Below are 57,671 nucleotides of genomic sequence, written 5' to 3' on the forward strand. Positions count from 1 at the left end.
GATCCTGGTCCTCGAGAGTCAGCAGAGCCCCGACAACCCGTGCTTTTGCGACGTTTTCCTCGGCGCTGCCCCAGAAGATGGTCTTGCCGTCGGTCAGCTTCAACTGCACCGAGTCAATTGACTTGGCGGAAGCGTGAACCAGCCTCTCCCTGATATCCGCAGGCAGGGCGGCGAGCACATCGGCGATCGAAGAGAACACGGCACTGTTGACTGCATTAGCCCCGCCGTCAATAAGCGGCAGCGCAACGGATTTCCGGTCGGCCACAGTTGTGAGCTGCCGACCCTCGGCGTCAATCAGGACGAACCTCCCCTTGTTCTCCAGAATCGCCACAGGGGTGCGCTCGATCACGGTTACGCTGAGGGTCGACGGCGGAGCCGCCGCTACGGAAACATCCTCAATCGGCGCGAATCCCTCAAGCAGCGCGCGGACATCGTCGTCGCCTATCCGCGTAAGCGACGTGCCTACCAACGGTGCCAGAGCGGCGGTGACCTCGTCTTCCGCCACCAGGCTGTTACCCTGCACATCGAGCGTGCGCACCGCCAGGGCGGGCGAAAAAAGGAGGTAGGCGATCAGACCCGCGAGGAGCACCACGACGGAAATGATCCCCGTCAGCCACCACCTCCTGCGCCGCCGTCGGGGAGGCTCCGGAAACGCTATCACCGTGCCGGAGTCCTTATCTCGGTCCAGCAACGCGACCGGAGCTTCCTTCGACGCCGAGATGCGTTCCGGGCGTGCGGTGTCGGGTGCCGGCGCCGGGACAGGCTTCTCGGCGGTGATGGTCTCGCTGACGGTCGGTCCGCTGGAGGACCTTCCTACACTTCGAGGCTTGCGTGGAGGCCGGGAGGTCACCGGGAATTCCCCTGCCCAGCGAGGAGGTCGACCAACAGCGGACCGAAGCGGGTAACGTCACCCGCTCCGACTGTCAGGATGATGTCGCCGCTGCGTGCAGAATCAACAATTCCCTGCATCGCTTCCTCCGGGTTGGGGGCGTAGCCTCCGGGAACCGTAAGCCGATCGGTGATCAGCCGGCTCGTTACGCCCTCCACCGGGTCTTCCCGTGCGGCATAGATGTCGAGGACCCGCACGGAGTCGGCCAGCGACAAAGCAGCTGCGAACTCCTCCGCGAATTCCTCCGTGCGTGAGAACAAGTGAGGCTGGAACAGGACATGCACCCGATGGTCACCCGCAACAGTGCGGGCAGCGCTGAGTGCGGCCGCGACCTCTGTGGGGTGATGGGCGTAGTCGTCGAATACGCGCACACCGAGGGCCTCCCCCTTCGCCTCGAAGCGGCGGGCGGCACCGGAGAACGATGCGAGGCCGGCCGCAGCGGCAGCCGGATCAACGCCAAGCTCAAGGCCTACGGCAAACGCGGCCGCCGCGTTGAGGACATTGTGTCGGCCGGGGACCCCGAGTTGGAGCTCCTGCTGGCTCTCCAGCCCGTCAACCGAAAAGGAGAGGATGCTGTTCGAGGTGCTGCCGAGTGCACGGGTGCTGCTGATCCGGACATCTGCGCCCGGGTTGTAGCCGTAGGTCCGCACCCGGCGGGATCCGGCGGTCCGCTCCGCGAGGGAAGCAGCGCCGCCGTCGTCATGGCACGCGACCAGCACACCGTCCCCGGCGGGCAGCAGCGCGGCGAACCGGTCGAAGGATTCAAACACAGCCTCGGCGGATCCGTAGTGGTCCAGGTGGTCAGCTTCGACATTGGTGACAACGCCGATACGGGCGCGGTAGTTGAGGAAGGATCCGTCGGACTCGTCGGCTTCGGCCACGAAGACCTCGCCGTCAGCCCATTCGGCGTTGACGCCCAGCGCAGCCACATCACCACCGATCGCGAATGACGGACTGGCTCCCGAAGCCTGCAGCATGACGGTGATCATCGCCGTCGTTGTGGTCTTGCCGTGGGTGCCGGCAACAGCGACCACCTCGCGTCCGTCCATGGCGGCGGCCAACGCCTCGGACCGGTGCAGGATGCGCAGTCCGCGTGCCTTCGCTTCAACGAGTTCGGGGTTGGATTCCCGGATGGCCGTGGACACAACAACGGTGTCCGCGGCTCCCAGGTTGGCGCCGTCGTGGCCGATGTGTACCTGCGCACCGAGGGCGGCGAGAGCCTGCAGGCCGCGGGAGTCGGCGGCATCAGAACCGGAAACCGCTACTGCGCGGCCGAGAAGGACGCGCGCCACGGCGGACATTCCCGCTCCCCCAAGCCCAATGAAATGGACCTTTCCCAGACTTTCAACGACGGTACTCATCAGCGGCCTCCGGCAGCATCGATAATCAGGTTTGCCATGCGCACGTCCGCGTCCCGCACGCCGAGAGGCGCCGCAGCCATAGACATCTTGCCGAGCCGTTCGGTGTCCTGCACGAGCGGAAGGGCTTCGGTGAGCAGCCAGTCGACGGTAAACCGGTCGTTGTCAATCATGAGGGCTCCGCCGACCTCAACCAGCTCCGCGGCGTTACGCCGCTGCTCCCCGTTCCCGTGGGGCAGCGGAACAAAGACGGCCGGCAACCCAACCGCCGCAACTTCACAGACAGTCGCCGCGCCCGCCCGCGCGATCAAGAGGTCGGCCGCCGCATACACCTTCTCCATGCCGTCCACATACTCGACCTGACGGTAGCCCTCCGCGGCGAGCAGTGCGCCGTCGGGCCCCGTCACCTGCTTTCCCCGTCCGGTGATGTGAAGGACCTGCAGCCCAGGGTTGCCGCCCGCGTTGCCGTCGGCCAACTTCAGTGCTGCTGCAGCCAACGCCCGATTGATACTCGCGGCACCGGAGGATCCGCCGGTGACGATGAGAGTTGGCAGGGACGGGTCAAGCCCCAGATCCGCACGCGCTTCACGGCGGTCCGCGTCCCTGTCCAGGGTGGAGATTTCCCGGCGCATCGGCATACCCACCCACTGCTCCGCCGGCAGGCCGGTGCCGTTGAATGCCACCGCTACCGCCCGTGCGATGCGGGCTCCCAACCGGTTGGCAAGTCCCGGCCGGGCGTTTGCTTCGTGAATGACCACTGGGACGCGGCGGATCCACGCCGCAAGGTAGAGCGGTGTCGACACATAGCCGCCGACACCCACGACGACGTCGGCCTGCGCCGCGTCGACAATCTTCAGCGCCTGCCGCACGGCACGGACGAGGCGGACGGGCAGCTTGAACAGGTCGACTGACGGCCGGCGGGGCATAGGAACGCGCTCTATGGTTTCAAGCCGGAAGCCGGCCGCGGGCACCAGACGGGTCTCCATCCCCGCTGCTGTGCCGACGGCAAGCACACGGGCGTCCGGGCGTGCCTCGACGAGGGCGCGGGCAATGGCGAGGAGCGGGCTGATGTGCCCGGCCGTCCCCCCGCCGGCGAGGACAACCGACAGGGCAGCAGTTTCAGTCAATGGGTTCTCTTGATCTTTCACTTGGATTTCGAGGGAGCAGTCTCGGCGTTATCAGCGGCCACGGTGCCCGCCGCTGCGGGGGGCATGCGCCGCGCGAAGGCAAGAAGAACACCGACGGCAGCGAGCGTGAAGGTGAGAGCCGAGCCACCGTAGGAGATGAACGGCAACGGCACGCCGATCACCGGCAGCACGCCCGTAACCATGCCGATGTTCACGAAAGCCTGGCCGATCAGCCACACGAGGATAGATCCCATGAGGATGCGGACGAAGGGGTCGGTGTAGCGGCGGGCCACACGGAGCGTCGCGACGGCCAGGATGCCGAACAGCGCGATGACCACGAGGGTGCCGATCAGCCCGAACTCTTCGCCGATGATGGCGAAGATGAAGTCGTTGTGGGCTTCAGGGATCCAGTTCCACTTCTGCCGGCTCTGCCCGATCCCGACGCCCCACCAGCCGCCCGAGGCCAGAGCAAACAGGCCCTGGTTGGACTGGAAACAGGGATCCGACGCCGAGTCGCAGTTCAGGCGCAGCCAGGCTTCGATACGGGTGCTTCGGGTGCTGTTCAGCAGGATGGCACCGAATGCCAGGGCGATTCCCACAAGCCCGGCGATGCTGAACATTTTCATGGGTGCGCCCGCGAAGAAGAGCGCGGCTGCCATGATCATGCCGAGGATGATCGCCGTACCGAGGTCACCACCCAGCATCACGAGCAGGAGGATGATACCGCCGAGCGGCGCAACGGGTACGAGCGCGTGCTTCCAGTTCCTGATCAAGCCGCGTTTGCGCTCCAGCACGGTGGCGCACCACAGCGCCAGGGCGAGCTTCGCCGGTTCCGAGGGCTGCAGTGACTGGTTTCCGATCCGGATCCAGTTCTGGTTGCCGTTGATGTTCTCGCCGATCAGGAGCACCAGCACCAGCAGCACAATGGCTACGCCGAGGCCCGGCCAGGCGAGCATCTTGAAGATCCGCGGGCCGAGCCTGGACAGGATGAGCATAAGCACCACGCCCAGCACCGCATACACGCTCTGTTTGAAGAAGAAGTCGAAGACAATCGCGCCCTCGTCTGTGGGTTCAACCGTTGACGCTGCGTTGGCGATCGACTCGACCGATGACGCCGACAGCACCATCATGAGCCCGATGGCGGTCAGCGCGAGCGTCGTGCCGAGAATCATGTAGTAGCTTGAGCCGCTGGTCTGCCTGTCAGAGCCTTCGAGGAAGCGCCACATGCGAGCGAACGATCCGAGGATCCGTTGACGTTTGGACATCGCTGCTGTCCCGGCAACGGAGGATCCCGACGGAGGCCGCGGCTCGGGTGTGCTGGAGCTGGAGTGCTGCCGCACCGCCGGCTTCCGGCGCGAATGCCGGGTGGGCGTGCTGACCATTACAACTCCTTAGCGGTGAATCCCTGCCCCTCCACAATCCCGCGAACCGCCTCGATGAAAGCGGCGCCCCGGTGAGCGTAGGAAGGAAACTGGTCCATCGACGCTGCTGCCGGCGCCATGAGAACAGTGTCGCCGTCCGCGGCGATGCGCAACGCTTCTGTAACCGCCGCGCGCATGGCCTGGACGCCGTCTGAACCCACGTGCTGGGAAGGCAACACGTCCTTACCAGTGTGACCCGCTGCCAGGTCTATCACCGGAACATCCGGCGCGTGTCGGCGGAGAGCGGAAGCGAGATCGGAGCTGTCACGGCCGATGAGAACGGCTGCTTTGAAGCGGCCTGCGTTATCTCGGACCAGATCGTTGTAGTCCACACCCTTGGACAGCCCGCCGGCAATCCAGACAACGCTGTGGAAGGACGACAGGGCAGCGTGTGCAGCATGCGGGTTGGTCGCTTTGGAGTCGTTGATCCAGAGGACACCGTCCCGGGCAGCCACCAGCTCGATACGGTGTCCGGAGGGCTGATAATTGCGGATTCCCTCGCGCACGGCAGCCGCAGAAACCCCTGCTGCCCGCACCAGCGCAGCGGCGGCGAGGGCGTTCGCGACGAGATGGCGGGGAACCACTTCCCCGAGATCCGTCACGGACGCCAGCTCGGCGGCGGAATCCTTGCGCTCTTCGATGTACGCCCGGTCCACCAGCAGGCCATCCACGACTCCGAGCATGCTGATGGCAGGGGTATCGGTGGTGAAACCAATCGCCCGGCAGCCTTCCTGAACGTCTGCCTCCTCCACCATCCGCTCAGTGGCCGGGGCCTCAGCGTTGTAGACGCACGCAATACGGGTGTTCTCGTAGATCTTCGCCTTGTCCGCACGGTAGGCGTCGAACCCGCCGTGCCAGTCCACGTGATCTTCCGCGAGATTGAGGCAGACGCTCGCTAGAGGAGCGAGGCTGGAACTCCAGTGCAGCTGGAAACTGGAAAGCTCGACGGCGATAACGTCGTATCCCTGCGGATCCCGGATGGCATCAAGCAGCGGCGTTCCGACGTTCCCGGCGGCGATGGCGCGAAGGCCCGCTGCGCGGAGCATCGATTCCGCGAGTGTGACGGTTGTGGTCTTGCCGTTGGTTCCGGTGATCGTCAGCCATTCGGCGGTAGGGCGCCCCTTACGGACGCGTACACGCCAGGCCAGTTCGACATCGCCCCAGATCGGAATTCCATGAGTATCCGCGGCGGCAAGCAACGGCTGGGTTGGGCGCCAGCCCGGAGAGGTCACCACCAGTTCGGGCGCTTCACCATCAACCAGTGGGAGCGCAGCGGCCGCTTCGGGCCCGAGCAGGACATCCACCGCTCCGACGATGCGGAGGGTGTCGGCCTTCGCCCTGTTCTCTTCGGAGTCTGTAGCGTCAACCACCACAACCCGCGCGCCGAGTTCGATCAGTGTGTCAGCCGCGGAGAATCCGGACAGCCCGATCCCCGTCACCACTACACGCAGTCCTGCCCAGTCGGCGTCCCACGACGTCAGATGCTCAAGGCGGCCGGGCTGGTCTTGTGCATCGGCATTGCTCACAGAAGTACAACCCATTCAGCGTAGAAGATGCCGAGCGCGACGGCTACGAACAGACCGGCAAGGACCCAGAAGCGGACAACCACCGTGACCTCCTGCCAACCCTTCAGCTCGAAGTGATGCTGCAGGGGTGCCATCTTGAAGACCCGCTTGCCTCCGGACAACTTGAAGAAACCCACCTGAATGATCACGGACAGCGTGATCATCACGAACAGTCCCGCCATGATGACGAGGAGGAGCTGCGTGCGGGAGAGGATCGCAAAGCCGGCGATTGCTCCACCGATCGCCAGTGATCCGGTGTCGCCCATGAAGATCTTGGCCGGCGAGGTGTTCCACCAGAGGAAACCAACCAGGGCACCGCACATCGCACCCGCGATCAGGGCAAGATCCAGCGGATCGCGAACCTCGTAACAGATGTTCGTGGGCACGTCCGGAGAGGCACAACGCTGGTTGAACTGCCAGATACCCATCAGCATGTAGGCACCAAAAACGAAGACAGACGCGCCGGTGGCCAGACCGTCGAGGCCATCAGCGAGATTAACACCATTCGTGGCTGCGGTGATGATGAGATTTGACCAGAGGACAAACAGGATGGCGCCGATGACCGAACCGGCGAACGCCAGGTCGAAAGCGGTGTCCCTCACAAACGAGATAGCGGTCGACGCCGGTGTGCGCCCGTTCTCGTCAGGAAAGTTCAGTGCGAGGATGGCAAACACAATGCCCACCATCGTCTGCCCGATAATCTTCGCCGGTGCACTGAGCCCGAGGCTGCGCTGCTTGGAGATCTTTATGTAGTCATCGAAGAAACCCACTATGCCCATGCCGACAGTAACCATCAGCAACAGAAGCCCGGACACTGTCGGACCGTCTGAATTATCCGCAGCCATCATGATCAGGTGGGTCGCGAAGTACGCGAGGACAACCGATCCCACAATGACGGCGCCACCCATGGTGGGGGTACCGCGTTTCGTGTGGTGAGCCGTGGGTCCATCATCTCGGATGAACTGTCCATAGCTTTTGCTAACGAGGAGCCTGATGAACAGGGGTGTTCCGACCAACGCAAGAACAAGGGCGGACGCTGAGGCAATCAGCAGCGCAATCACAGCGAGGGGCCCCCCTGGTTCATTGGACCGGGTCCGTTCGAATCAGCTTGTGGCCCCGGGTCAGCTTCGGGCACCGCCGTCGATTTGTCTGACGCTAATGCTAGCCGATCCCCTAGATGGCGCAGACCGGCACCGTTGGAGGACTTCACCAGTACCAGGTCACCGGGCTCCAGTTCGCTGTCCAGGATCTCCTCAGCCTCGGAGACATCGCGCACGAAGATCGCTTCGTCTCCCCACGACCCTTCGAGCACTGCCCCGGTGTGAAGTGCCTTCGCTCCTTCTCCGACGACCAGCAGCTTCGAAATGTTCAACCGGACAGCCACCCTGCCCAACGCGTCATGGGCAAGAACGGAGTCCTCCCCCAGCTCGAGCATTTCTCCGAGCACAGCCCAGGTACGCCGGCCGCGGCCGAGCTCAGCGAGCGTTGCAAGCGCCGCCCGCATCGACTCGGGATTGGCGTTGTAGGCGTCGTTGATGACAGTCACGCCGTCCGGCCGATCAGTACGCTCCATGCGCCAGCGGCTGACCGCCCGAGCCCCGCTGAGCCCGGAGGCGATCCGCTCCCCCGGGATCCCCAGGACATGGGCAGCGGAGGCAGCCGCGAGAAGGTTTGCCACGTGATGCCGCCCGATCAGCAGCGGCCGCACCTCCTGGCGATCCCCGTCCGGAAGGACCAGCGTGAAGCAGGGATTGCCCTCGGCGGACAGCTGCACGTTCTCCGCCCGGACGGCGCTGCTGCCTGGTCGGTCGAACGTCGGATCCTCAGAAAAGAAAACTGTTTGTGCCTGTGTCTCGTCGGCCATTGCACTCACTCGTGCGTCATCGCCGTTGAGAATCGCCACACCGTGGGCGCCCAGTGACCGGGGCAGTTCGCCCTTGGCCCGCGCAATCATTTCCACTCCGCCGAATTCCCCCGCATGGGCGGAGCCGACACAGAGCACGATTCCGATGTCGGGCGCCACCATGGAGGCGAGGTACTGAATGTGTCCGACGCCGGTCGCTCCCATTTCGATAACCAGGTAGCGGGTGCCGTAATCGGCCGAGAACACGGTTAATGGAACACCGATCTCACCGTTGTACGAACCGATCGGAGCAACAGTCGGACCTTCCTGCCGCAGGAGCTGAGCCAGGACATCCTTGGTAGTGGTCTTGCCGGCCGAACCCGTGATACCTATGACCGTCAGCGGTGAGTGCGCGCGGAGACGGCGCACCACTTCGGAAGCCAGCTTGCCCATCGCTTCGACCACGTCAGGTACCACCACGGCCGGAAAGTCCGTGCCGTCGTCGTCGCTGACTACCCGCTCCACGAGCGCGAGCACAGCACCGTTGGAAAAGGCGCTGCCTATGAAGTTGTGGCCATCGGTGGAATCACCCGGCTTGGCGATGAAGAGGCCGTCCGGGCGGCTCTCCCGTGAGTCCGTGGTGGCCGAACGGACGACGACGGAGGGAGCCTTTTGAGCCGACTCCGAGAGCGTGCCGCCTGTGACTGCCGCGATGTCGGCTGCGTTGAATTCAATCATGACGATCTAGGACTCTATCCTGTTGCCGGAAAGCACAGAGAATCCATGCCGTGTCAAAGCGGCCGCCAGTTCCACGCGGTCGTCGAGCGGAAGATTCACTCCCTTGACCTCCTGCCATACCTCGTGTCCACGTCCGGCGACAAGAATCACGTCGCCGGGACGAGCAAGTGACACCGCGTGGTCAATAGCCTCCGAGCGCGGGAAAACCTCGACGATCTCGCAGTTCAGGTGCTCGGATTGGCGGGCAGCACGGGCGCCCTCGAGCACACCTGCCCGGATGCCCGCCTCCTCTTCGTCGTGAGGGTCGTCGTCAGTGACGATCACCACGTCTGCCCGGCGCGCCGCCGTGGCGCCCATGATGGGGCGCTTGGACACGTCCCGCTGTCCCGTCGCCCCGAAGACAACCAGCACACGGGAGTCTGCGTCAGGCACCCGAACCGAATCCAGCGTCAGGGCCAGGGCATCGGGATTGTGCGCGAAATCAACGATCGCTGCGGGATTCTCACTGATCAGCTGCATGCGCCCCGGCACCTGGGTGGTGAATGGATCGTGCTGGTCCGCTGCGCGCTGCAGTTCCGCAACCCCGACGCCCGAGGCCAGGACCATCACTGCGGCCAGAGCGGCGTTCGCCACGTTGAAATTCCCGGGAAGCCCGCAGCGAAGCCGCAGCTGCGCGTCCCCCGGACCGACGAGCGTGAAAGCGTGCCCAAGGCCCGTCCGCTGCACCTGCGAGACGGTCCAGTCTGCCTCCGCGGTTCCCGTGACGGACACCGTGACTGTGTCTACTCCTGCTTCATCGGCGATGCGGCGGCCCCACGAGTCGTCGACCAGGACAACAGCGCGGGCCGCGCGTTCCGGCCGGAAAAGGGCCGCCTTCGCGGCGAAGTACTCCTCCATGCTTCCGTGGAGATCCAGATGATCCTGGGTCAGGTTGGTAAAACCAGCGACATCGAAGCGGACCCCATCAACCCGTCGGTACTCGATGGCGTGCGAGGAGACCTCCATGGCTGCGGCGTCGATGCCGCGCTCGCGCATGAGCGCTAGCAGACCGTGAACCTGGGGAGATTCCGGGGTAGTCAGGATAGAAGGAATGACGGTCTCGCCTGCCCGAATCTCAATCGTCCCGATCAGGCCGGTGCTCTTGCCCAGCGCCGACCCGAGCGCATTCAGGAAGTATGTGGTGGTCGTTTTTCCGTTGGTGCCGGTCACGCCATAGAGGACAGGGCGGCCGGATGCGGGCTGGCTGTCGAAGACGACCGCGGAAAGCGGACCCACGTAGTCGCGCACCGGAGCTGCCCGGTACAGGGGAATCCCGGAACCGCCCAGAGCCGACGTCGCGGCGGCCGTGCCGGCGTCGTCAGTGAGCACCGCTGCTGCTCCGGCTACTACCGCCTGTTCCGTGAAGTCGGCTCCATGCCGGCCCGTGCCGGGGACAGCGATGTACAGGTCGCCGGGGCGGACCTGGCGTGAGTCGATCGTGACGCCGGTGATCGTAGCGCGGGTGGCGTCGTCGTGCCCTGTGGCTACGCGCTCCACAGGCGCGAGGTCCCGCGGGAGCGCGGCAAGAACCTCATCCATGGTTCGCGGTACGACGACGTCCGGCCGCATGGGCGCAGCGGAAACGGACTGTTCATTTGTGGACACGTGGGGCCTGCTCTGCGAGATCAGTACACAACCGGATAAGTTTTGGGCTTACCGGTTGAGGGCGGGACGTTGTTCGAGTTCAGAACGTACTTCATGACCTTCTGGAAGGATTCCCCCGGAACCAGATAGTACAGGTCTCCCTGAGGTCGCTGCAGTGTCACGACCACGACGTACTGCGGGTCCTCCATAGGCGCCATGCCGGCGTAGGACAACGTATATCCGTCGTAGCCGCCCTGCGCGCCGGGCGCTTCGGCTGTACCCGTCTTCGATCCCACACGGTACTCCTCGAGGGCACCGGACGCGCCGGATCCTTCCACCGTGACGGTCTCCAGCATGGTGTGGAGCTCCTTGGCGGTGTCCTCGGAAACGACCCGTGTGCCCTCAGCCTGGGGAACCTTGTGTTCTGTGCCGTCCGCGTCCATGTAGGCATCAATGAGCCGCGGCTGCAGCCGGACGCCGTCGTTGGCGACCGCTTGGTACACCATGGCCGTGTGCAGCGCGGTCTGCGCCAGTCCTTGGCCGAAAAGCACGGTGTATTGCTGGCGTTCGTCCCAGACGTCCGGGGTTGGCAGAATGCCTGCCGTTTCTCCATTGAGCCCCACGTTGAGGGGTTCACCGATACCGAACTTGCGCAACCAGTCATACCGCTGCTGTTTGGTCAGCTGCTCGCCGATCATAACGGTTCCGGTGTTCATCGACTTGGCGAAGACTCCCGCCGCTGTCCGCTTTTCCGTCCCATGCTCGAACGCATCCTTGAAGGTCTGTCCGTCGATCGTGTAGGTGGGCGGGATCTTGAACCTGCTGGTCGGTTCGATAATCCCCTCCTCCAGCCCCGCAGCCATGGTGATCAGCTTCGTCGTCGAGCCCGGTTCGAAGGACGAAGTAACGGAGAGTGGTTTCCAGAACACGGGATCCGTGGCGGCATAGTCGTTCGGATCCGGCGAAGTGGATTCAGCCATCGCCTTGATGGCGCCGGTGCGCGCCTCAACAACGACAATGTTGCCCCATTCCGCGTTGTAATCCTCCACCTGCGCGGCGATGGTCTGCTGCGCGAAGAACTGCAGGTCCTGATCGATGGTGAGCCGCACTGACTGGCCGTCCTGCGCCGGCACATCTTCGTTGGTGGCGTACGGTATCCGAATGCCGTCGCCGCCGATCTCGAAGGTACGGCTGCCCGGCGTTCCGGTGAGCTTTTCGTCCTGGGTGAGCTCGATACCGCCCAGAGCGCGTCCGTCACCGCTCATGAAGCCGAGGATGGAGCCCGCGACCGCTCCTGAGGGGTAGGTGCGCAGGGTGGTGGGATCCGCATATACGCCGGGCATTCCCACAGCAAGGACCTGGTTTCGGACATCAGGAGTCACGGAGCGTGCAACGAAGGCGAACGACGCGTCGCCCAGGATCGAAGACTTGAGCGCCTGAACATCCTGTCCCAGGATCGCCGAGAGCTCCTGGAAGCCTTGCTCGATAGGGACGTCCTGAACCCGCTTGTCCGTCGCCGGATCGTAGCGATCAAAGGTTTCGCCGCCGCTGAGCCTCTGGTCCACCACAATGTCGAAGCGCTGCACCGTATGCGCCAGCTCATTGCCCTCGTCATCCAGGATGCTCCCGCGCAGGGCCGGCACCTGCTGGGTAACCAGGCGCTTGTTCAGGCCCGCCTGGGCCATTCCGTCAAAGTCCAGTCCCTGAACCTGAAAAAGGCGGACGCCAAGGACCATCAGCAGAATCAGTACGAATGCCAGCCCGACCCTGAGCCTGGCGGTCCCGAGCGCGACCCGTCGTGTTTCCTGCTGGGGGTTGTCGGCTGGTGCCACCGTGGTTCCTTGCTGGGTCGGTTTGGTGCGGGTCTCTTACTGTCCGGGAGCGGCTTGCGTGGGTGCCGGAATTGTTCCGCCGTCCGGGAGCTCTGCAGGCGCTGCGGCGGCTTCAGGCAGGTCAGCCGCGGATTCCGCGGCGGACTCTACCGGCTCCGGGGCGGCAGGGGCAGCAGCTTGGCTCGGCACGTTCACAGCGGGTGCCGGTACAAGAACTGGCGGTGCATCGGACTCCTTGGCTGGTTCCGGGCTTCCGGTGACTGCCAACGAATCTACATCAATGGTCCCGAAAGTCGGGGAGGCAACCATGTCGAGTTCATGCGCCGCCGCCGCGAGGTTTTGCGGCGCCCTGAGGTTCTCAAGCTTTTGCGTCAGGGCCTGATTCTTCTCAGCGAGGGCTACTTCCTCTCCGCGCATCGAAACCAGCTTGTACTGGCTGCTCGATACCGAGATGTTGAGCATGAGGACAACGATCAGCGCGGCAATCAAAGCAGCCATCGAGAACACGGCGAAAGGGACCCGGCCGCGCGTGGGCGCAGCGGGAACCACAGAGAGGGGGGTGCGGCGTCGTTCCCGCCCTGGCTGCACGACAGGATACGACACCGCCGGATGCTGAAGGGCCCGAGCCGTATTTCCGGCTACTGCGCCCCCCGCTGCGGAAGCGCTGTGATGCACAGATGGCCTCTGCTGCACTGATTGGCTCATCTTGCGTTCCTGTCTGTCGTGCTGGTTCTAGTACGTTCCACGGCCCTGAGCTTGGCCGACGCGGCCCGTGGGTTGTCGGCAATCTCCTGATCGGTGGGAGCTTCGGTGCCCTTGGTGAGGGTCTTGAGATACGGCTTGTGCTCTTCGAGCTCCACCGGGAATCCGACCGGTGCAGATGATCGCGTTCCAGCCGTAAAGGCCGCTTTCACAATCTTGTCCTCGAGGGAGTGGTAGGACATCACGACCACTCTCCCGTGAACGCCGATCGCGTCGATTGCGGCCGGGATTGCGCGGGTAAGTACGGACAGTTCCTCGTTGACCTCGATACGGAGTGCCTGAAAAGTGCGCTTTGCCGGGTGTCCCCCCGTCCTGGCGGCACCAGCGGGGACTACCGAGCGAATCACGTCGACGAGTTCGCCGGTGGTAGTGAACGGTTTGTCCTGCCGCGCCGCGAAGACTGCTGACGCGATACGTCCTGCGAACTTCTCCTCGCCCCAGGTCCGGATAATCCGTCGGAGCTCGTCCTCGGAATAGGTGTTCACGACATCCGCGGCGCTCTGCCCCGTGCTGGTGTCCATCCTCATGTCGAGGGGCGCGTCGTAGGAATATGCGAAGCCGCGCTCACGCTCATCAAGCTGCATAGAGGAAACGCCGAGGTCGAACAGCACGCCGTGCACCCGGTCGATGCCGAGGTCCTCGAGCACCGAGGGGATTTCGTCGTAGACGGCGTGCACAAGGTCTGTGCGGCTTTGATATGGAGCGAGTCGCTCGCCGGCGAGTCGCAGCGCCTGCCGGTCCCGGTCTATCCCAACGAGGTGCAGTCCACTGAACCGTTGCAGCAGCGCTTCGGAATGCCCGCCCATGCCCAGGGTGGCATCGACGACGACGGCATCCTCGCCGGCAGCTTCGACGGCGGGAGCGAGGAGGTTGATGCACCGACCCAGCAGAACGGGAACGTGCCGTTCCTGGGTGGGACGCTCCTCCCCCATACGCCCGCTCCTTCCTGCTGACTCGTTCAGGCTGCACCTGTGTGTGAACGTTGTGTTGGTTCTTCGATCAGATCCCCATCCGCACCTGGCCTCCGTCTGCCTGACTCCGGGGAAGGTGAGTCAGGTAGCCGTCCGCTGGGCGGCTGGAGGTTTCATCCAAGATCCTCCGGCAACTCAGTAACGCTGTGTTGTAGTTCGTGGCTGGCAATCACGGTCAGATGATTCCCGGCAATGCATCCTCGTCAGTTTCGGAGAAGGCAGTTTCCTTCTCTTCGAGATAGTCATTCCAGGCGGTCGCGTCCCAGATCTCAGCGCGGCTTCCCGCTCCGATTACTGCGAGCTCCCGGTCCAGCCCCGCGTAGGTGCGCAGCGCCGGCGGAATGGTCACCCTTCCCTGCTTGTCCGGCACCTCATCTGAAGCACCGGACAGGAAAACGCGAATGTAGTCCCGCGCCTGACGCGATGAGATTGGCGCCTCACGCATCTGCTCATGGACCTTCTCGAACTCCCGCTGACTAAAAACGTAGATGCAGCGCTCCTGCCCCCTGGTCAGAACCAAACCCTCACTCAGCTCGTCGCGGAACTTAGCGGGAAGGATCAACCGCCCCTTCTCATCCAGCCGTGGCGAGTGTGTTCCGAGGAACATCTGCCACCGCCTGTCCGTCCGGGAGGGCCAAGCGCAACCACTACGCTCTTATGTCCCCCACTTTACTCCACAATCCTCCCCCGTCAATGCACTACCGCCCCCGTCGCTCCCTTTTCTCAGCCGGGAGTGGCTCACTGATGCGGAATGAGGAGCGTGGAGGGAAGTGGAGCGATATTCAACACTCCGGAACCGCTGGCAGCTCGACGAGCGCGCGGGCGCTCGTTAAATGTCACGGGGCCCGCCTTTCGGCGGGCCCCGTGGGGGAAAGTGGAGGAAGTTGGGGGCTAGGGTTGATCCCGTTTACGCTCGTCCCACTTTTCTTCGAGAGTGCTGAGGAAACCACCGCGCGGAGGACTGGACGCCTTGGTCGCTTTACCTGAACCCGGCGTCGATCCTTCAAGCTTTGTTTTGCTGGTGGCGTAGTACACACCGGCGCCCATGACGAGGAAGCCCAGAACTCCAAGAGGAATGAACTGGTTCCAGATTCCCAAAAGCAGTACCGCGAGACCCGCAATAGTTACGAGCGATCCGATCACAATGCGACGCGTGGACATTGAGCGGTTGCTGCTCGACGCCATAGAGTGTGCAAACTTGGGATCGTCGGCATGAAGTTGCTGTTCCAATTGATCAAGCAGTCGCTGCTCGTGCTCCGAGAGTGCCATCACTGCCTCCTTGCTACTGATACCGAATCCCGTAAATCCAACAACGAACTCAGCCGGGAACAAGTTCCCGGCTGCCGCCGCCGCGGATTCGCTGCAGCTTGCTGATTTGGGCGGGTCAACACGTGGTCGAATCCCTACTAATAAGGATAGTTTGCATTGAGTCCGAGGGAAAGCCACAGTAAGGCAACGAAGCCGCCGCCACGCACACCAAATCACTCCTCCGCCGCGTGATCCGGCTGGTGTCCGTCCCTCGTGGCGGACGGGGGTTTCAGCAACCGGGCAGGCATGACCATTGACGCTCCAAATTTGACGTTCACCTGATCGAGGGCCTGCTCCGCCAGGCGCCAGTTGTCGTCCTGACGGTCGATCGTCAGTTGATGGGAACTGCCTGCCGCGCCCTCAAGCCGCTCCGCGCGGATTCCGATGAGGCGCACGCTGAGCGGGCGCTCTCCGACCGATTCGAGGAGCTGGCACGCCGCCGTGTACAGCGCATGGGCGCTGTCAGCCGGCTCCGGCAGACGGCGCGAGCGTGTCAGCGTGGAGAAGTCCGCGTAGCGAAGCTTCAGCGATACCCCAGCGGCGCGCAGTTGCCCTGACCGCAGTCGGAATGCCGTTCGGTGCGCGAGGCGTAGCAGCTCCGCGTGAAGTGTGTCGTCGTCAGCGATATCGGATGCGAAAGTCTCCTCGGCACCGATGCTCTTCTCCTGCCTGTTCACCGTGACCGGACGGGGGTCCTTTCCCCAGGCGAGCCGGTGGACGTGGGCTCCGCTTGCACCCAGTGTCCGCTGCAGCGCGGTCACGGGCGTACGGGCAACATCCTCAACGGTCCGTATTCCCAACCGCGCGAGGACTTCCTGGGTCTTGGCACCCACTCCCCACAGTGCCGAAACGGGGAGCGTGTGCAGGTACTCGACAGTTCGTGCGGCCGGGATCAGTAACAGCCCGTCCGGTTTGGCGCGCGTGGAGGCGATCTTGGCCACGAATTTGGTGGAGGCAATACCCACGCTGGCCGTTATTCCGAGCTCTCGGTGAATTGTCGTTCGAATCAGCTCGCCGATGGCCCTGGGTGATCCAAGTCGGCGCAGAGACCCTGCGACGTCGAGGAACGCTTCATCCACGCTCAGCTGTTCTACCAGCGGGGTGATCGTGCCGAATATCTGCATGACCGAGGCTGACACCTCGGCATACCGGTCATGATGCGGTTCGAGGATCACTGCGTGGGGACAGAGCCGCATAGCGGTGGCCATGGGCATTGCGGACCGGACTCCAAACCGCCGTGCCTCGTAGGAGGCCGACAGTACAACCGATCGGCCCGACGGCGACCCGGCGATTACCGCTTTGCCGCGAAGGTCCGGCTGGGACAGCAACTCCACCGATACATAGAAGGCGTCCATGTCCACGTGAAGAATTGTGCAGTCCGCATCCTCGATACCCGCGAGGTCGGAACGGACGGACATGTTCCTCATTCTAGCGTCGGGCACCGTCAATACCGGCGGCCGGCCTGTAGAGCGTGACTCCGGAAGGGACCGGTTGCGAACGCCTAGACTGGGCCTATGACTGACGGTACCGCTGCTCCTTCCACCCACGTACAGGATGAGCAGGACCGCTTCCGTGAGTCCCTCTCAGAGGCTACCCGGAGCTTCCTTTCCGCTCAGCGCACCGTTCTAGAGAGCGTGTCCGCGGACAGCGCAGTGCTCGTTGATGCAGTAGAACGACTGGCAGCCGGGGGCAAAAAGATGCGCCCCCTGCTGTGCTATTGGGGCTGGCGGGGAGCGGGCGGAGCAGCGGACGATGCCGGCGTCGTGACTGCCGGCATGTCACTGGAGCTCTTCCAGGCCGCCGCTCTGATGCATGACGACATCATTGACCGCTCCGATCTCAGGCGCGGCGCCCCCAGCGTGCACAAACAGTTTGAGCGCCGCCATGACGAAGGCAGTTGGCATCTCGATGCGGAACGCTTCGGGGCAGGCGCAGCGATTCTGGCCGGTGACCTGTGCCTGTCACTCAGCGAAGAGGCATTTGCTTCCATTCCCGGGAGACCGGAGAGGATCGGCAGCGCACGAGCCATCTTCAATCGGATGCGCACCGAAGTCATGGCCGGCCAGTATCTTGACCTGCTGGAAGAAGCTGTAGGGCCGGATCGCGCGCCCCGTGATGCTGCGCAGCGCGCGCTCAGCATTGTGCGGTTCAAGTCCGCCAAGTACTCCACTGAGCATCCACTGTGCATCGGCGGCGCGCTCGCCGGGGCCTCGCCGTCGATACTTGCCGGCTATTCATCCTTCGCACTTCCCCTGGGAGAAGCTTTCCAACTGAGGGACGATCTACTGGGCGTCTACGGTGATCCGGCGCTCACGGGGAAGCCGGCCGGTGACGATCTACGGGAGGGCAAACGCACAGTTCTGATTGCGAAGGCTCTCGAGGCCGGAACTTCAAGCCAGAACAGCAACCTGAATGAGGGGCTCGGTCGTGCCGGACTAAGCGAGGACGAAGTCCTGCACCTGCGAAGCATCATCGACGCAACGGGTGCGCGCGATGAAGTCGAAGACCTCATCGCGAAACGTGCCCGCGCAAGCTATGAAGCCCTGGAAACGCTCCCCCTGGATTCACACTGCAGGGACGCGCTCTCTTCCCTTGCCGATGCCGCGGTCACCCGGGTTGCCTGACGGAACAGCTACCACGCCATAGCCTGGGCCCGACGGCGGATCTCGGTCTTGCGCCCTTCCTTCAGCGCGTCAATGGGCCGGCCGGGAAGGGACTCGTCTTTAGTAAAGAGCCAGCGGATGATCTCTTCATCCGAAAAACCTGAGTCACCAAGGACAGCAACTGTTCCTTTGAGGCTTTCGAGAACGTGACCATCGGTGATGAATTCGGCGGGCACCGATCGGATCCCGCGATCGGTTACGCGCACCGACACCAGCGAACGCTCATTGATCAGCCCATGGACCTTGGTAATGGACAGATCGAGCGCTTCCGCGACGTCGGGAAGGGTGAGCCAATCGCCCACGAGATTCTCCAGTGTATTCACGCCTTAAGGGTGCCACGCCTACCGGCCCCAACTCCACTCAGCGGCTGTCCCAACCTACTCATCTTTCGACACGCCAATACTGCGCAAATACTGAGCTTTTCTGAACTGCATGGTAAGTGACTCATGGTGTAGATTCACATGAGTCACACAGGTAACACTAACAACTTGTGTATCAACTGCACCATGGGTCTCGGGGATAACGGCGGCATCTGCTGCGCTCCTTGCCCTGCCATGCGGGGAACGCCCGCCAACACAGATTGAGGACAGACAATGACCGCCCAGCGCCCGTCATCGCCGCTGAACGTGCCAGCCACCCGTATAGCCCCATTCAGGAACCGCGGAATAGGTATCGCGGTTTCTTCTGCCGCAATCCCCGCCGTCGTACTCTCTTCGGTTGCCCTGGCATCTCCCGCCGCCGCAGCTCCGGCCTCAAGCCACATCGCTTACCAGCCTTTGAAGACCATCCCGGGTGCCGCTGCTTCAACCCCAACCGTCATCCCCGCCGCCCTGGTTGCGACCCAGGTGCCCCGCGTTGTGCCCATGCAGAGCTCCCCCGCAACATATGTTGTCCGTGCAGGTGACACCATCAGCGGCATCGCCGCACGCCACGGGCTGGCCATGCAGGCGGTCCTGAAAGCGAATGGTCTGAAGGCAAGTACGGTCATTTACCCCGGCCAGAAGATCAAGCTCTCCGGTTCCGCGTCCGTCCCGGCGCCGGCCAAGCAGGCCGCTCCCGCGAAGCAGCAACCGTCCGCCACGTACACGGTGAAGTCCGGCGACACGCTCGGCGCGATCGCAGCCCGCCATGGAATCAGCCTCTCAGCAGTGCTGAAGGCCAACGGACTATCGATGACTTCCGTCATCCATCCCGGCCAGAAGATCAAGCTCTCGGGTTCCTCGGCAGCACCGGCCCCGAAGGCCGCAGCTCCCAAGCCCGCAGCACCCAAACCATCCACCTCGTCCTCCGCGGCCGCGTATGTCATCAAGCCCGGCGACACCCTGGGCGCAATCGCTGCGCGCCACAAGGTAAGTCTTGGGTCCATCCTCTCGGCGAACGGGCTCTCGATGACCTCGGTCATCTACCCTGGCCAGAAGCTCAAGCTGAGCGGCGGCTCAAGTACAGCCGTCCAAAAGCCCGCAGCGCCGAAGCCGTCCACACCGTCGGTCGGCGGCACGTACACCATCAAGGCCGGCGACACCCTCGGCGCAATCGCGGCCAGGCACGGCGTCAGCCTCAATGCGCTGCTTTCCGCCAACAAACTCACCGCAAGCACGATCATCCATCCCGGCAAGAAGCTCACCATTCCCGGCGGGTCAAAGGCGACGTCGGAGAAGAAGCCCGCTGACCTCGTCCCATCGACCTTCCTCCACTACACCTACCCGGACGCAGTGGTGGCAGAAGCCAACAAGAACAAGCACACCCTGAACAGCCTGCCGGCACCCTCGCAGGCGCAGATGAAGGCGATCGTCGCGGACACTGCGCGCAGGATGGGAGTTGACCCAAGCCTGGCGCTCGCGTTCTCCTACCAGGAGTCGGGATTCAACCAGCGGGCGGTCTCGCCTGCCAATGCGATCGGAGCCATGCAGGTCATTCCAATGTCCGGTCAGTGGGCCTCCGAGCTCGTGGGCCGGAAACTGAACCTGCTTGACCCCTATGACAATGCAACAGCAGGGGTCGCGATCATCAAGGCGCTCATCCAGTCGAGCCCCAACCTGGACACCGCCATCGCGTCCTACTACCAGGGTCAGTACTCGGTGAAGACGCACGGCATGTTCGCTGATACCAAGAACTACGTGGCAGCTATCAAAGCCCACCAGAAGAACTTCCGTTAAACACACAATTCCTGCTGCGCCCGAACAGCGGCCGATGCCCCACCAACCTGTGTTGGTGCGGGGGTCGGTCGCTGTTTCACTTAGTATCGAAGGGTGCGCGAGCGGCCGAAAGACTCACTGGTGGACACCGTCGTGGACGGGCGTTACCACGTTCGTTCGCGGCTGGCGCGCGGCGGCATGTCGACCGTCTATCTGGCAACCGATCAGCGCCTTGAGCGGGATGTGGCGCTCAAGGTGCTCTACCCGCACCTTGCTGAGGACCAGCACTTCCTGGAACGGTTCGAGCGGGAGGCCAAGTCCGCAGCAAGGCTCTCCCACCCCCATGTCGTAGGAGTGTTGGATCAGGGCATCGAGGACGGACCCGACCACGGGGTCGCCTACCTGGTCATGGAGTATGTACCGGGCAGGACACTCCGGGATCTCCTGGGGGAACGCGGGCGCCTGACACCGCGTCAGGCACTCGCCATGCTTGATCCGGTGATTGAGGGATTGGGTGCGGCGCATGACGCGGGGCTTATCCACCGGGACGTAAAGCCTGAAAATGTGCTGCTCGCCGAACGAGGCGGTATCAAGATTGCCGATTTCGGGCTGGCGCGCGCAATCTCCGCGGGTACCAACACCGGCACGCTGGTGGGTACGGCCGCGTATCTGCCCCCGGAACTGGTGACGGGTAATGCGGCGGACGCCCGCAGCGATATCTACTCGGTCGGCATCATGCTGTTCGAGCTCCTCACGGGTAAGCAGCCGTACCACGGCGACGCTCCCATACAGATTGCGTTCCAGCACGTGAACTCCCGGGTTCCGGCGCCCTCCACCCTCGTACCGGGATTGGCGGAAGATCTCGATGAACTGGTGCTCTGGTGCACCGCCGTCGATCCGGAGGAACGCCCCATCGACGGGAACGCCCTTCTCGGTGAGGTGCGCCATATCCGGACAACGCTGAGTGACGCCGAACTCGACTTCGGCAGTGAACACCAGCTCGCCCCGACTGCCCGCAATACACCGTCAGACTTATCCGACGACGACGGCGGCCACACAGAAGTGATTGCCGGCCCCTTCCCTGACACTGAGGCGGTGGGATCGCACCCGCACCCAACCGAGGTCATCGGTGACCATGGCTCCCCCACAACCGCGGTCGGCATCGGCTCCAATCCCACCGCAGTTCTTCGCTCCACCCCGGTTGCCGGATCCATGCCCGAGCGGAAAATGGACGCCGCCGCACGCGAGAAGCTTGCGGCCCGGGATTTCAGGGCCTACCGGAAAGAGCAGGCAAAGGCTGCCCAGCGGCCGGAGAAGTCTCTGCGGCCAGGCAGCGGGCGCCGCCGGAATGCTCTCCTCATCATCCTTCTGTCCCTTCTTGCGCTTCTGGCCGCTGCAGCCGGCTGGTTCTTCGGTGTCGGACCCGGTGCGCTCGTGGCCGTTCCGGATGTCTCCAGCAGATCGGTGAGTTCGGCGGAAGCACTGCTCACGGAGGTCGGACTGGCGTCGAGCGCAGAGCAGGTTCACTCCGATACCGTCGCAGAGGGACTTGTCATCGCCAGTGACCCGGACGCCTCCACTCCCGTTCGGCCGTGGGAGGAGATACAGTTGCTCGTTTCCCTGGGTCCTGAACTTTCCCCGGTGCCCGCGGTTGCCGGGCTTGCCGAAGCAACAGCGGCCGCCACCCTCGTTGCGGCCGGTTTCGACGTGGAAGAGGTGACGCGCCAGTTCAGCGACTCTGTCGCCGAAGGCGAAGTCATCGCGACTGCGCCTGCGGAGGGTGAACCGGTCGCATTAGGGACACCCGTGGTTTTGGTGGTTTCACAGGGCCCTGAGCCGGTCGCTGTGCCCTCGGTCGTAGGACTTCCCGAGGATGAAGCTGTCAGCGCTGTGGAGCGTGCCGGGCTCGCAGCCGTTACGGCTCCCGAGCCGGTCAATGACGTCGAGGTGCCAGCCGGGTCCGTCCTCGCGCAGAGCCCTGCGGACGGGCAACTGCGGCCCGGTGAGGCGGTCACGCTGACACTGTCCGCCGGACCCCGCATCCTTCCGGTACCGGACGTATTCTCCGATCCGGAAACAGAGGCCATCGCCGAGCTGGAAGCGGCCGGATTCACCGTTGAAGTGGACTACGCATTCGGGCGTCCGGTGCTGGGACTGGTCGCCGGACAGGACCTGACAGGCGAACATCCCGAGGGGTCAACGGTCACCATCACGGTGACCTGAAAGTCACCGAAGGCGGCCGGTTCGTCCGCCTTCGGTGGGTGTCACGGTCAGCGCCGCGACAGCGCGCCTGCCACGAGGAAGGCCATCTCCAGGGACTGCATGTGGTTCAGACGGGGGTCACATACTGACTCATACCGGTCGAGGAAGGCTTCCTGATCGATCGGGTCTGCTCCGCCGAGACACTCGGCGACGTCGTCACCGGTCATTTCGACGTGAAGCCCACCGGGGAACGTGCCCAGCTCATTGTGCACCTCGAAGAATCCGCGCACTTCGTCCATGACGTCGTCGAAATTGCGGGTCTTGTACCCGTTCGGGGAAGTGACGGTGTTTCCGTGCATCGGGTCGGTCACCCAGAGGACCTGCGCACCGGAGTCGGTCACGCGCGATACGAGGTTTGGCAGCTTCTCACGGATGTTCTTGGCACCCATGCGCGTGATGAACGTCAGGCGCCCCGGCTCCCGGTTGGGATCGAGCTTGTCGATCAGGGCCAGCGCATCATCCGGTGAGGTGCCCGGACCGAGCTTGACGCCGATGGGGTTCCGGACGCGTGAAAGAAAATCGATGTGGGCGCCATCGATGTCACGGGTACGCTCGCCGATCCACAGGAAGTGGGCGGAGGTGTCATAAGGCAGGCCCGTCCGTGAATCGGTGCGCGTCAGCGCACGCTCGTACTCGAGCAGCAGCGCCTCATGGCTGGCGAAGAACTCGACGCGCGTCAGGGCGTCGAAGTCGGCTCCGCAAGCTTCCATGAAACGGACAGCGCGGTCGATCTCGCGTGCAAGCGATTCGTAGCGCGAGTGGGCCGGGTTGGCCGTGAAACCCTTGTTCCAGTGATGAACGAGGCGCAGATCCGCGAAGCCGCCCTGGGTGAACGCGCGGATGAGGTTCAGCGTGGACGCGGAGGTGTGATAGGCGCGCACCATCCGGGATGCGTCGTGTCCACGGCTCTCCGGAGTGAATTCATATCCGTTCACCATGTCACCGCGGTAGGCGGGCAGCGTCACGCCTTCACGGGTTTCGTCATTCGATGAACGCGGCTTGGCGAACTGGCCGGCCATGCGGCCCATCTTGATCACGGGAAGGGAAGCACCGTAGGTGAGCACTACCGCCATCTGCAGGATGGTCTTCACGCGGGCGCTGATCTTGTCAGCAGTGGCGCCGTCGAACGTTTCCGCGCAGTCGCCTCCCTGGAGGAGGAATGCTTTGCCCTGCGCAGCGGCAGCAAGCCTTTCGCGGAGCACATCCACCTCGCCCGCGAATACCAACGGCGGGAGCATCGAAAGCTCCGCCATGGCAGACCGATGCACCGCGGCATCCTGCCAGCTGGGCTGCTGCGAGATTGCCAACTCCCGCCAATTGTCCAGCCCCTGTTCGGGTACTGCTGAATGGGGAGCGGAGGTCAAGGTTGTTTCGGTCACTACTTAAGCGTAATGGCTCCACAGGACGACGACGGACCCTGCTGTCATTCAGCGGCCCGTTGCGTCACACAGCACGGCTACTGGGATCGCCGTCACGCTTTACCCTGGTCTTTTTAGGATGGGCACGAGAATGTCCATCGTCGTCGGCTTCGGCCGGCTCACGCCCGACCGTGCGGACTTCGCCCGGCAAGGGACTGTCAACGCTTGGGGGCAGGGAGGTGTCCGACGACGGCGGCACAGCGTTCGCCGGCCTGGAGCCTTCCAGCCGAACGGCAGCCTGACGCGTCGGATCGGCGGGCCGCTCGGTCTTATTCCCGGTCTTCTTGCCCGCTGTCTTGGCACCGGCCAGACGTTCCTTGACGCTGCTGGCATAGACATCAACGTACTCCTGGCCGGAGAGCCTCATCAGCGCGTACATGATCTCGTCGGTAACGGAACGCTGGACGAAGCGGTCGTCGGCCATTCCGGCGTAGCGACTGAAATCCATCGGTTCACCGACGATGATGCCCACGCGTCGGATATTCGGGATCCGCCGGCCGATGGGCTGCACCTTGTCGGTGCCGATCATGGCTACCGGTATGACCGGCACTCCGGTTGCGAGAATCAGTTTTGCCACGCCGGTTTTGCCGCGATACAGCCGGCCGTCCGGGCTTCGCGTCCCCTCGGGGTAGATGCCCAGCACACCACCGGAGTTCAGCACCGCTTCACCCGCGGAGAGCGAGGTCGCCGATGCTGCACCGCCGGAGCGGTCCATCGGCAACTGGTTGGAGAGCCTGAAGAATGTTGCGGTCAGTTTTCCCTTCAGGCCCTTACCGGTGAAGTACTCCGATTTGGCAAGGAAAACCACGGGACGCGGCACCGCGAGGGGGAGGAATATGGAATCCGAGAAGGACAGGTGGTTGCTCACGATCACAGCTGCACCCGTTGCCGGAATGTTGTCCAGGCCCTTGACCCACGGCCTGAACAAGAGATTCACAAGGGGACCGATAAAGATCCGCTTCATGATCCAGTAGAACACTCTGCCAGCCTTCCTGCGTGGATGTTCCGATTATCTGGAAACAGGCAAATACCATGCGTTCCGCTAACGGGCTTCTTGGAACACTACTCTAAGGGCGGACGGTGTGCGGGATCTCACTGGCAGTGTGCCGACCGCGGTGACACCATTGAAACTATGACGGCTGATCCCGCTCTTGCAGCGTTCTCCTCCAACGGTTCGGGCAGCCGCGCACGGGTTGGCGTGGTTCTCAGTCATGGCTTCACCGGCTCGCCTGCGAGCATGATCGAATGGGCGCGGTACCTTGCGGACCAGGGCTTCGCGGTGCGGCTGCCCTTGCTTGCAGGTCACGGCACCACGTGGCAGGAGCTCGCCAGAACGCCGTGGCAGCACTGGTACAAGGGAGTCGAAGCTGCTTACCAGGAGCTCGCGGTTGAGACAGACTCGGTTGTAGTGGCGGGGTTGTCGATGGGCGGTGCGCTTGCTCTTCGGCTGGCGGCGCTGGAACCGGTGGCCGGCGTCGTCCTCGTCAATCCCGGCCTCACCATGGCCGATCCACGCGCACGCTATGTGGGCCTATTGAAATATCTGCTCAAATCCGTCCCGGCGATCGGCAACGACATCCGTAAGGAAGGCGTGGATGAGCGGGCCTATGCCCGCACGCCGGTTGCGGCCGTTCATCAACTTGTGCGGCTCTTCCGTGACACCACCGACCGTCTCCCCGAAGTCACGGCGCCCGCGCTGGTGTTCCGGTCAAATACCGACCGGATTGTCCCGGAGAGCAGCCTCGAAGTTCTGCAGCGGCGCATAGGGAGTGCAGACTTGGAGATAATACGGTTGGAGAACAGTTATCACGTGGCCACCATGGACCACGACCAGGAGCTCATTTTCGAGCGCTCCGCAGCATTCATCGAGCATGTGACGGCAGGAACTACCGCATGAGTCCCCGAGCACAGGACCCCAACGAGTCCACTGACGACGCCGTTTGGCAGGACCTCGTCGCACGTCTGGAGGAAACGCCCAGCAGCGAACTGCCCGAGCGGCAGTCATCCGACCCTGCATCCTCGGACGAGGAACGTGTGCGGGCGATCTTCGAGGGCCAACCGGCACAGGTTCCCGCCGGCCCACGGGATTACTCCGCACCCGAGGAGGACGATGACGGCTCCTACCAGCCCCCCGAGCCTCCCCCGCTGGGGGTGGGTGATCCCCTCGTGGTGCTTGCCTGGCTGGGCGCGGTGGGCGGTCCCGTTACGCTGCTGCTGATCGCGATGTTCTGGCGGTCGGCGTCCACCACGGTGATGCTGGGCATCGTCGCCATCTTCATTGCGAGCGTGACCTTCCTGATTTTTCGTCTCCCGAAGACACGTGATTACGACGACGACGGCGCGGAAGTCTGACTACCTGCCGGCGGCTCAGCGCCGTTCGCTGAAGCGGCTTGACGACAGGGTGCCGTACGGCCTGCCCAACAGCGGTCGATACCGGATGCGGGATAGGTCCGCAGCGCCGACGAGCCCTGCGTCCGGGCCCAGGGCAGCCGAGGTGATTTTCGCCGCGGGTCGGAAGCCGCGCCCGGTCAGGTTCCGTTCAAAGGCACGCCGCGCCGGGTCAATCAGGAGTTGTCCGGCCGCCCCGAGTCCGCCACCAATGACGAATGTCCCGGGGTCCAGTGCCGCTCCAAGGTTCGCGAGGCCGAGTCCGAGCCACTGCCCGACGTCGTCAATCAGCTCCCGGCAAACCGGGTCGCCCTCAAGAGCCAGCCGGGTGACCACCGCGCCGGTGATGGCGTCAACGTCGCCGCCCACTTCGTGCAGCAGGGTCTGTGCAACCGGCGAGTTCGCTGTGGCCAACTCCCGGGCTTCACGTCCGAGCGCGTTGCCTGAGGCGTACTGCTCCCAGCATCCGCGGTTGCCGCACTCGCAACGATGCCCGTTGGGGACGATGATCTGGTGACCGAATTCCCCTGCCACGCCATGGCGTCCGCGTTCGAGCACGCCGTCCATGATCATGGCGCCACCTATTCCGGTGCCCAGCGTGATTAGCACGAGCCGCGGCTCGCCGCGGCCTGCTCCGAAACGCCATTCAGCCCAGGCAGCGGCGTCGGCATCGTTGAGTACGGTAACGCGCCGGCGCAGGGCTTGCTCGAGGTTGGCCCTCAGGGGTTCGTTGCGCCACGCGAGGTGAGGGCTGAACAGCACGGTCCCGTTGTCCAGGTCCATCCATCCCGCCGCACCGATTCCCACCGAACGGATACGGCGCCCGCGCCCGAGCTCGCGCACGAGGTCAACGATGATCGATTCCACTGCGCGCGCATTCTGGCCGGGTGTCTCCCGACGGGCCGAGGCGACGATCGTACCGTCGGGGTCGACGACGCCGGCCGCCACCTTCGTTCCGCCGATATCTATGCCGATCGCGAGGCCACGTGCACGAAGGGGCCGGGCAGCGTATCGGGAGCTCGCCGCTTGCGGCGCGCGGAGTGGCCGACGGTTCCCGGCGCCGCGGCGGAATCCGCCCGCTGTGGCGCCCTCATCTGGTTCCATCTGCATGGATGCCGGCCTCCCGCCGTCGTTCTGGGACTGTGCCGCGCCGAATGCAACGGTTCACCGTTACCGTTTCGTACATTACTGGAGAGTAAGAGCGACCGGAAAAGCTATAGGCTAGAAAAATCTCGCAGGATGTGACGAATATCAAAGGAGATTCCCGTGCGCGAAATCAGCGTTCCGGTCAAAGTGCAGGTCCCTCGGGACAGTAACACCACTCACCTGGTGGTGAAGCAGGCCGAGAAAGCCAGTAATCCTGCCCTGTTTGCCACCAAGGATGCCTCCGGGCAATGGTCCGATATCCGCGCCACGGAATTCCTTTCCGATGTTCGCGCAATCGCCAAGGGTCTGATGGCGAACGGTGTGGGACCTGGCGATCGAGTGGCCATCATGGCGCGCACCCGGTACGAGTGGGCGCTGGTGGATTTCGCCATCTGGTTCGCGGGCGCTGTGTCCGTGCCTGTGTATGAAACTTCCTCTCCGTCGCAGGTTGCCTGGATCCTCGGTGACTCGGGCGCCCTCGCCGCCTTCGTTGAATCCGGCCGGCACGAGAACGTCGTCCGCCAGGCGGTCGCTTCCGAGAACCTGGATGCCTTCCGGGAGGTCTGGCAGTTCGACGGCGGCGGGTTGGACACCCTTCGGGCAGCAGGAACCGGCATCGACGATGCAGCGCTTGAGGAGCGCCGCCTGATCGCGGACCTGGACGATATCGCGACCATCATCTACACCTCGGGGACCACCGGAAAGCCGAAGGGTTGCGAACTTACGCACGGCAACTTTGTGGAACTGTCCGAAAACGCCGCCGCGTCGCTGCCCGAGGTCGCCCACGAGGGCGCGCAGACCATCATGTTCCTCCCCCTGGCTCACGTCTTCGCCCGGTTCATCTCCGTACTGTGCGTCGCAGCAGGCGCCACGGTTGCGCACACGCCTGACGTGAAGAACCTGCTCCCCGACCTGCAGAGCTACAAGCCGAGCTTCATCCTGGCCGTCCCGCGCGTGTTCGAGAAGGTCTACAACAACTCGATGCTCAAGGCCGAGGACAGCGGCAAGGGCAAGATCTTCCACGCCGCTGCCGACGTTGCGATCGCCTGGTCCAAGGCGGACCAGGCCGGCAAGGTAGGTCTCGGACTGAGGATCAAGCACGCCGTCTTCGACAAGCTGCTCTACGGCAAGATCAGAACCGCGATGGGCGGCAGGGTGCAGCACGCCGTGTCCGGTGGTGCACCGCTGGGCGACCGCCTGGGCCACTTCTTCCACGGCATTGGCCTGATGGTGCTCGAGGGCTACGGACTGACCGAGACCACCGCTCCGATTTCGGTGAACACACCGCAGAAGATCAAGATCGGCAGCGTCGGCGCTCCCCTGCCCGGCAATGCGGTCAAGATCGCGGACGACGGCGAAATCCTCGCCAAGGGAGTCTCGGTTCTGAAGGGCTACTTCAAGCGGCCCGACCTCACGGAGGAAGCCTTCACCGACGGTTGGTTCCACACCGGCGACATCGGGCAGCTCGATGAGGACGGTTTCCTGAGCATCACCGGCCGCAAGAAGGAAATCATTGTGACCGCCGGCGGGAAAAACGTCATCCCGGCACAGCTTGAGGACACAATCCGTGCCAACGCGCTCGTGTCCCAGTGCGTTGTAGTCGGAGACCAGCGGCCATACATCTCAGCGCTGATCACCCTCGATGAGGAGGCTCTGCCCGGGTGGCTCGAGCGGCACGACCTTCCGGCTGAAACCACCATGGCTGAAGCGGCCCGTCACCCCGCGGTCGAGGCGGAAATCCAGGCTCTCGTGGATTCCGCCAACGAGTCGGTTTCGCAAGCGGAAGCCATCAAGGTCTTCCGTATCGTTGAGCAGGACTTCACCGAGGCGAGCGGCCACCTCACGCCCTCGATGAAGATCAAGCGCGCGCAGGTGCTCAAGGACTACTCCTCGGTGGTCGATGAGATCTACTCGCAGCCCCGCACGCAGTCGGCGGGATAACCAACCTCAGGTGGAGGGCGCCCGCAGCGAAAGCAGGGCGTTCTCCACCACCTCGCTCAGCGCCGGGTGTATCCAGTACTGGCCCCGGGCCATGGTGAACGCATCCAGGCCGAAGTGCATCGCCTGGATAATCGGCTGGATGAGGTTCGAGGCTTCATGGCCCATGATGTGCGCTCCGAGGATGATGCCTGTGTCCTCCTCAGCAATGACCTTCACAATCCCGGTCGCGTCCTCCATTGCCCAGCCATACGCCGTTGATCCGTACTGCTGAACTGCAACCGCAAGGCGCGATCCGGTCTTTTCCGCCCGTTTCAGTGCGTGTTCCTCAGTGAGACCGACCGTTGCGATCTGCGGGTGGGTGAACACGGCTGCCGGGACATACCGGTGGTCGTTGGCGTGCAGGGCGTCCGGGTGGAGCAGGTTGTGGGAGACCACACGGGCCTCATGGTTCGCTACGTGCTTGAGCTGGAAAGGGCTCGAGATGTCTCCGAGCGCCCACACACCAGGAACGGGCTCGCCCCGTCGCAGCACCCGCTGGAAGGCATCAACCGCGATCCGACCGTCACCGGTCCGATCGAAACAGACGTCCGAAGCGCCCACCCGGTCGCTGTTCGGTGTACGTCCGGTCGCTACCAGTACGACGTCGGCCTCCACCGCCACTTCCGTGCCATCCGGATCGGTCAGCAGAGCCGTCACCGACCCGTCGGCATTACTGTGCACCCGACTCACCTGGTGCCTGGTCAGGACATTCCACTGCAACCGTGCACGGTCTGTGAAACGTTCGGAGAGGGTGTCGTCGAGGGAACGCAGCATGCGGCCGGACCGGACGGCGAGGGTCACCTCGGTACCGAGGGAGGAGAAGATGTGCGCGAACTCGGCAGCGATGTATCCGCCGCCGATGATGAGCATGCGCGCAGGCTGTTCGGCCAGCCTCATGACGGTGTCGGAGGTGTGGACCTGCGGGAGGTCAAGCCCCGGAATTCCCGGTACAACCGGGCGGGAGCCGGCTGATATGACTACCTGATCGGCCGTGATCACCGCGCCGGAACCGGTGACCAGAGTGCGCTCACCGGTGAAACGGACTTCCTCCTCGAAGAGGTCCACGTGGTCCAGTTCGTCCGCCCTGTACACCCGACCAGCCTCGGAGATGCTGTCGATGCGGGTGAATATTCGGTCCCGCAGGTCTGTCCAGCGTGTTGCGGTGTGCCGGAGGTCGACGCCAAGCCGGCCGGCCTCGTCGGCGGCGCGCGCAAGGTCCGCCGGGTAGACGAGCATCTTGGTGGGGATGCATCCCACGTTCAGGCAGGTTCCCCCGAAGGTTCCGCCTTCGATGACCGCTATCTTCTTGTTGTCCCACTCAGGCGTGATGATCGTGTTTCCGGAGCCGGAACCGATGATCGCCAGATCGTAGTGAACCACGAATCAGTGCAGCTGATCCACGACGAGCGCTGCGAGCTCAACCACTGCGTCCCGCGTCCGGGGCTGCAGCTTGGAGAGTTCCACGCGGGAGCCTTCGGCGAGGTGTCGGTCATACGGAATGCGCACCACGGTGCTGACACGGGACCTGAAGTGTTCCTCGATCTCCTCGACGTTCACTTCGGTGCGGTTCCCGGACGACATATTGACCACGACGATCGCCTTCTCCACCAGCTCACGCTGGCCATGCGCTTCGAGCCATGAAAGCGTCTCGGAGGCCAGTCGCGCCTCGTCAACGCTCCCACCGGAGACGAGCACGACGGCGTCGGCTTTCTCCAGGGTGCCCTTCATCACGGAGTGCACCATGCCGGTGCCGGAGTCAGTAAGGACGATGGAGTAGTACCGGCCGAGGATGTCGGTGACCGCGCGGTAATCGGCGTCGTCGAAAGCCTGGGCCACCGTCGGATCGGTATCGGAAGCGAGGACGTGCAAGCGAGAACCCTCACGGGCAACATAGCTCGACAGTTGGGCGAATGAATCCACCATGAACCGGTTTTGCACCAGCTGGCGTGCGGTGAACTCCGCTTTGCCGGGCGAACGGTCCGAGAGCGTTCCCCGGTCGGGATTCGCATCCATGGCGATGATCCGGTCCTCGCGGATCTCGGCCAACGCCATCCCGAGGAGGGTTGTCACAGTGGTCTTGCCGACCCCGCCCTTGCGGGAGAGTACCGGAACGTACCGGGTCCGCTCCCCCAACCGGACGCTCACCCGGTGCTCGAGGGCACGACGGATCCGCACTGCGTCGGAGTCGCCCAGGTTCAGGTACCCGAAGGTCGCTTTGTACAGCCAGAAACGCCATCCACCGACAGGAGCGCGGCGCTGTGAAGTCAATAGCCGGTCCGCGGTCAGCGACGACGCCGGCTCAGGGCCTTCGCCCTTGTCCCGGCGGGCGCTCCGATCAGTAACCGCCGGAGTAACCGCCTGGGGTGCCGGTGGCACCTCGTTGGCGGGCCCGCCCGAGGGCATCCACCCGGTCCCCTCCTCATCGTCGGAAATCCTGATGTCGCTGTCGGCGAGGGTGAGATCGGCAGGATCAGTGGGGTGCTGTCCCTCGAACTGCCCTTCCGTGGCGGAAGTGATTCCGATGTGCGGCAAGCGGTCCGGCACCGGAGCCTGAGGGACAGCGGGACCGGGTGTACCAGCGCTACCCGGCTCCGCGTCGTCGTCCTCGGAGCTCAATGTGTACTCCTCAGCGGCTTCCTCGGCCGCTTCCGTGTCGGCTTGTGTCTCCACTTCACCGCCGGCCGTCCCGGTTTCAGGGTGGCCCTGGTCATTCACGGTCTCGCCGGGTTCATGCGGAACAGTGCCCTGCTCCGTGGACTGTCCTGCCGGCACTTTCTCGTTGGCCATGATTCCTCACGCTCGGGTAATGCCCGCAGCAGGTGCTGCAGGTGGATTCTGCATCACCTTAGCGCAGGCTCCGCCTTGAGGGCGCAGTCAGGTTCAGGCGGGGTCAATCACCAGGAGAAGGTCTCCGCCCTGTACCTGTTCGACGGCGCCGATCGCGAGCCGCTTGACCGTGCCGCCGACGGTGGTGGTGATACCGGCTTCCATCTTCATTGCTTCGATGGTTGCCACGGTGTCACCGGCCTGAACGGTGTCCCCCTCAGCCACCCCGAGGCTCACTGCCCCGGCGAACGGGGCGGCCACATGACCGGGCTGGGTGGGATCAGCCTTCTCTGCGGCCTTGACGTCGGTGTGGATGCTGCGGTCACGCACGACGACGGGACGCATCTGCCCGTTCAGCGTGCACATCACCGTGCGCATGCCCTTCTCGTCGGCGTCGGAGACGGCTTCGAGCGTGGCGATGAGACGGACGCCCTTTTCAAGCTGGATGACGTGCTCGCCACCCTGTTGCAGGCCGTACAGGTAGTCTCGGGTGTCCAGCACCGACACGTCACCGAAGGTGTTGCGGGTGGCCTGGAAGTCCTTGGTGGGCCCGGCGAACAGGAGCCGGTTCAGCGTTGCGCGGCGGGTTGCGGAGTCCCCATCCAGCGCCTGCTGGTCCTCGGCGCTCAGATCGGCGTCGCGGACCTTGACGGTGCGGCCCTCCAGTGCTTTGGTCCGGAACGGTTCCGGCCAGCCTCCGGGCGGGTCCCCGAGTTCACCGCTGAGGAAGCCGATGACGGAGTCCGGGATGTCGTACTTCTGCGGGTTCTCCTCGAACGAGGCAGGATCCACGTTGGACCCGACAAGCTGGAGGGCGAGGTCGCCGACGACCTTCGAGGACGGCGTTACCTTCACGAGCCGGCCGAGCATCCGGTCAGCAGCCGTGTACATGTCCTCGATGGCCTCGAACCGCTCACCCAAGCCGAGGGCGATGGCCTGCTGGCGGAGGTTGGAGAGCTGGCCGCCGGGGATTTCGTGCCGGTAGACACGGCCCGTGGGGCCCGGCAGGCCGGACTCGAACGGTGCGTAGACTCGGCGCACGGCTTCCCAGTACGGCTCGAGGGAGCTGACATCCTCCAGCGACATGCCGGTGTCGCGCTCGGTGTGAGCTAGAGCAGCGACCAATGCCGAGGCGGAGGGCTGGCTGGTGGTACCGGCCAGCGAGGCGCTGGCGACGTCGACGGCGTCGACCCCTGCGTTCGAGGCCGCCAGCAGTGTCGCCAGCTGGCCGCCGGCCGTGTCGTGGGTATGCAGGTGGACCGGAAGGTCGAACCGCTCGCGCAGGGCCGTAACAAGCTTCGCTGCGGCAGCCGGGCGCAGCAGGCCCGCCATGTCCTTGATCGCAAGGATATGCGCTCCGGCGTCAACGATGCGCTGTGCCAGGTCAAGGTAGTAATCCAGGGTGTAAAGCTTTTCCTCGGGGTCCAGCATGTCCGAGGTGTAGCACAGCACCACTTCAGCCACGGCGGTTCCCGTGTCACGGACAGCGCGGATGGCCGGCTCCATCTGCGAAACATCATTGAGGGCATCGAAGATGCGGAAGATGTCAATCCCGGTGGCGGCTGCTTCCTCCACGAATGCCTTGGTGACTGCCTCGGGGTACGGTGTGTAGCCCACGGTGTTGCGGCCGCGGAGCAGCATCTGCAGACAGATATTCGGGATCTCCCGGCGCAGCGCAGCCAGACGCTCCCAAGGGTCCTCGCCCAGGAAGCGCAGTGCGACGTCGTACGTTGCCCCGCCCCAGGCTTCCACTGACAGCAGTTCCGGGGTCTTGACTGAGACCGCCCGGCCCGCCGCGACGAGGTCACGGGTGCGAACACGGGTGGCCAGCAGGGACTGGTGCGCGTCGCGGAAGGTGGTGTCGGTGACCGCCAGCGCGGTCTGGGCGCGCAGCTCGGCCGCGAAGCCCTCCGGACCGAGCTCCTGAAGCCGCTGACGCGATCCCGGCTGCAGCTCCGTCCCACTGACCTTGGGCAGCTTCTCCGCCGGATCAAGCTCAACGGTCAACTCGCCGTTGGGCTTGTTGACCGTGACGTCAGCGAGCCAGTTCAAAAGTTTGGTTCCACGGTCAGCCGGGACCCTTGCGGTCAGGAGCTCCGGCCGCTCGTCAATGAACGACGTTGCCACGTCCCCGGCAATGAACGCCGGATCATCGAGGACCGACTGCAGGAAAGAGATGTTGGTGGAGACGCCACGCACACGGAACTCCGCCAGCGCACGCCGCGCACGCCGCACAGCGGACTCATAATCCCGGCCACGGCAGGTGAGCTTGACCAGCATGGAGTCGAAGTGGGGGCTGATCTCGGCGCCCGCATACACGGTGCCGCCGTCGAGTCGAACACCCGCGCCGCCGGCGGACCGGTACGCGGTGATCTTGCCAACGTCGGGACGGAACCCATTGGCGGGGTCCTCGGTGGTGATCCTCGACTGCAGGGCAGCACCCCTGAGCCGCACGGAGTCCTGCGACAGGCCAAGGTCAGCCAGCGTCTCCCCCGCCGCGATGCGCAGCTGGGACTGGACCAGGTCGACGTCCGTGACCTCTTCCGTCACGGTGTGCTCGACCTGGATACGCGGGTTCATCTCGATGAACACATGCTGGCCTGCGCGCTCACCGACGGTGTCGACGAGAAATTCGACTGTGCCGGCATTGACGTAGTTCAGGGCCTTCGCGAACGCGACGGCGTCACGGTACAGGGCCTGCCGGATGTCCTCGTCCAGGTTCGGTGCCGGCGCGATCTCGATGACCTTCTGGTGGCGGCGCTGCAGTGAGCAGTCCCGCTCGAAGAGGTGCATGACATTGCCCTCGGCGTCGGCGAGGATCTGAACCTCGATGTGACGGGGACGCAGCACCGCCTGTTCGAGGAACATGGTCGGATCGCCGAATGCGGAGTCTGCCTCACGCATGGCCGCCTCGAGGGCTTCACGCAGGTTTTCGCGGTTGTCTACCCGGCGCATGCCCCGGCCACCGCCTCCGGCTACAGCCTTGGCGAAGATGGGGAACCCGATCTCATCCGCTGCGGCAACGAGTTCCTCAAGGTCGGAGCTCGGCTGGGAGGACTTCAGGACCGGGATGCCCGCCTTTTTCGCCGCTTCCAGTGCGCGGACCTTGTTACCGGCCAGTTCCAGCACCTCAGCCGGCGGGCCCACGAAGGTAATGCCGGCGTCGGCGGCTGCGCGTGCCAGATTCGGGTTCTCGGACAGGAAACCGTAGCCGGGATAGATGGCATCACAGCCCGCTTCCTTGGCTACCCGGACGATCTCGTCCACATCAAGGTACGCACGGACCGGGTGGCCTTCCTCCCCAATGAGGTAGGCCTCGTCCGCTTTCTGCCGGTGAATCGAATTGCGGTCCTCATGAGGAAATACCGCGACGGTCTTGGCACCGGTTTCATAACCCGCCCTCATCGCACGAATGGCGATCTCGCCTCGGTTAGCTACCAAAATCTTCGAGAACATTGCTCTCCTGCGTCCTGCGGGTCGATGGAACGACGACTTAGCGTGCCCAGCCTACATTTGGTCTTTCTGGTCACAGAAATTTGTGGTCATATGCCGGTAATTCTTCGACTTGGCGCCCGTCCGCCGAGCCGTGTCCGTGCGGTCTATGGGTCCACCTATGATGAATAGGTGTGCGGGGACGAACGATCCTGCGATCTGTAGCATCTCAAACGTTAGGTATTGGTTCAACAAGTGCAAGTAGTGAGCATCAGCAGCCTCAAAGGTGGGGTCGGCAAGACCTCGGTCACCCTGGGACTGGCATCCGCGGCATTGTCCGCAGGGATTCCCACACTTGTTGTCGACCTTGATCCGCACGCGGACGCCACCACCGGTCTTGGGGTTCAGGCAAACGAGCAGACTGATATCGGCCGCCTGCTGAAAAATGCCCGTCGGGGGGACCTCGCCGCCAACGTTGTGCCGAGCGGCTGGGTCAATAACGCTCTCAAGCGCAGCTCGAACACTGTGACGCCCGTGCTCGACGTGGCGATGGGTTCCGCCTACTCGGGCATCTATGACCGGCCCGACCTCGGCAAGCGGGATCTGCGGCGGCTCTCCATGCTGCTGGGTCGCGTTGAGGGGTACCGTCTTGTGCTGATTGACTGCCCCCCATCCCTGAACGGGCTCACCCGCATGGCCTGGACTGCAAGCAACAGGGTCATGCTCGTTGCCGAACCCGGCCTGTTCTCCGTGGCCGGCACAGAGCGCACCATGCGTGCCATTGAACTTTTCAAGAACGAGTTCGCACCGAATCTCGCGCCTGCCGGAATCGTGGCGAACCGGGTACGCACCGGTTCAAACGAGCACACCTTCCGACTGAGCGAAATGAAGCAGATGTTCGGTGATCTGTTGCTCAGCCCCACCATCACGGAGCAGGCCAACTGGCAGCAGATCCAGGGTGCAGCGCATGCAGTGCACCACTGGCCCGGTGAATCAGCGAAGCAGGCAGCGGGGTACTTTGACGACCTGCTGCGCGCCCTGCTGGACTCCGGGCGCATGCGCAACCGCGTCGCCCGCCGCTAACGCCGCTGCGCGCCCACCGGACGCAAAAATGCCCCGCACTTGGCGGGGCACAATGATGGTACCGGGGTCAGCTGATCTTGCGGGCTGCCCGTCGCTTGCTCAGTTCGTCGTCGGGAAAGTCCTGATCGGCTGCGTGCTCACTCGGCAACGCTGCAAGACTTCCTTCGACCTCCCGCCATACGCGCCCGACGGCGATACCGAAGACTCCCTGCCCGCCCTGGACAAGGTCGATCACTTCATCAGCGGAGGTGCACTCGTAGACGCTGGCGCCATCGCTCATCAGGGTGATCTGCGCGAGATCCTCGACTCCGCGTTCTCGTAGGTGTTCCACCGCGCTGCGGATCTGCTGAAGGGAAACCCCGGTGTCGAGCAGCCGCTTGACGACCTTGAGCACCAGGATGTCCCGGAATCCGTAGAGCCGCTGGGAGCCGGACCCGGAGGCGCCGCGAACTGCGGGTTCGACCAGGCCGGTGCGTGCCCAGTAGTCGAGCTGACGATAGGTGATACCCGCTGCTTTGCAGGCGGTAGGTCCGCGGTAGCCCGCGTCTTCATCAAGCACAGGAAGGTCTTCGGTGAAGAGCAGGCCCTGCGCGCTGGCGGGTATCGATGCACCCGTAGCGGCCGCGTTGGAACCCGTACCGGCGTCGCCTTTCGGACTCACGTGTTGCCTCCTCGTTCTGGTTCCCGGGGGGAAGTGGCACAAGCCGAGGTCCACAGGGGGATTAAATGAATGTCTGCCCTGAGTTTACAGCTAGTGCAATGGGAACTGTATGCTTCGACGTTAGATCCCCGGATACCCGAGGTCAAAGATGCCGCACATAACGATCAGGGCGTGTCGTCAGTGGCTACTTCTCAAAGTCTTCAGGCTCGACGTCGGCCAGGAACTCGCGGAACTGTTTCAACTCACGCTCGGCGTTGGCCTGGCCTTCCGCGGAGGAGGTGTCGCTGTCTTCGTCATCCGCCTCTGCGATCTCCACGCCCGTGTCCTCCATGACCTGCGGTGCGCAATAGATCGGACACGGTACGCGGAGAGCGATAGCGATGGCGTCAGATGCCCGGGAGTTGACGGTTGTGCCGTCCTCAAACACAACCTCGGCGTGGAACACGGTGTCCTCCACCCGGACAATCCGAACCTCGGTCACTGTGTGGTTGAGGGCCGCGACGATACTCACGAGGAGATCATGGGTCATGGGACGCGGCGGCACAATCCCTTGCTGGACGAACGCTATTGCGCTGGCTTCCGGTGCGCCGATCCAGATGGGAATGTGGCGGGTGCCCGCCGCCTCCTTGAGAAGGACAAGGGGCTGATTGGACGGTAGCTCGATACGAACACCTACTACATCCATCTCGATCATGTCTGCCTCCTAGTTTTCCATCCGTGCAATCTGCCCCTGGACGAGGGCGCTGTGGAGGTTGAGGCAGAGCTCGCTGATCTCGCGTGCGGTTTCTGCCGCCCGGGCCTTGGAGGCGACGTCTCGCCGGGAGGCCACCGGCGCAACCACGCTCTCAACAAGACCGAGTTCACGATCTGCCGCGGCACGGAAGGGGCGCAGGTGACGAGGCTCGATCCCGTGCGCTTCGAGCTGTACGCAAGAGCGGGTGATCTTCAGGGCGTGCTCGTCGAAGCGTCCGTCAACCTCCGCAATGAGGCCGAAAGCAATGAGGTCGCGGATCAGTTCGGGACGGGCGCCGGCTTCGGCCGCGAGTGTCTCCCGGGTGAGCCTGCGGGCGTGGGATCCGAGTTCACGTGCAAGCTGGTCCGAGACCATACGCGGAGCAAGGGTGAGGCCACCGGGCAGGTTCTCCGGCCGCTCTCCCCGATCGATCGCGTCAAGATAATCCTTGATGACTTTCAGCGGCAGGTACTGATCACGCTGGAGGGCCAGAACAAACCGCAAGCGTTCGACGTCGACCGGGGTGTATTTCCGGTAGCCCGCCCTGGTGCGTTGCGGGGTAATGAGCCCTTTTTCTTCAAGGAACCGGATCTTCGAGGCGCTGATCTGCGGGAAGTCCCCGGCCAGTTCGGTGAGGACCTCCCCGATATTCAGGACGTTCCCGCTGACACGCTCCGGGGCTATACCCACGGGTCGCCGGGACGGCTGGGAGGAGGGCATGCAGGTCCCTAGACCTGACCCTGAGACTGCGGCACGCTCCCGGCGGCGTAGAAAGTGAGGCGGAACTTACCGATCTGTACCTCATGACCATTGCGCAGAACAACGCTGTCAACGCGATCATTATTCACGTACGTACCGTTGAGGCTCCGGGAATCGACAACGCGGAAGCCCTCAGGTCCGCGACGGAACTCTGCATGCTTGCGGGACACCGTCACATCATCGAGGAAAATATCGGCGTTCGGGTGGCGCCCGGCGGTAGTGACGTCTTCATCCAGGAGGAAACGCGCACCGGCGTTTGGGCCTGTGTGGGCGATGAGCAGTGCCGACCCGGCGGGAAGAGCTGCTACCGCGGCTCGTTCCTCATTGGTCAGACGCGGCTCAACGGTTGGCGCGGCCGACTGGGGCGGCAAGCCGATGGTGGTTGTCTCAGGCGAAGGCATATGCGATCCCGAAGCGTCCTGTCCGGCTGCGTTGTTCTCGCCTACCATTTGAAAAATCCTTCCCCAAAACACGTGGCCAACCGGTTTCCCGGCTGGCCACAAACTATTAGCCTCAGCCGGTGACTCTAGCCTACCTGCTGCGAGTATTCCGACGAACTGAGAAGCTCCTCAACCACCGAGCTGTCCTCAACCTTGATTTCCAGTAGCCAGCCATCGCCGTACGGATCTGAGTTGATCAGGGCAGGGTCGCCGTCGAGCGCTTCGTTACGGTTGGTGACCTCACCGCTGACCGGAGCATAAATATCGCTGACGCTCTTGGTGGATTCAACTTCGCCGATCACGTCGGAAGCGCCCACTTTGGAGCCGCCCTCGGGCATCTGGACATAAACAACGTCGCCAAGGGCGTCCTGAGCGAAGTCGGTGATACCGACACGGACAACTCCGTTGTTGTCGGGTGCGGTGACCCATTCGTGTTCGGCAGTGTAGTAAAGGTCTTCGGGAATGTTGCTCATTGTCGGCCTTTCGTGGGCACCGGACGGATTTGATTCTTGGAAAGCGATGAACAAGCGGCGGCCCCTTCTCTCTCGATCGGGGGCCTCACGATCGAGTATATGCACAGTGTCCGTGCGGTGCGTCACCCTTCTCGCCCGGCCGGTTACCTGTCCACAGGACCCCTCATACGCGTGGCGTCCATGGCAATTCAAGTACTCATAAGACAGGATCGACCTATGACTGACCTGCCCTTTCCGATTCAGCCCATGCTCGCCAAGGCCGTGGACGCAGTGCCGGACGCAGACAGTGTTCCGGGCGGCCTGATCTATGAGCCCAAGTGGGACGGCTTCAGGGCCGTCGTCCATATTGAAGACGGCAAGTGCGAGATTGGGAGCCGTGGGTCGAAGACGCTAACCCGCTACTTCCCGGAGCTTGTCGAGGCGCTGCTTGAGAACCTTCCGGAACGGTGTGTCATCGACGGCGAGATTGTGGTCCGCCGCGGAGAACCGGGTGCTGAGCGCCTCGATTGGGACGCGCTATCGCAGCGGATCCACCCAGCCGACAGCAGGGTGCGCCTGCTCGCGAAGGAGACACCGGCGTCGTTCATCGCTTTTGACTTACTTGGGATCGACGACCACAACCTCCTCGACGTGCCCTTCGCGGAGCGGCGGAAGGCATTGGAGGGGATCGGTGAAACTTTCTCGGAACCGGTGCATCTCTCGCAGGTGACGGACGACGACGAACTCGCCCGACGCTGGCTGGTTGAATTCGAGGGGGCCGGCCTGGACGGCGTGGTGGCCAAGCCGCTGACCGCAGCGTACGAGCCGAACAAGCGGCGCATGCTCAAGGTAAAGCACCACCGCAGCGCCGACGCCGTGGTACTCGGTTACCGGGTACACAAGAGCGGCCAGGGTGTGGGTTCACTTCTTCTTGGCCTCTACGATGACGCCGGTGAATTGCGGAACGTCGGCGGTGCGTCCGCGTTCTCGGACAAGCGGCGGCTGGAACTGATCGATGAGCTGGAACCTGATGTGATGCGCGACGAGGACGGGGAGATCATTCGCGGCGAAACGGATCGAAGCCGTTTCGCTTCGGCCAAAGACGTATCCTATGTCCGGCTGCACCCCCGGCGGGTGGTCGAAGTGCGTTATGACCAGATGGAGGGCGACCGGTTCCGGCACACTGCGCAGTTTGAGCGGTGGCGGCCGGACAGGGAGGCGCGCTCCTGCACGTTCGAGCAGTTGGAGATTCCTGCGGCCTACGATCTCAGCAAGGTGCTGGCTTAAGGTTCATTACCCGTCTTGTGGATAACCTCCGGGCTGGTAACTGACTCTGGTTAGGATGGTTGGCAGTTCACACGGAATCACATCGTCGGGGAAATCTATGTCTCAGTCTCGCGTGGCTTGCACCCTAGTTGGTGCAGCCCTCTCTGTTCTTGTTCTTGCCGGGTGCCAGGGCGGCGGCCCCGGCGCGGCACAGACGCCGTCGGAGTCTCCATCGGTATCGGACTCCGCCTCTGCGTCGCCTACGCCTACGCCGACGCCGACGCCGTCCCCCGCTTCCGCGGCCGGACCAGCGGTGAACATCCCCGTCCCGGAGAAGCCCGCGCTGGCGGATGAGAACACCGTAGAGGGGCTGGAGGCGTTCACGGAGTGGTGGTTTGAGCTGCTGAACTACGCGCAAGCAATGAACGACTTCGAACCCATGTGGGCGGTGACTGACGCCGGATGCAATAACTGCGAGAACATCGCTGGCACAACGAATGACTCCTTTGTGAATGGCGGTTGGCAGAGCGGTGGAGAGATTAACCTTGAGAGTTTCGAAACAAAGTTCCGCCAAACTTCCTCTGGCTCTATCGATTCTTACGTGACGCTTGTGCAGGAGAAGCTAGCGGTTTTCAATGCGAACGGAGAACTGGACGAGGAACTGGCTGCAGTGTCCGAACCGACGCTGCGGAAACTGATCGCCGTATATGACGAGAATCAGTGGACGATGCTCGATTTTGGGACTGTGGAAGTTGCGCCATAACTATGGTGATCTACTCCATACCAAGATCCGTTCCGATTACCTTGGTCCTGGTCGGCGCTATGCTTTGCACCTTTCAAGCGGATGGCGCCGCGGCGGACAACACGAAGGGCGTGCTCGGTGGCAGTGGCGAAGCCGCAGTGAATAACACCAAAGAGACAGTCGCCGACGCATCCACGGGCACTCCGCCGAATGCTCGTGAGCTGGATGTGGCCGCCCCTGTTTCAAGTTCCGCGGTGTCTTACACCTACGAACGCGTTTGCCTGCAAGGAGTGGGGAGCTTCCTGAATCCTGCGGACTGCGTTCGTATCAACGCCGCCTGCGACGCTGAGCCAGACGGCGAGATGGTGGAGTGGATCGCTATCGACAGTTCCACCACGCCGCCGACTGAGACACCAACTGGTGACACATCCTGCCTCTACCCTGGCTCGCCCGCGCCGGAACCCCCGAACGGCGGCGAAGCAGCGGAGCCCGCGGTTGTCATCACGCTGGAGGACTTCCAAAGTCAGCCGATCGTCGCCGCGACCGTAGTGTCGGAGCCGAACAACTTCGGCCTCCTAGGCGGGCACAACAACTTCTGGGCGGACGTCGCCGAGCAGGAGTTCACCTTCGAAACCCTCGGGGACGAGGTACGCATCCGGGCCTGGCCAGTGGCGTACGACTGGAACTACGGCGACGGCACCACCAGGACCACACAGACCGCAGGAAACGCCGTCCCTGAGGGTGACTGGCTTCTGGTGGAGACTCCTACCAGCCACGTCTACGCTGCGACCGGCGACTACAACGTAGTCCTCACCACGCGCTTTAACGGAGACTACTCCGTCAACAGCGGGCCTTGGATACCTATCGCCGGACAAGCCGCGGTCCAGTCAGAGCCGCATCTCATTAGCATCTGGCGTTCCGACAACCGGCTCGTGGACGGCACCTGCACCGATAACCCGAATGCTTGGGGCTGCAGGTAAACCCTACTTATCCTTTTTCGCCCGGCTCGGCTGAACCCTCGGCGGCTCGCCCGGCATCTTCGGATAGTCGGGCGGGAACGGTAGTTCCCCGAGACCGGAATCCAGATCGCGCTGCCACCAGTCAAGCAACGTATCGATAGTCCCGGGCTTCTCGTGGAAGTTGGCCCAAGGATCGCCCACGGTGCGGAGCCGCTCCGGCACAGTCAGGATCGTGAAGTCCTTCGGCTGGACCTTCTCAAGCTCTTCCCACATGATCGGACATGAAACCGGCGCATGAGCCAACGCCCGGGGACTGTAGGCACCCGCAATCGTTCGATCCCGATTCGCCTGGTTGAAGTCAACAAACACCCGCTCCCCGCGTTCCTCCTTCCACCAGGAGGTAGTCACCTTGTCGGGCATGCGGCGCTCAAGCTCCCGCGCAGCAGCAATCACGGCATGCCGCACATCGAGGAACTCGCGCACCGGCTCAATCGGTGCATACACATGGATGCCGCGGTTGCCCGAAGTCTTCAGGAAGGCATTAAGTCCAGCTTCCTCAAGCACCTTCCGCAACTCGATCGCAGCGGGTATGGCGTCGTCGAAATCGGTGCCGGGCTGAGGGTCGAGGTCTATCCGCAGCTGGTCCGGGTTGTCCGAATTATCCGCACGTGATGGCCAGGGGTGGAAAACCACCGTGTTCATCTGGGCCGCCCACACTGCTGCAGCCGGCTCGTCGATCACCAACTGCGGATGGGACCGCGCGCTCGGATACTCGACCTTCACGGAGCGAATGTACTCCGGGGCACCCTTCGGGGGATTCTTGGAGAAGAACTGGTCTCCGTCGATGTTGTCACCAAAGCGCTGCAGTGCAAGCGGCCTGTCACCGTTCGCTGCGATGAAGGCATCGCCCACGTCGATCAGGTACTTCGCCAGATCCAGCTTGGTCAGTCCGAGCGCAGGCCACATGACGCGGCTCGGACTCGATATACGAACTTCCCGGGTGCCGTGCGGCCCATCAACGGATAGAACTGTCGCCTCCGATGCCATGGGTCCAACATACTCTTCAGGGCCACAATCACACGCGGCGCGGCACGCCGCAGTGTCTGGTCAGGCTGGGAGGATGACCCCAATGGGTTCACGCTTCTCGGCCTGGAACCTGTCCTCGGTCCGGCCTGCGGCCCAATAACCCGACAGGGAGAGCTGATCCTTGGTCAGTCCGCGATCTTTCAGGAAAACATCGCGCAGCGCCTTCATCGACTCCCGCTCCCCGTGTGCGAATACCTGCACGCGACCACCCGGCCAGCGGTAAGCTGCGACGGCGGCGGCGAGCAGAGACTTCGTCGTATCGTCCCGCGCTTCCCGACGAACCCATACCACGTCAATACCGGATGGCTTCGCAAGCTCGATGACATCTTCCGAGCCACCGTATTCAACGAAAGCAACACCGAGAGCTTCTGCCGGGAGCGCTTCGAGGGCGGCGCTGATGGCCGGCAGAGCCGACTCATCACCGGCGAACAGATGCCAGTCGGCGGTCGGATCAGGAGAGTAGGCGCCGTTGGGACCCATCAGGGCGATTCGGTCCCCCGGCTGCGCGTTAGCCGCCCACGGGCCAGCCAGTCCTTCGTCGCCATGGACGACGAAGTCGATCTCGATGGTGCGCTCAGCGGAATTGATCCGCCGGACGGTGTAGGTGCGCGTCACCGGAACATCCCCGGGCGGAAGGTGCTCCCATAGCGCAGCGAGGTCGTAGGGCGGCTCGAGTTCGAGTTCCGGCTTGGCGAAAAGCAACTTGACGTAATTGTCGGTTACGTCCTTCGGCTGGAACTGATCGAACGCCCGTCCGCCCAGCGTGACGCGAACCATGTGCGGCGTCACCCATGACGTAGCCAGGACGTCGAAGACAAGTTGAGGGCGAGCAGGCTTCGTCTTCTGCTGAACTGTATTCACCCATCCAATTTCTCATGCCCAGTGAGCTTAACGAATCTCCTGGGGAGGGAGGGCTCCCGTGCAGCGACAGCGTAAGGTCAAACAGTATCGTCCCGCTACCACGAAGGAATGCCGGGTTGCCCTTTGTACTCACCCGCCTCATTCGCCGGCTTGGCCGTGCCCGTGTGTGGGTCGCGCCGACGCTCATCATACTTACGGTCTTTCTCACCAGCTGGCCACTCATGGCGTGGGCGGAACCGTCCAGTAACACGATCACTTCACCCGAGAATTACTGGTGGTGGTTCCTGGTCACTGCCTCCACTGTGGGATACGGAGACTTCTTCCCGACAACCGTCGGTGGGCACCTCGTCGGCGTCTACGTGATCGTCGGCGGAATCGTCACGCTGACTACCCTCTTCACCCGGATCGCTACCGCGATCGAGAATACAAAAGGACGGCGCATGAAAGGCCAAGTGGACCTGAATAAGTCCGATCACCTGGTGATCGTCGGCTATACGCCCGGGCGCACCGAGCGGGTGCTGCATGAGATCATGGCCGACAGCGCGCTTCCGGTGGCCCTGTGCGCGTGGGAGGACGTTCCCGAGAATCCACTGCCTGAGCACCCCAACCTGGGTTTCGTCCGCGGCGAGCTTGCAGAAGAAGGCGTATTGAGACGCGCCGGGATACACCGCGCGTCACGTGTCCTCATCGATGCCCGTGACGACAACGAAGCGCTCGCCCTGACCGTAGCCGCCACGCACGTGAATCCCACCGCCCACACCGTCGTCACGCTGCGGGACATGAACCGTGCCCACAATTTCTCCTATGTCGATGACGGGGTCCGCTGCGTCCAGTGGCATTCACCGCGCCTTGCGATCGAAGAACTGCAGGATCCGGGCATAGCGGTTGTCTACGCCGACCTGATGAGCCATGGCGGCAGGAACACCTATAGCACGCCACTGCCCGAAACTCTCTCGGACATGAGCTTCGGAGCAGTGCAGGAAGCTATGGGACGGATGTTCACCACTACCGTCCTCGCAGTTCAGCACAATGGGGCCGTCATCAATCCCGGTTGGGATACGTTGCTGCCCGCAGGTTCAGTTCTCTACTACGTGGGCGAGCGCACGCTCTCGGCTGAGGACATTACAGGGGCGCTGGCGAGATAACAAAGTCGGCTGAGGACTCTTGCCGGGCATGATCCCGGGAACGAAAAAGGTCCCGGAAACCTTGAGTTTCCAGGACCTTACCGTCGGGATGACAGGATTTGAACCTGCGACCCCTTGACCCCCAGTCAAGTGCGCTACCAAGCTGCGCCACATCCCGATCAGCCCGGACATTTCGTCCGAACCACCTGAAGAATCTTATCCTATCGATGCCCTGACCGACGAACCGAACGGCCCTGAATCGATGGAGAAGCGCTACTTCTTGCGGCCGCGCTTCTCACGGACGCGCATGCTGACCTCGATCGGCGTGCCCTCGAAACCGAACGTCTCACGCAGGCGGCGTGTGATGAACCGGCGGTACCCGGGATCCAGGAAACCGGTGGTGAAGAGAACAAAGCGCGGAGGACGTGATGACGCCTGCGTGCCGAACAGGATGCGCGGCTGCTTTCCACCTCGCACCGGGTGCGGATGCGCGGCAACGAGCTCCCCGAGGAAAGCGTTCAGCTTGCCGGTCGGAATGCGCTTGTCCCAGGACTCCAGCGCGCGGTCAAGTGCGGGCACGAGACGGTCCTTGTGCCAGCCGGTCTTCGCCGAGATGTTGACGCGCGGCGCCCACTCGACGTGCGCGAGGTCCTGCTCGATCTCGCGCTCCAGGTAACGGCGGCGTTCGTCGTCGAGCAGGTCCCACTTGTTGAATGCAAGGACCAGCGCGCGGCCGGATTCAATCGTGAGGTTCAGGATGCGAACGTCCTGTTCGCTCATCACCTCATCAACGGCGAGGAGGACGACGGCGACCTCCGCCTTTTCCAACGCGGACTGCGTACGCAGCGACGCATAGAAATCGGCGCCCTGCTGCATGTGGACCCGACGACGGATACCGGCGGTGTCCACAAAGCGCCAAACGCGGCCGCCGAGCTCGATCATCTCGTCCACCGGATCGCGGGTGGTACCCGCCAACGGGTCGACGACAACGCGTTCCGTGCCCGCCAATTTGTTCAGCAGCGACGACTTGCCGACGTTTGGACGTCCGATCAGCGCAACCCGTCGCGGGCCACCGGAACGCTCCAGGCCGCCGTGTTCGGAGAACTCGGGCATGATTTCCACTGCCCTGTCGAGCATGTCGGCCGTACCGCGGCCGTGCAGCGCCGACACGGGCATCGGCTCGCCGAACCCGAGCGACCAGAGCGCGGACGCATCGGCCTCGTTCTGGATGTCGTCGACCTTGTTCGCGATCAGAATGACGGGCTTCTTCTTGCGCCGCAGCATGCGGACAATCGCCTCGTCCGTGGCGGTCGCACCCACAGTCGCGTCGACGACCAGTAGCACGGCGTCCGCTAGGTCGACGGCGGCTTCGGCCTGGTCTGCGACGCGTGCGTGGATGCCGCGAGCGTCGTGCTCCCAACCACCGGTGTCCACCAGCGTGAAGTTGGTGCCGTTCCAGGTGGCTGAATACATGACGCGGTCGCGCGTGACACCCGGAGTGTCCTCGACGACTGCCTCACGGCGTCCGAGGATGCGGTTCACGAGGGTTGACTTGCCCACGTTCGGGCGGCCCACGATCGCAAGGACAGGATCGAGCCGAACCGCTGCGTCCTCGTCGTAATCACCGAGTTCCTGCGCGAGGAGTGCTGCATCCTCCTCGTCAAGCTCATAGTCCTCCAGACCTGCACGCAGCGATTCGGCGCGACGCTCAGCCTCCTCGTCATCCAGGGCATGGATGTGCTCGGCTACGGAGTCCTCGCCCGTGGGCTCATACTCTTCCTCAAGTTCGGTCTGGTTCTCGCTCATATTCGCGATCCTTCGTTTTATTGGTGGGCGACAGTGCGAACAACGTCGAGCACCGCCGTCACTGTCTGCTCGAAATCCAGGTCCGACGAATCAACGGTTACTACGCCGTTGGCCGCCTGGTGAAAATTCACTACGGATGAGTCCTTGGCATCGCGGCCCAGAACCTGCTGCTTCAACTGCTCCGCGGTTTGGGAACCGCCAAGCTGGTCACCGCGCCGCCGGAGCCGCGCTTCCTCGCTTGCGGTGAGGAGAATGCGCACCTCTGCATCCGGCGCGACGACGGTGGTGATGTCCCTGCCTTCGGCCACGATGCGGTGGTGTGAGTCCGCGATGATCTGCCGCTGCCTTCGGATCAGCTCGCTGCGGGCTCCGAGTGTGGTGGCAACCGCGCTGACGGCACGCGAAACCCGCGGCTCCCGGATGGCGTCCGTCACGTCGATACCGCTGATCAGGACCGACTCGGTGTCCGGTCGGGTGCTGAGGGACAGGTCGAGTTCACGGGAGGCACGTTCCACGGCCCCGGCGTCGGACAGGTCCACGCCCTTTTCCAGGCAATGCAGGGTCACCGCGCGGTACATGGCACCGGTGTCGAGGTACGCCGCATGCAGCCGGCTGGCGGCCTCACGACTGACGCTGGACTTGCCGGAACCGGACGGTCCGTCGATGGCCACAACGAGGGACTTGCCCAACCGGAAGTGTGCAAGAGATGCAGTCACTGAACTACCTTCCATCCGCGATCCGTGAGGAAATCAGTGAGCTCGTGCCGTTTGCCCGGAAGCACCGAGACCTCGGCCATACCTACCTGGCGCTCGGGCGAATGCTCGATTCTCAGGTCCTCAAGGTTTATGCCGGTGTCCCCGATTTCAGTGAGCAGCCGTGCAATCTGTCCGGGAACGTCATCCACCAGCACGGTGAGCCTGGCGAACGCTTCGGGGGGCGCGCCGTGCTTGCCGGGAATTCGGGCCTGGCCGATGTTGCCCTCCGCCATCAACTGCGCCATATCCAGCCGCGCACCTTCACCCAGCGGATTCTCGAGCGTGCCGATCAGCCGGTTCAGGTCTTCACGCACACCGTAGAGGATCTCCACCAGTCGGTCCGCGTTCGCAGAGAGAATCTGCACCCACAGCCGCGGATCGCTGGCAGCAATCCGGGTCACGTCCCGCAGCCCGTTCCCCGCAAGCGAGAGGGCGTGAGCGGGTGTGTCCTGCAGCCGGCTCGCCAGAAGGGACGACAACACCTGAGGCAGGTGGGAAATGACCGCAACCGCCTGGTCATGCTCCTCGCTCGACATCCGGGAAACAACCGCCCCGAGGTCGATCGCCAGCGCTTCGGCAGTGCGTACCGATTCAGGCGCGCTGTGCGTCGACGCGCAAATGACCCACGGCATGGAGGTGAACAACTCGGCGCGGGCAGCAACCGGCCCCGATTTCTCCCGCCCTGCCATGGGATGGGTACCGACGTAGCGCGCGAGGGCGTCGTCGTCGGCTGCTTCAGCTACTGACTTCAGCACCGCATCCTTGACGCTGGCAATATCGACGACGACGGCGGCCGGGTAAGCTGCCAGCGCATCGACGACCAGTGCGCCTGTGACGTCCGGCGGCGCTGCGACAACCACGAGTTCAGGCGCGAATGACGAATCGGCCGGGTCCAACGGGCGGCCTGCACCAATGTCCTGTGCCACAGCCTGGGTGGACGGCGAGATGTCGGAGAGGACGACGTCGAGCCCCCGTGCACGCAGTCCGAGCCCGATGCTTGTGCCGAGCAAACCGGTGCCGACAATCAGCACGGGGCCGGACAGGTGTGTGCCGCCGTTTGTTACGACCATCGGCTACATCTCCACAGCGGCCAGGAGGTGCCCAACTTCCTGACGGCCGAGAACGCGGATGCTGCCCTGGCGCTGATCGCCGACGCGGATGGGGCCGAACTGGGTGCGCACCAGGCGCTCAACGGGGTGACCGATGGCGTCAAACAACCGGCGCACAACACGGTTGCGTCCTGAATGAAGCACGACCTCAACCAGCACATGACCGGGAGTCGAATCGACCAGCTTGAAGGAATCGACCTTCGCGATACCGTCCTCCAGCTCGATGCCGTCCTTCATCTGGGCTCCGATGCCGTGAGCCATTGGCCCGCGGACCTGCACAAGGTAGGTTTTGGACACTTCGAAGGACGGGTGCGTGAGGCGGTTGGTGAGTTCGCCGTCATTGGTCAGCAGGATCAGACCTTCAGTCGCGACATCGAGGCGGCCGACATGAAAGAGCCGCTCCCCCTTACGGTTCTTCAGGAAGTCGCTGATGCAGGGGCGGCCCTCGGGGTCCTCCATGGTGGAGACCACGCCCTTGGGCTTGTTGAACGCGTAGTAGAGCATGGTCTCGTTCAGTTGGAGGCGGATGCCGTCCACGTGGATGGCAGCGCTCGATGCGTCAACCCGGACACCGAGGTCCGTTACGATGCTGCCGTCCACCTCAACGCGGCCGTCGCGGATCATGTCTTCGCATACCCGGCGCGATGCCACACCTGCCGACGCCATGACTTTCTGCAGGCGGACACCATCGGGATCATGCACGTCGAGCCTGTCAACGGGCGGAGCCTTCGGGCGGCGTGGGCGGTGCACGGGACCAAGGTTGCGGCCGAAGCGCTCCTTGCCGAAGGGCGCTGAACCCGCGGACGCGCCCTTCTGGCCGCTGCGTGCGGCTTTTTGAGCGCCCTTGCCTACACTCTTGCCTGCACCCTTGGGGGCATCCTTGCCTGCACCCTTGCCGGCGCGCGACGGATTAGCTCCACCGGCGTCCCTCCCGCTTTTTCCCGCGGGATCGGAGGCAAAGTTACGGCCGGCGCGGTTCCTTCCGGATCCGGAGCGGGGCGCCTGTGTCATTGAAATTCCTTAGCTGTTGTACGTCAGTACGTTGTGTCGTCGAAGTCCTGCAGGTTTTCAAGGCCGGGCAGGTGCGGAGAAAGCTTGGGCAGTTCGGCAACGGTGCCAATACCCAATCTTTCCAGAAAAAGCGGTGTGGTTCCGTAGAGCACCGCTCCGGTCTCGGGATCGGTAGCGACATCGGCGATCAGTCCACGTTGAACAAGGGTGCGAACCACCGAGTCCACGTTCACACCGCGGATTGCCGACACCCGTGATCGTGAGACCGGCTGCCGGTAAGCGATGACGGCGAGGGTTTCGAGAGCCGCCTGCGAAAGCCGTGCGCTCTGACCGTCGAGGACAAACCGTCCGACGACGGCAGCGAACTCGCTGCGCGTGTAGAACCGCCACCCGCCGGCGACATTTCGAAGCTCAATGCCCCGACGCCGGGTTGGTCCGGTTTCCGGGCCCTGACCAGTATAGCCGTCATACTCGGCCTTCAGTTCCCCGAGCGCATCCCGCACCTGATCCAGAGGAACCTCCAACGCCGTCGCGAGCTGCAGATCGGTCACCGGTTCCTCAACGACGAGGAGGACGGCCTCGACCGCGGCCGGCACTCCGCCGGGCAATGAGGCGACATCAGGGACGGGCACTTCTTCCGACGCTGTGCGGGGGCCCTCATGCATCTGATCAGTTCGCTCGCTCATGGACTCCTCCTTCTACGGTGTCGCCCGCGACCGGCAGGACGTCCTGATCGTATTCCTCGCTGATGTTGTCCGCAGTCCAGCTGCTTTCACCTGCGGACCAGCGAACGGTCAGCTCCCCCAGCGGCGCAGCCTGGTCCATGGCGATCACCATGTCGCGGAACATTTCCAGCAGCGCGAGGAAGCGGGCGACCACGACGAGCAGCGAGTCCGCGTCTGCAGTGAGCTGCCGGAAGGACAGAACGCCCTGCTCCCGGAGCCGCTGCCCGATGATGTCTGCCTGCTCACGGACGCTGACCGCCGGCGCGTGCAGGTGGCCGATTCCCACTTCCGTTGGTGCCGGCTCGCGGGGCTCCAGCGCCTTCGCGGCCAGTGCTGCAAAGTCCGACGGCGACATCCGCCAGGTCAGTTCCGGCATCATCGCTGCGAACTGGGGCTCAAGAGCCACAGCCCGCGGGAACCGTTCGCTCTCCTCGGTGAGCCGCTCCCCCATCTGGCGGGCAATTTCCTTGAACGCCTTGTACTGCAGGAGGCGTGCGAAAAGAAGGTCGCGGGCCTCGAGGAGGGCGACGTCCTCCTCGTCCTCCACTTCACCGGACGGCAGCAGGCGGGCGGCTTTCAGATCCAGCAGTGTCGCGGCGATGACCAGGAATTCGCTCGCTTCGTCGAGCGAGAAGCTGTCGCCGGCGGCGCTGAAGGCCCGGATATAAGCGATGAACTCATCGGTTACTTTCGCCAGCGCTATCTCTGTGATGTTCAGCTCATGTTTGGAGATAAGACTCAGCAGCAGGTCGAACGGCCCGTTGAAGTTGTCGAGCCGGACTTCGAACCGCCCCGCCTTCTCACCTTCGGGTGCCGCAGAAGGGGCTGCGCCGTCGTCGTTAGCGTCCTGCGCCATCAGGTGGAGAGGCGGCTACGGTGCACCGCCGCGGGAAATCAGTTCCCGGGCGAGGCTGCGGTAGGCGTCCGCGCCTGAGTGATTGCCGGCATACGTGGTGATCGGCTCCGCGGCGACCGTGGCGTCCGCGAACTTGATGGTGCGCTTGATGACGGTCTCGAAGACCTTGTCACCGAAGGCTTCGACGAGGCGGGCGATGACCTCGCGGCTGTGGAGGGTCCGCGCGTCATACATGGTCGCCAGGACGCCATCCACCTGCAGACGGGGGTTGAGGCGGTCCTGGACCTTCTCGATGGTTTCGACCAGCAGCGCGACGGCGCGGAGGGCGAAGAACTCGCAGATCAGCGGGATGATGACGCCGTGGGCTGCGGTCAGCGCGTTGACGGTCAGCAGGCCGAGCGAGGGCTGGCAGTCGATGAGGATAACGTCATAGTTGTCCTCGACCTTGCGCAGCGCGCGGTCCAGCACCTGTTCGCGGGCAACCTCGTTCACCAGCTGCACTTCAGCGGCGGAGAGGTCGATATTGGCGGGCAGGAGGTCGATGTTCTCCACGCCGGTATGCTGGATGGCGTCCTCGATGTTCACCTTGCGGTCCATCAGGACGTTGTAGACGGTGACGTCGAGCTCGTGCGGATTCGTTCCCAGGCCTGCAGACAGCGCACCCTGCGGATCGAAATCGACGAGGAGGACGCGTCGTCCCGCTTCGGCGAGCGCAGCCCCCAGGTTGATGGTGGAGGTGGTCTTGCCGACGCCGCCCTTCTGGTTCACCATGGCGATGACTCGGGCCGGTCCGTGGGAGGCCAGAACCGGGGGCTCGGGGAATTCCGTGACCGGACGTCCGGTGGGGCCGATCTCCGAGGCGGTTGCGTCCTTCAGAGTTGTGGAACCCTGTTCGCTACTCACGTATCTATCCACGCTTCCGTCTATAGCTGTTTCTTGCTCGCTTGCTTGCTTGCTTCACCACGTTACAGCGGGTCTACGGCGGAACACTGGAAATACCCGGCGATCAAACCGCGAGCCTTTAGTCTCAACCTGAGGTTCAATGTTTCGGGGGGTCCATGCCGCTACTGACTGCCGTATACAGCGGAAACTCCCCGCGAAGCGTGCCGTTGATGCTTCGCGGGGAGTTCCAGAGGGTTGTGCGTTATCGGGTTGCGCCGACCTTGTCCGCTTCGCGTCCGGCCAGGTGGGCCTCAGCAATGTCGGTCTTGGTCTCTGCGCCGTCCTCGGGAGTGTCGGCTGCGGCGTCCTCGAAGTGGCCGGCGCTCATGGTCGCCTCATCGAAGGGCAGGCGGCCGGCGAGCACCTCGTCCACCTGGCCACGCTCGATCTCCTTGGTCCAGGTGCCGATCAGAACGGTGGCGACGGCGTTGCCGGTGAAGTTGGTCAGGGCACGTGCCTCGGACATGAAGCGGTCGATGCCGACGATGAGGCCGACGCCGTCCACGAGGTCGGGGCGGTGCGACTGCAGACCGCCGGCCAGGGTTGCCAGGCCTGCGCCGGTGACTCCGGCAGCACCCTTGGAAGCGATGATCATGAAGACCAGCAGCGAGATCTGCTCGCCGAGTGCCAGCGGGGTACCGAGGGCGGAGGCCACGAACAGCGACGCCATGGTCAGGTAGATCGCGGTGCCATCGAGGTTGAAGGAGTAACCGGTGGGAACCGTGACGCCGACGACCGGCTTGGAAACACCGAGGTGCTCCATCTTGGCGATCAGGCGGGGCAGTGCAGCTTCGGACGACGAGGTTGAGAAGATGAGCAGGTATTCGCGGCCCAGGTACTTCATCAGCTTGAAGATGTTGATGCCCGTGACGATCTTGAGAAGTCCGCCGAGGATCACCACGATGAAGAGGGCGCAGGTGATGTAGAAGGCGGCCATCAGGGTGAACATGCTCACGATCGCCTGGACGCCGGTTTCGCCGACGACGGCGGCAATGGCACCGAACGCACCGATCGGGGCGAGCCACATAATCATGATGAGAATGCGGAAGACGAGCGCCTGGATGTGGCCGATGCCGCGGAGGATCGGCTTGCCTGCAGTACCCATCTTCTGGAGCGCAAAGCCAACCAGCAGGGCAATGAACAGGGTCTGCAGGATGCTCTTGCCTGTCAGCGAGGACAGCAGTGTGGTCGGGATGATGCCGAGGAGGAAGTCAACCGTGCCTTCACCCTCCTTGGTCTCGGTCTCGTAGGTGCTGCCGGAGATGTCCAGTCCCTCACCGGGTTGGACAATGTTGCCCACGACCAGGCCGATGGCGAGCGCAAAAGTGGACATCAGCATGAAGTACCCGAGCGCCAGCCCGCCCACCTTGCCGACGGTTGCGGCCTTCGCGATGGAGCCGATGCCGAGGACGATGGTGCAGAAGATGATCGGAGCGATCATCATCTTGATCAGGCCAATGAACGCCGTGCCGATGGGCTTGAGTGATTTGGCGACCTCGGGTGCAACGAGGCCGAGGATGGCGCCGACAATAACGGCAGCGATAACCGCGATGTAGAGGGTGTGGGTCTTGTCCACTCTCTTGCGGGGCTTGTCGACCGAAGCGGCAGACTGTGCAGGCATCTTCGCCATGCTGTTTACTCCTTATGCTGGTAGGCGGCCCATTGGCCGGTTCCAGACCATCGTGGACGTTACAGTGATTTGGGTCACCGTTGCGTTCATACTGTTCGCCGGTGCGCGTACGGAACGCGAGCACCTGCCCGAAGCACGGGACGTCGTCGTAGACAAAGGGAGCGTGAGACGAGTGAAGAACTGGAGCCTTGCCCGCCAGTTTTTCGTCGGCCAACTCGTCTTCGTCCTCGCGCTGACCTCGACTATCTCGTGGGTGCTCTACCTCGACGCCGAGGACAACACCTTCGACGCGGCCTCGCAGCGCATGCTCGCCGTGGCCACCACGTTCGCGGATGATCCCTATGTTCTGGAGGCCGTACAGTCACCGGACCCCACCGAGCTGTTGCAGCCCTATGCGACGGACGTGATGGATGATCTCGGCGTGGACTTCGTGACCATCATGGACACCGACCGCACCCGCTACACCCACCGGAACGTCGACGCTATCGGCGGGGAGTACATGGGTTCCGTCGACCAGGCGTTAGCGGGCGAGTCGCACGTCGAGGTCTTCACCGGCACCCTCGGGCCCTCGGTCCGGGCGATTGTCCCTGTAATCTCGGAGGACGAGGAGGTTATTGCCCTCGTCTCCGCAGGCGTCACCGTGGACTCTGTCTCCATTGCGCGCAACGCGCAGCTCCCACTGGTCTGGCTCATTGCCGCCGGTGCCCTCACCGCAGGAACGATTGTCTCCCTGGTGCTCAGCCGTCACCTGCGGAGGGCAACACTGGGCCTTGGCACCGAGCAGCTCTCGCGCATGTTCGTGTTCTACGACTCAGTGCTGCACTCCGTGCGCGACGGTCTGGTACTGACCGATCTCCGCGGTGATCTGGTGCTCTACAACGACCAGGCGGCGACGCTGCTCAACCTTCCACCGTCGGTGCCCGGTGAGGCGAAGCCGGCGTCCGGCGTCGGGCTTTCCCCCTCCATCCGTGAACTGCTGGTCAGCGGCCGCCGGGTAGTTGACGAAATCCACGTCACGGCTGATCGCGTGCTGGTGGTGAATCAGGAAGCGGCCATACCGGCGTCGGGAACAAAGCCTCTGGGAACTGTGACAACCATCCGCGACCACACTGAACTTGAGGCCCTCTCGGATGAAGTCCAGACCATGCGCACGCTGACGGAGGCGCTCCGGGCGCAAACACACGAACACGCCAACCGGCTGCACACGATCGTCTCCCTGATCGAGCTCGACCGACGCGCGGACGCCCTCGAGTTTGCGACACGGGATCTCCAGCAGTCGCAGCAGCTCACCGACGAGGTAGTGGCAGCGATCGACGAACCGTTCATCACCGCACTGCTTGTCGGCAAGGCGGCGCAGGCCAATGAGCGCGGACTGCACCTTGCCATCGATGTCGCCGGCATACTCGAGACCCGCGGCATGGATCCGCGCGATCTGGTGACCATCATCGGAAACCTGCTGGATAACGCGTTCGACGCCGCTGCCTCCTCCGCGGAGCGGTCTGTCTCCCTTTCGATCCACACAGCAGCCGAAGACGACCACACCGTAGTCATCGAGGTCCGCGACAGCGGAACCGGACTGGATGAAGCGCAACTCGACAACGTCTTCACGCTCGGATTCAGTTCAAAGGGAGCGGCCGGAACACGGGGCCTGGGCCTGGCCCTGGTCCGTCAAGCGGTGCACAGACTCGGCGGCACCATCGCGGTCGCCAACGACGGCGGCGCCCGCTTTACGGTGCGGCTTCCGGCAGGTGCCCACCTGCTCAAAGACGCAACTTCGGCGCCCCTTCCAGCGCCTGGGGAGCCGACTCGTGGCTAATGGATCATCAGCCCGGCCCATCCGCGTGCTGGTGGTGGAGGATGACCCTATCGCCTCCGAAGCGCACGCGCTTTACGTGAATCGCCTGGACGGTTTCGAACTGGCCGGTATTGCAGGCACCGGCTCGGAGGCGCTCGCCGCACTGCGGCGACAGTCGGAGGAGGCCGGCGGCGTCGTCGACCTGGTGTTGCTCGACATGAACCTTCCCGACCTGCATGGTCTCGACATCATCCGCAGGATCCGCGGCTCCGGCAGCAGCGTGGACGTCATCGCCATCACGGCGGTGCGTGAGCTGGGCGTGGTTCGCTCGGCCATCTCATCCGGAATCGTGCAGTACCTCATCAAGCCGTTCACCTATTCGGCGTTCAGCGAGAAACTGGGCAACTACCGCCAGTTCCGCGAGAACCTGCACGCGCAGGCGTCCTCCACCACACAGTCGGAAGTAGACAACGCGCTCGCCGCCCTGCGCCCGCCGTCGCAGGGAAGCCTGCCGAAGGGGTTATCCGAGGAGACGCTCCGCGCCGTCGTCTCATTCCTGTCCTCCGCGCCCGCGCCGGTCTCCGCCGTGGAAGTCGCGGGCTCACTGGAGCTGTCCAGGGTTACCGCGAGGCGCTACCTCGAGCACCTCGCCGACAGCGGCTCTGCCCGCCGGATGCCCCGCTACGGAACGCGCGGGCGCCCCGAACTCGAATACACCTGGAGCCGCTGAACCGCCCGCCCCACCCCTCAGCTTGTATACATAGGGCCTCTCTTTGGTGCCAAGGCGCCGCCCTCTTTGCCGCCCACACGCTTTCTGTATACATTGGAGCAGTGCGAGGAGCGATGGAGCAGGCAAATGCGGGCCAGTGACCGCGCGTACCAGGCCCTGCGCGCCGACATCATCGAATGGCGGCTTGGGCCCGGCACCCTGCTCGGGGAAGTCGAGCAGTCCGCACGGTTGGGCGTCTCCAGGACACCGCTGCGCGAGGCGCTCTCCCGGCTTACCGCGGAAGGCTTGACGGCAGCCCACCCCGGTCGCGGCGTCGTCGTGACCGAGGTGTCACTGGAGAAAATCACCGGCCTCTTCGACGTCCGGATTTCGCTGGACTGCACAGCAGCCGCACTCGCCGCTGCACGCGCGGACCGGCGAACCTTCCAGGACCTGACCCTGCGCTTCGAATCCGCATTC

50 protein-coding genes and 1 tRNA gene (2 of these 51 only partly in view) are annotated in these 57,671 nt (G+C 63.7%); 14 read left to right on the forward strand and 37 right to left on the reverse strand.

The window, feature by feature from the left end; all coding sequences use genetic code 11:
• The 14 genes from AC4D1W_RS14615 to dinB all read right to left on the reverse strand — a co-directional run.
• On the reverse strand, positions 1-850 hold the 5' portion of the coding sequence (locus AC4D1W_RS14615; RefSeq protein WP_490899197.1) for a cell division protein FtsQ/DivIB. It extends 53 nt beyond the left edge of the window; 850 of the gene's 903 nt are visible here — the first part of the coding sequence; its start codon is at positions 848-850; the stop codon falls past the left edge of the window.
• Entirely contained in the window at positions 847-2,250 is a 1,404-nt protein-coding gene (gene murC, locus AC4D1W_RS14620) for a UDP-N-acetylmuramate--L-alanine ligase (protein ID WP_490892414.1), read from the reverse strand. The genes AC4D1W_RS14615 and murC overlap by 4 nt, the downstream gene beginning before the upstream one ends.
• Entirely contained in the window at positions 2,250-3,374 is a 1,125-nt protein-coding gene (gene murG / locus AC4D1W_RS14625; RefSeq protein ID WP_490899198.1) for an undecaprenyldiphospho-muramoylpentapeptide beta-N-acetylglucosaminyltransferase, read from the reverse strand. Before murG ends, murC begins: the two co-directional genes overlap by 1 nt.
• Before the next feature lie 17 nt (positions 3,375-3,391).
• Positions 3,392-4,756, reverse strand: a complete 1,365-nt coding sequence (ftsW, locus tag AC4D1W_RS14630; RefSeq protein ID WP_490892416.1) for a putative lipid II flippase FtsW — start codon at positions 4,754-4,756, stop codon at positions 3,392-3,394.
• Complete coding sequence (murD, locus tag AC4D1W_RS14635; RefSeq protein ID WP_490892417.1) at positions 4,756-6,336, reverse strand: UDP-N-acetylmuramoyl-L-alanine--D-glutamate ligase; 1,581 nt, start codon at positions 6,334-6,336, stop codon at positions 4,756-4,758. The genes ftsW and murD overlap by 1 nt, the downstream gene beginning before the upstream one ends.
• Complete coding sequence (mraY, locus tag AC4D1W_RS14640; protein WP_490899199.1) at positions 6,318-7,421, reverse strand: phospho-N-acetylmuramoyl-pentapeptide-transferase; 1,104 nt, start codon at positions 7,419-7,421, stop codon at positions 6,318-6,320. Before mraY ends, murD begins: the two co-directional genes overlap by 19 nt.
• Positions 7,418-8,941 (reverse strand): UDP-N-acetylmuramoyl-tripeptide--D-alanyl-D-alanine ligase, encoded by a 1,524-nt coding sequence (locus AC4D1W_RS14645; RefSeq protein WP_490899200.1) that lies wholly within the window; start codon positions 8,939-8,941, stop codon positions 7,418-7,420. The genes mraY and AC4D1W_RS14645 overlap by 4 nt, the downstream gene beginning before the upstream one ends.
• Before the next feature lie 6 nt (positions 8,942-8,947).
• Positions 8,948-10,549, reverse strand: a complete 1,602-nt coding sequence (locus AC4D1W_RS14650) for a UDP-N-acetylmuramoyl-L-alanyl-D-glutamate--2,6-diaminopimelate ligase (RefSeq protein ID WP_490899244.1) — start codon at positions 10,547-10,549, stop codon at positions 8,948-8,950.
• Between the two features lie 56 nt (positions 10,550-10,605).
• Positions 10,606-12,396 (reverse strand): peptidoglycan D,D-transpeptidase FtsI family protein, encoded by a 1,791-nt coding sequence (locus AC4D1W_RS14655; protein ID WP_490899201.1) that lies wholly within the window; start codon positions 12,394-12,396, stop codon positions 10,606-10,608.
• 36 nt (positions 12,397-12,432) lie between these two features.
• Positions 12,433-12,999 (reverse strand): cell division protein FtsL, encoded by a 567-nt coding sequence (ftsL, locus tag AC4D1W_RS14660; protein ID WP_490899202.1) that lies wholly within the window; start codon positions 12,997-12,999, stop codon positions 12,433-12,435.
• A gap of 98 nt (positions 13,000-13,097) precedes the next feature.
• On the reverse strand, positions 13,098-14,090 hold the full coding sequence (gene rsmH, locus AC4D1W_RS14665; protein ID WP_490892422.1) for a 16S rRNA (cytosine(1402)-N(4))-methyltransferase RsmH: 993 nt from the start codon (positions 14,088-14,090) through the stop codon (positions 13,098-13,100).
• A 214-nt stretch (positions 14,091-14,304) separates the two neighbouring features.
• Positions 14,305-14,736 carry a division/cell wall cluster transcriptional repressor MraZ gene (gene mraZ / locus AC4D1W_RS14670; protein ID WP_490892423.1) on the reverse strand — a complete coding sequence of 144 codons (432 nt, stop codon included), beginning with the start codon at positions 14,734-14,736 and terminating at the stop codon, positions 14,305-14,307.
• A 284-nt stretch (positions 14,737-15,020) separates the two neighbouring features.
• Positions 15,021-15,398, reverse strand: a complete 378-nt coding sequence (locus AC4D1W_RS14675) for an SCO2097 family morphological protein (RefSeq protein ID WP_490899203.1) — start codon at positions 15,396-15,398, stop codon at positions 15,021-15,023.
• A gap of 212 nt (positions 15,399-15,610) precedes the next feature.
• Complete coding sequence (gene dinB, locus AC4D1W_RS14680) at positions 15,611-16,855, reverse strand: DNA polymerase IV (RefSeq protein ID WP_490899204.1); 1,245 nt, start codon at positions 16,853-16,855, stop codon at positions 15,611-15,613.
• Between the two features lie 96 nt (positions 16,856-16,951).
• Between dinB and AC4D1W_RS14685 the strand changes: the two genes are divergently transcribed.
• Positions 16,952-18,061, forward strand: a complete 1,110-nt coding sequence (locus tag AC4D1W_RS14685; RefSeq protein WP_490899205.1) for a polyprenyl synthetase family protein — start codon at positions 16,952-16,954, stop codon at positions 18,059-18,061.
• 8 nt (positions 18,062-18,069) lie between these two features.
• Here AC4D1W_RS14685 and AC4D1W_RS14690 read toward each other — a convergent pair whose 3' ends face one another.
• Positions 18,070-18,423 (reverse strand): Rv2175c family DNA-binding protein, encoded by a 354-nt coding sequence (locus AC4D1W_RS14690; protein WP_490899206.1) that lies wholly within the window; start codon positions 18,421-18,423, stop codon positions 18,070-18,072.
• A gap of 270 nt (positions 18,424-18,693) precedes the next feature.
• Between AC4D1W_RS14690 and AC4D1W_RS14695 the strand changes: the two genes are divergently transcribed.
• A complete protein-coding gene (locus tag AC4D1W_RS14695) occupies positions 18,694-20,256 on the forward strand; it encodes a LysM peptidoglycan-binding domain-containing protein (RefSeq protein WP_490899207.1) in 1,563 nt (520 codons plus the stop codon).
• Between the two features lie 93 nt (positions 20,257-20,349).
• Positions 20,350-22,458, forward strand: coding sequence for a Stk1 family PASTA domain-containing Ser/Thr kinase (locus AC4D1W_RS14700; RefSeq protein WP_490899208.1), 2,109 nt, complete (start codon positions 20,350-20,352; stop codon positions 22,456-22,458).
• A gap of 47 nt (positions 22,459-22,505) precedes the next feature.
• On the opposite strand, the gene AC4D1W_RS14705 is transcribed toward AC4D1W_RS14700, so the two are convergent.
• Positions 22,506-23,876 carry a class II 3-deoxy-7-phosphoheptulonate synthase gene (locus tag AC4D1W_RS14705; RefSeq protein WP_490899209.1) on the reverse strand — a complete coding sequence of 457 codons (1,371 nt, stop codon included), beginning with the start codon at positions 23,874-23,876 and terminating at the stop codon, positions 22,506-22,508.
• A gap of 64 nt (positions 23,877-23,940) precedes the next feature.
• Positions 23,941-24,879 carry a lysophospholipid acyltransferase family protein gene (locus AC4D1W_RS14710; RefSeq protein ID WP_490892431.1) on the reverse strand — a complete coding sequence of 313 codons (939 nt, stop codon included), beginning with the start codon at positions 24,877-24,879 and terminating at the stop codon, positions 23,941-23,943.
• A 168-nt stretch (positions 24,880-25,047) separates the two neighbouring features.
• Between AC4D1W_RS14710 and AC4D1W_RS14715 the strand changes: the two genes are divergently transcribed.
• A complete protein-coding gene (locus AC4D1W_RS14715) occupies positions 25,048-25,812 on the forward strand; it encodes an alpha/beta hydrolase (RefSeq protein WP_490899210.1) in 765 nt (254 codons plus the stop codon).
• On the forward strand, positions 25,809-26,267 hold the full coding sequence (locus tag AC4D1W_RS14720; RefSeq protein ID WP_490892433.1) for a hypothetical protein: 459 nt from the start codon (positions 25,809-25,811) through the stop codon (positions 26,265-26,267). Before AC4D1W_RS14715 ends, AC4D1W_RS14720 begins: the two co-directional genes overlap by 4 nt.
• 15 nt (positions 26,268-26,282) lie before the next feature.
• Here AC4D1W_RS14720 and AC4D1W_RS14725 read toward each other — a convergent pair whose 3' ends face one another.
• Positions 26,283-27,413: an ROK family glucokinase gene (locus AC4D1W_RS14725; RefSeq protein WP_490899211.1), complete on the reverse strand. Its 1,131-nt coding sequence runs from the start codon at positions 27,411-27,413 to the stop codon at positions 26,283-26,285.
• A gap of 156 nt (positions 27,414-27,569) precedes the next feature.
• Between AC4D1W_RS14725 and AC4D1W_RS14730 the strand changes: the two genes are divergently transcribed.
• Positions 27,570-29,390 carry an AMP-dependent synthetase/ligase gene (locus AC4D1W_RS14730; protein ID WP_490899212.1) on the forward strand — a complete coding sequence of 607 codons (1,821 nt, stop codon included), beginning with the start codon at positions 27,570-27,572 and terminating at the stop codon, positions 29,388-29,390.
• A gap of 6 nt (positions 29,391-29,396) precedes the next feature.
• Here AC4D1W_RS14730 and AC4D1W_RS14735 read toward each other — a convergent pair whose 3' ends face one another.
• The 3 genes from AC4D1W_RS14735 to AC4D1W_RS14745 form a co-directional block, all read right to left on the reverse strand.
• Positions 29,397-30,809, reverse strand: coding sequence for a mycothione reductase (locus tag AC4D1W_RS14735; RefSeq protein ID WP_490899213.1), 1,413 nt, complete (start codon positions 30,807-30,809; stop codon positions 29,397-29,399).
• 3 nt (positions 30,810-30,812) lie between these two features.
• Complete coding sequence (locus AC4D1W_RS14740; RefSeq protein WP_490899214.1) at positions 30,813-32,216, reverse strand: MinD/ParA family ATP-binding protein; 1,404 nt, start codon at positions 32,214-32,216, stop codon at positions 30,813-30,815.
• 93 nt (positions 32,217-32,309) lie between these two features.
• Positions 32,310-35,711, reverse strand: a complete 3,402-nt coding sequence (locus AC4D1W_RS14745; protein WP_490899215.1) for a pyruvate carboxylase — start codon at positions 35,709-35,711, stop codon at positions 32,310-32,312.
• A gap of 231 nt (positions 35,712-35,942) precedes the next feature.
• Here AC4D1W_RS14745 and AC4D1W_RS14750 point away from each other — a divergent pair, with 231 nt between their 5' ends.
• The gene (locus tag AC4D1W_RS14750) at positions 35,943-36,770 is read left to right on the forward strand and encodes a ParA family protein (RefSeq protein WP_490899216.1); all 828 of its coding nucleotides are present in this window, start codon (positions 35,943-35,945) and stop codon (positions 36,768-36,770) included.
• A 67-nt stretch (positions 36,771-36,837) separates the two neighbouring features.
• Here AC4D1W_RS14750 and AC4D1W_RS14755 read toward each other — a convergent pair whose 3' ends face one another.
• The 5 genes from AC4D1W_RS14755 to gcvH form a co-directional block, all read right to left on the reverse strand.
• On the reverse strand, positions 36,838-37,431 hold the full coding sequence (locus AC4D1W_RS14755; protein WP_400587543.1) for a MerR family transcriptional regulator: 594 nt from the start codon (positions 37,429-37,431) through the stop codon (positions 36,838-36,840).
• A gap of 184 nt (positions 37,432-37,615) precedes the next feature.
• A complete protein-coding gene (locus AC4D1W_RS14760) occupies positions 37,616-38,125 on the reverse strand; it encodes a bifunctional nuclease family protein (RefSeq protein ID WP_490899217.1) in 510 nt (169 codons plus the stop codon).
• 9 nt (positions 38,126-38,134) lie between these two features.
• On the reverse strand, positions 38,135-38,884 hold the full coding sequence (gene ftsR, locus AC4D1W_RS14765) for a transcriptional regulator FtsR (protein WP_490892441.1): 750 nt from the start codon (positions 38,882-38,884) through the stop codon (positions 38,135-38,137).
• Positions 38,885-38,892: 8 nt separating this feature from the next.
• A complete protein-coding gene (locus AC4D1W_RS14770; RefSeq protein ID WP_490892442.1) occupies positions 38,893-39,372 on the reverse strand; it encodes an FHA domain-containing protein in 480 nt (159 codons plus the stop codon).
• Between the two features lie 77 nt (positions 39,373-39,449).
• Positions 39,450-39,836 (reverse strand): glycine cleavage system protein GcvH, encoded by a 387-nt coding sequence (gene gcvH / locus AC4D1W_RS14775; RefSeq protein ID WP_490892443.1) that lies wholly within the window; start codon positions 39,834-39,836, stop codon positions 39,450-39,452.
• 216 nt (positions 39,837-40,052) lie between these two features.
• Here gcvH and AC4D1W_RS14780 point away from each other — a divergent pair, with 216 nt between their 5' ends.
• From AC4D1W_RS14780 to AC4D1W_RS14790, 3 genes are all read left to right on the forward strand, one after another.
• The gene (locus AC4D1W_RS14780) at positions 40,053-41,102 is read left to right on the forward strand and encodes an ATP-dependent DNA ligase (RefSeq protein ID WP_490899218.1); all 1,050 of its coding nucleotides are present in this window, start codon (positions 40,053-40,055) and stop codon (positions 41,100-41,102) included.
• 97 nt (positions 41,103-41,199) lie between these two features.
• The gene (locus AC4D1W_RS14785) at positions 41,200-41,844 is read left to right on the forward strand and encodes a DUF6318 family protein (RefSeq protein WP_490899219.1); all 645 of its coding nucleotides are present in this window, start codon (positions 41,200-41,202) and stop codon (positions 41,842-41,844) included.
• Between the two features lie 137 nt (positions 41,845-41,981).
• Positions 41,982-42,803 (forward strand): PKD domain-containing protein, encoded by an 822-nt coding sequence (locus tag AC4D1W_RS14790; RefSeq protein ID WP_490899220.1) that lies wholly within the window; start codon positions 41,982-41,984, stop codon positions 42,801-42,803.
• Between the two features lie 3 nt (positions 42,804-42,806).
• On the opposite strand, the gene ligD is transcribed toward AC4D1W_RS14790, so the two are convergent.
• Entirely contained in the window at positions 42,807-43,829 is a 1,023-nt protein-coding gene (gene ligD / locus AC4D1W_RS14795) for a non-homologous end-joining DNA ligase (RefSeq protein ID WP_490899221.1), read from the reverse strand.
• A 60-nt stretch (positions 43,830-43,889) separates the two neighbouring features.
• A complete protein-coding gene (locus tag AC4D1W_RS14800; protein ID WP_490899222.1) occupies positions 43,890-44,729 on the reverse strand; it encodes a siderophore-interacting protein in 840 nt (279 codons plus the stop codon).
• 116 nt (positions 44,730-44,845) lie between these two features.
• Here AC4D1W_RS14800 and AC4D1W_RS14805 point away from each other — a divergent pair, with 116 nt between their 5' ends.
• Complete coding sequence (locus AC4D1W_RS14805) at positions 44,846-45,874, forward strand: ion channel (protein ID WP_490899223.1); 1,029 nt, start codon at positions 44,846-44,848, stop codon at positions 45,872-45,874.
• Positions 45,875-45,957: 83 nt separating this feature from the next.
• Here the strand turns inward: AC4D1W_RS14805 and AC4D1W_RS14810 are convergent.
• From AC4D1W_RS14810 to AC4D1W_RS14850, 9 genes are all read right to left on the reverse strand, one after another.
• A tRNA-Pro gene (locus AC4D1W_RS14810) sits at positions 45,958-46,031 on the reverse strand.
• A 95-nt stretch (positions 46,032-46,126) separates the two neighbouring features.
• Positions 46,127-47,659: a ribosome biogenesis GTPase Der gene (gene der, locus AC4D1W_RS14815; RefSeq protein WP_490899224.1), complete on the reverse strand. Its 1,533-nt coding sequence runs from the start codon at positions 47,657-47,659 to the stop codon at positions 46,127-46,129.
• 17 nt (positions 47,660-47,676) lie between these two features.
• Complete coding sequence (gene cmk / locus AC4D1W_RS14820) at positions 47,677-48,375, reverse strand: (d)CMP kinase (RefSeq protein ID WP_490892451.1); 699 nt, start codon at positions 48,373-48,375, stop codon at positions 47,677-47,679.
• Positions 48,372-49,484 (reverse strand): prephenate dehydrogenase, encoded by a 1,113-nt coding sequence (locus AC4D1W_RS14825; protein WP_490899225.1) that lies wholly within the window; start codon positions 49,482-49,484, stop codon positions 48,372-48,374. Before AC4D1W_RS14825 ends, cmk begins: the two co-directional genes overlap by 4 nt.
• Before the next feature lie 3 nt (positions 49,485-49,487).
• Entirely contained in the window at positions 49,488-50,534 is a 1,047-nt protein-coding gene (locus tag AC4D1W_RS14830) for a pseudouridine synthase (protein WP_490899226.1), read from the reverse strand.
• A gap of 23 nt (positions 50,535-50,557) precedes the next feature.
• Positions 50,558-51,199: an SMC-Scp complex subunit ScpB gene (gene scpB / locus AC4D1W_RS14835; RefSeq protein ID WP_490899245.1), complete on the reverse strand. Its 642-nt coding sequence runs from the start codon at positions 51,197-51,199 to the stop codon at positions 50,558-50,560.
• A 4-nt stretch (positions 51,200-51,203) separates the two neighbouring features.
• Positions 51,204-52,115, reverse strand: coding sequence for a segregation and condensation protein A (locus AC4D1W_RS14840; protein ID WP_490899227.1), 912 nt, complete (start codon positions 52,113-52,115; stop codon positions 51,204-51,206).
• 15 nt (positions 52,116-52,130) lie between these two features.
• Positions 52,131-53,018 (reverse strand): ParA family protein, encoded by an 888-nt coding sequence (locus AC4D1W_RS14845; protein ID WP_490892456.1) that lies wholly within the window; start codon positions 53,016-53,018, stop codon positions 52,131-52,133.
• Between the two features lie 241 nt (positions 53,019-53,259).
• Positions 53,260-54,687: a cation:dicarboxylate symporter family transporter gene (locus AC4D1W_RS14850; RefSeq protein WP_490899228.1), complete on the reverse strand. Its 1,428-nt coding sequence runs from the start codon at positions 54,685-54,687 to the stop codon at positions 53,260-53,262.
• A gap of 64 nt (positions 54,688-54,751) precedes the next feature.
• On the opposite strand from AC4D1W_RS14850, the gene AC4D1W_RS14855 reads away from it, so the two are divergent.
• The 3 genes from AC4D1W_RS14855 to AC4D1W_RS14865 form a co-directional block, all read left to right on the forward strand.
• Positions 54,752-56,503, forward strand: a complete 1,752-nt coding sequence (locus tag AC4D1W_RS14855) for a sensor histidine kinase (RefSeq protein WP_490899229.1) — start codon at positions 54,752-54,754, stop codon at positions 56,501-56,503.
• Complete coding sequence (locus tag AC4D1W_RS14860) at positions 56,496-57,212, forward strand: response regulator (RefSeq protein WP_490892459.1); 717 nt, start codon at positions 56,496-56,498, stop codon at positions 57,210-57,212. The genes AC4D1W_RS14855 and AC4D1W_RS14860 overlap by 8 nt, the downstream gene beginning before the upstream one ends.
• 126 nt (positions 57,213-57,338) lie before the next feature.
• Positions 57,339-57,671, forward strand: the beginning of a protein-coding gene (locus AC4D1W_RS14865; protein ID WP_490899230.1) for a GntR family transcriptional regulator. It continues 345 nt past the right edge of the window; 333 of the gene's 678 nt are visible here — the first part of the coding sequence; it begins with the start codon at positions 57,339-57,341; the stop codon falls past the right edge of the window.

Source organism: Arthrobacter sp. TJ-170 (genome assembly GCF_058269305.1).

Excerpts from the sequence above, each read along its gene's own strand:
- AC4D1W_RS14725 (WP_490899211.1), bottom strand. The coding sequence starts at position 27,413 with ATGCAGATGGAACCAGATGAGGGCGCCACAGCGGGCGGATTCCGCCGC.
- ligD (WP_490899221.1), bottom strand. The coding sequence starts at position 43,829 with ATGGCATCGGAGGCGACAGTTCTATCCGTTGATGGGCCGCACGGCACC.
- AC4D1W_RS14685 (WP_490899205.1), top strand. The coding sequence starts at position 16,952 with ATGACTGACGGTACCGCTGCTCCTTCCACCCACGTACAGGATGAGCAG.
- AC4D1W_RS14675 (WP_490899203.1), bottom strand. The coding sequence starts at position 15,398 with ATGGCACTCTCGGAGCACGAGCAGCGACTGCTTGATCAATTGGAACAG.
- ftsR (WP_490892441.1), bottom strand. The coding sequence starts at position 38,884 with ATGCCCTCCTCCCAGCCGTCCCGGCGACCCGTGGGTATAGCCCCGGAG.
- mraZ (WP_490892423.1), bottom strand. The coding sequence starts at position 14,736 with ATGTTCCTCGGAACACACTCGCCACGGCTGGATGAGAAGGGGCGGTTG.
- AC4D1W_RS14830 (WP_490899226.1), bottom strand. The coding sequence starts at position 50,534 with ATGACACAGGCGCCCCGCTCCGGATCCGGAAGGAACCGCGCCGGCCGT.
- scpB (WP_490899245.1), bottom strand. The coding sequence starts at position 51,199 with ATGCATGAGGGCCCCCGCACAGCGTCGGAAGAAGTGCCCGTCCCTGAT.
- AC4D1W_RS14760 (WP_490899217.1), bottom strand. The coding sequence starts at position 38,125 with ATGATCGAGATGGATGTAGTAGGTGTTCGTATCGAGCTACCGTCCAAT.
- AC4D1W_RS14740 (WP_490899214.1), bottom strand. The coding sequence starts at position 32,216 with ATGGCCAACGAGAAAGTGCCGGCAGGACAGTCCACGGAGCAGGGCACT.
- AC4D1W_RS14710 (WP_490892431.1), bottom strand. The coding sequence starts at position 24,879 with ATGAAGCGGATCTTTATCGGTCCCCTTGTGAATCTCTTGTTCAGGCCG.
- AC4D1W_RS14850 (WP_490899228.1), bottom strand. The coding sequence starts at position 54,687 with ATGGCGAAGATGCCTGCACAGTCTGCCGCTTCGGTCGACAAGCCCCGC.
- murC (WP_490892414.1), bottom strand. The coding sequence starts at position 2,250 with ATGAGTACCGTCGTTGAAAGTCTGGGAAAGGTCCATTTCATTGGGCTT.
- AC4D1W_RS14825 (WP_490899225.1), bottom strand. The coding sequence starts at position 49,484 with ATGGTCGTAACAAACGGCGGCACACACCTGTCCGGCCCCGTGCTGATT.
- AC4D1W_RS14650 (WP_490899244.1), bottom strand. The coding sequence starts at position 10,549 with ATGCGGCCGGACGTCGTCGTACCGCGAACCATGGATGAGGTTCTTGCC.
- AC4D1W_RS14840 (WP_490899227.1), bottom strand. The coding sequence starts at position 52,115 with ATGGCGCAGGACGCTAACGACGACGGCGCAGCCCCTTCTGCGGCACCC.
- AC4D1W_RS14720 (WP_490892433.1), top strand. The coding sequence starts at position 25,809 with ATGAGTCCCCGAGCACAGGACCCCAACGAGTCCACTGACGACGCCGTT.
- rsmH (WP_490892422.1), bottom strand. The coding sequence starts at position 14,090 with ATGGGGGAGGAGCGTCCCACCCAGGAACGGCACGTTCCCGTTCTGCTG.
- AC4D1W_RS14715 (WP_490899210.1), top strand. The coding sequence starts at position 25,048 with ATGACGGCTGATCCCGCTCTTGCAGCGTTCTCCTCCAACGGTTCGGGC.
- der (WP_490899224.1), bottom strand. The coding sequence starts at position 47,659 with ATGAGCGAGAACCAGACCGAACTTGAGGAAGAGTATGAGCCCACGGGC.
- AC4D1W_RS14695 (WP_490899207.1), top strand. The coding sequence starts at position 18,694 with ATGACCGCCCAGCGCCCGTCATCGCCGCTGAACGTGCCAGCCACCCGT.
- AC4D1W_RS14645 (WP_490899200.1), bottom strand. The coding sequence starts at position 8,941 with ATGATTGAATTCAACGCAGCCGACATCGCGGCAGTCACAGGCGGCACG.
- murD (WP_490892417.1), bottom strand. The coding sequence starts at position 6,336 with ATGGGTTGTACTTCTGTGAGCAATGCCGATGCACAAGACCAGCCCGGC.
- ftsW (WP_490892416.1), bottom strand. The coding sequence starts at position 4,756 with ATGGTCAGCACGCCCACCCGGCATTCGCGCCGGAAGCCGGCGGTGCGG.
- AC4D1W_RS14770 (WP_490892442.1), bottom strand. The coding sequence starts at position 39,372 with ATGGTAGGCGAGAACAACGCAGCCGGACAGGACGCTTCGGGATCGCAT.
- AC4D1W_RS14780 (WP_490899218.1), top strand. The coding sequence starts at position 40,053 with ATGACTGACCTGCCCTTTCCGATTCAGCCCATGCTCGCCAAGGCCGTG.
- AC4D1W_RS14785 (WP_490899219.1), top strand. The coding sequence starts at position 41,200 with ATGTCTCAGTCTCGCGTGGCTTGCACCCTAGTTGGTGCAGCCCTCTCT.
- gcvH (WP_490892443.1), bottom strand. The coding sequence starts at position 39,836 with ATGAGCAACATTCCCGAAGACCTTTACTACACTGCCGAACACGAATGG.
- dinB (WP_490899204.1), bottom strand. The coding sequence starts at position 16,855 with ATGTCCGTCCGTTCCGACCTCGCGGGTATCGAGGATGCGGACTGCACA.
- AC4D1W_RS14745 (WP_490899215.1), bottom strand. The coding sequence starts at position 35,711 with ATGTTCTCGAAGATTTTGGTAGCTAACCGAGGCGAGATCGCCATTCGT.